Source organism: Cupriavidus sp. 10L45, assembly GCF_056395225.1.
The window spans coordinates 57,672-111,281 of the sequence record NZ_JBFTJC010000016.1 but is presented as its reverse complement, the minus strand read 5'-3'; the positions used below and the strand labels follow the sequence as shown (position 1 = coordinate 111,281).

The following is a 53,610-nucleotide window of genomic DNA, read 5'->3' as shown; positions in this document are numbered from 1 at the left end:
GCTAGCCCGAAGGAAGATCAGGCGGCCTGCCGAGCGGGGGCGCTGCCCGCGCCCTGCCCCTCGAACACGAAGGTGTCCATGGCAAGCACGCCGTAGGTGACTTCATCCGCGATGCGATCGACCTGTGCCTGCCCATCGGTCGCCGATGCAGGGCCGAGCGCCGCGCCCAGCGCCACGAAGAACGGCAGCAGATGTTCGTCGGTCGGGTGCGCGCGGCGGGCGAATGGCGCGTTGTCCCGATAGCCGGCAATCCGGCTGGTATCGCCGGTGGCCAGCGCCTCGTCCAGCGCGTCTTTCATCCAATCGCGGAATGCGTCGACATAGGGCTCGGTCTCCGGGCCATGCTGGGCCTTGCGCCCGCCGCCGAACACTTCCTGCAGGTTATGCGTGAAGCTGCCCGAGCCGATCACGATCACGCCTTCATCGCGCAACGGTGCCAGCGCACGGCCGATTTCGATCTGCGTGGCGGGGCTCAGGTACGGGTTCAGCGCAAGCTGCAGGACCGGCAGGTCGGCGTCCGGGAAAAAGTGACGCATCGGCATCCAGGCGCCGTGGTCGAGCGGACGATCGGCGTCCTCGGCCACGTAGCAGACGCCTTCCACGCCGGCGGCTTCGACCAGCACCTTGACCCGGGCGGCCACGTCCGGGGCGCCGGGCGCGTCGTAGCGGAGCGCGTACAACTCGCGCGGAAAGCCGCCGAAGTCGTGCCACGCCTCCTGGCGCGTGCGCGTGCCGACGACCAGCGTGCTGTAGATCCAGTGTGCCGAGATCACCAGCACCGCCTTGGGCTGGCGCGCGCGCAGGCGTTCGCCCAGCGCATCGAATGCGGCGCCCGTGGGGCCGGGGTCGATCGCCAGCATCGGCGATCCGTGTGACACGTAAATGGCGGGAAGCGTGCTCATGGCCTTCAATCCTTTTGTCCAACTGCATGAAGTTTGGCAACAATGGCCGCCCCCGGCGTACCCCGATTGCGGATACCTCGTGCAAATTTTCTGAACATCGGACCGTGCGCGTCACACCCGCCTCGCCACCGCGTTGGATAGCGCACACAGGCCGACAGCGTAGGCCCGCGCCTGACGGCAGGCATATGGCGATTGGGCCTATGATGGCGAAAAGCCTGCGATCCCCGGATCGCCTCCCCAAGCTGCCTCGGACCGGCCCACCGGCGAACATCGTGTTCAAGCCCCACGCTCCCCTTCACGCCCTGCCCCACGCGCTGTGGTGGCAGCCGGGCGTCTATGGCAGCGGGCCCGCCGTGGTGTTGTGGATCGTGGCGCGGCTGCCGGCGGACACCCTGGCCGCCGTCTTCGGCACGCCGCTGGCCCCCGCACTGTTCAACCACGCCGGCGACACCGTCTTCGTCACCGGCTGGATCGCCAGCGCGCTCTGGCTGTGGTTCACGCGCAAGAAACCGGCCCCGCCGGCGCAGAATGACGCCGTTACGGCGGTACCTGATCCCTCCCAACCGCACACGCAAACCCGGCAAATGTAAGGATTCGCTTAAGATGGCGGCTGTTTTCACCGTCATAGAAAAGTGTAATGTCCGTCACAGCTGCCACTGCCAATGACCTGTCCAAAGCCACCCGACGACGCGCGATCCTCGCCGCGACCATCGGCAACGGCCTGGAATGGTTCGATTTCACCGTCTACAGCTTCTTCGCGGTCATCATCGCCAAGCTGTTCTTCCCCACCGGCGACGACCTCACCTCGTTCCTGCTGACCGTAGCCACCTTCGGCGTGGGCTTCTTCATGCGGCCCGTGGGCGCCATCGTGCTCGGCGTCTACGCCGACCGTGTCGGCCGCAAGGCGGCGCTGACGCTGACCATCCTGCTGATGGCGCTCGGCACGGCCATCATCGGCCTGGCGCCCACTTACGACAGCATCGGCCTCTGGGCCCCGGCGCTGATCGTGGTGGCGCGGCTGATCCAGGGCTTCTCGGCCGGCGGCGAGGTCGGGGGCGCCACGGCGTTCCTGATCGAGCACGCACCGGACGAGGAGCGCGGCGCCTATGCCAGCTGGCAGCAGGCCAGCCAGGGCATCTCGTTCATGCTCGGCGCGGCGATGGGTGCGCTGGTGACCAATGGCCTGAGCCCGGAGCAGATCGATGCCTGGGGCTGGCGCATTCCGTTCCTGTTCGGGCTGCTGATCGGTCCCGTGGGCATGTACATCCGCTCGCATCTGGAAGAGCCGCCCGAGTTCGAGGCGCGCCAGGCCGAACGTCGCAAGAACAATGTGAAGTTCTCGCCGCTCTCGCAGGTGCTGCGCGACCATCCGCGCGAAGTACTGGCCGGCCTGGGCGTGACCATCCTCTGGACGGTCTGCACCTACGTGCTGGTGTTCTACATGCCGTCGTACGCCAAGCAGCAGCTCGGCCTGCCGCTGGGCGCGACGTTCCAGTCGACCGCGATCTGCGGCGCCATCATCCTGGTGCTGTGCCCGCTGATGGGCATGCTGTCCGACCGCGTCGGCCGCAAGCGCATGCTGACCGTGGTGGCGGTGGCCATCGGCGCGCTGGCCTACCCGCTGTTCCACTGGCTCAACGTGTCGCCGACCACGGCCACGCTGCTCCAGGTGCAGATCGTGCTGGGCATCCTGCTGGCCGCGTTCACCGGCCCGGCCCCGGCCGTGCTGGCCGAGCAGTTCCCGACCGAGGTGCGTTCCACCGGCCTCTCGCTGGCCTATAACTTCGCCGTGACGATCTTCGGCGGCTTCGCCCCCCTGATCGTGACGTGGCTGATCACGTCGACGCAAAACAAGCTTGCGCCGGCCTACTACGTGATTGCCGCCGCGATGATCAGCATCGTGGCGCTGGCGTTCATGCACGACCGCACGGGCAAGCGGCTCGCCTGAGCGCGCTGCAGGGTCGTAGAAAGTCAGAAGGCCAACCCTCGGGTTGGCCTTTTTTGTGTCCGCTTTTTGTGTCCGCTTTACATGTCCGATTCCGGCTTCCGCAAATCCGCAGGTGCGGGCATGATCCCAGCCAAAGCGCCAGCGCGCGCCGTCCACCCCATCAGGAGCTTCACGCATGACATCGACAGAGACCGCCTCGCAGCCCCGGGTACGCTGCAGCTGGTGCGGGACGATCGAGGATTATTGCCACTACCACGACCACGAATGGGGTTTCCCGGTCGATAACGATCGGCGCCTGTTCGAGAAACTGTGCCTGGAGGGCTTCCAGTCCGGGCTGAGCTGGCTGACGATCCTGCGCAAACGTGAGAATTTTCGCAAGGCGTTCGCCAATTTCGAGATCGACAAGGTCGCCCGGTTTACGGAGCGCGACGTGGAGCGGCTGCTGGGCGACGCCGGCATCATCCGCCATCGGGGCAAGATCGAGGCCGCCATCCACAACGCCCAGCGCGCGCAGGATCTGCTGAAGACCGAACCCTCGCTGGCGGCCTATTTCTGGAAGTTCGAGCCGGACCCGAAGTCGCGGCCGAAGAAAGTCACGCCGGCCGTGCTGCGCGAGATGACGACGTCGCCGGAGTCCGTGGCGCTCTCGAAGGACCTGAAGAAGCGCGGCTGGAAGTTCGTCGGCCCGACCACGATGTATGCGCTGATGCAGGCCATGGGCCTGGTCAACGATCATTTCGAAGGCTGTGCGACCCGCGCCGAGGTGCTGAAGGCCCGCAAGGCCTTCAAGGTGCCGCGCTGATCCTCGCCGGAAGGCTGGCTGGAAGCCGATCCATCCACAGCGCTTTTCTGTTTCGGCAACGGTGCGTATACGTATACAGATATTGTTTACGTATACATAAATAGTAGTAGTAGGTAAACGTCGCCCCTGGCCGTTGATAAGCCGGTTTTTCCCTTTCCCGTCAGGGGCTTGGAAAAAAGACAACCCTAGGGGCGGCGCACCGCGTATACGTGGACAACCGCCTCGCGCCCGGTTTCATCCCCCGCCACGCCGCCGAGATATCCGTATACCGCCCACATGCGGCCCCCAGGCAGGCCACAGGCAATCCATGTGGTTGTCCCCAAGGCGTAGCGAAGATGTCCACAGGGCCCGTGCATGCGGGCAGGGATCGGGGCACACTGGCGGTTCGCTGCCGAAGGAGCCCCCGCGATGGATGCCACTACCCTCTTTCTCTACCTGATTGCGGTCGCCGCCGTGATGGTCACGCCCGGCCCGACCATGCTGCTCGCGCTGAGCAACGGCGCCACGCGGGGCATGCGGGTGGCCGCCTGCGGCATCGCCGGCGCGGCGCTGGCCGACCTGATCCTGATCGGCGCGGTCGGCTGCGGGCTGGGCGCCTTGCTGCTGGCGTCCGAGCAGTGGTTCACCATCATCAAGTGGATGGGCGCCGCCTACCTGCTCTACCTGGCGTGGGGGATGTGGCGCGCGCCAACGCAGGCGCTGGTGGCCACCTCCGGCGCGGCCTCGGCCAGCGGCCGGGCGGCGTTCTTCCGGGCGCTATTCGTGGCGCTCTCCAACCCCAAGACGCTGCTGTTTACCTCGGCCTTCGTGCCGCAGTTCGTCCACGCGGACAAGCCGGTGGCGCTGCAATACACGATCCTGGCGGTCATCGCCGCGCTGATGGACATCCTGATGATGTCGATCTACGCGTACGGCGGACGCCACGCCATGCGCACGCTGTCAGCGCGCGCCGTGCAGTGGATCAACCGGAGCTGCGCCGGCATGCTCGCCTTCCTGGCGGTCGGCCTGAGCCTCTACCGCCGCAGCGACCTGCGCTGACGAGGGGGCCGGGTCCGGGGCCGGCACCGGGTCCACGTGGGTCATCACGTTAAGGACATCGTCGCGCAGCATGGCGCGGCGGCGGGCCTCGGTAGCGATGGCGTGACCGCGCTCCACGGTCAGGTCGGCGCGGATCTCCAGGTGGACATCAACCAGCACCATATCCCCCATCTTGCGCGTCTTGAGGTCGTGCAGGCCGAGCACCCCGGGGGTGTCGAGCATGGCGGCGCGCAGGGCGGCCACCACGTCGTCATCGGCGGCGCGGTCCATCAGGTCGCTCAGGGCCGTCCAGCCGAACTGCAGCCCCATGCGCGCCACCACCAGCCCGACGACGATGGCCGCCACGGGGTCCAGGATGTGATAACCGAGCAGATTCCCGCCGATGCCGAGCGCCACCACCAGCGACGACGCCGCATCGGACCGCGCATGCCAGGCATTGGCCACCAGCATGCTCGAGCGCACGCGCTCCGCCACGCGGAGCATGTAGCGGAACAGCAGTTCCTTGAAGATCAGCGTGGCGATGGCCACCCATAGCGCAATCGCCTTCACCGGCTGCACCCCTTCGGGATGCTGGATCTTGCCGATGGCCGCCCAGAGCATGCCCACCCCCACCGCCAGCAGGATGGCCCCCAGCGCCAGCGACGCCGCGGTCTCGAAGCGCTGATGCCCGTACGGGTGATCGGTATCCGGATCCTTGCTGCCGTGATGCCCGGCGAACAACACGAGGAAATCCGAAACCAGATCGGAAAGGGAGTGAATGGCGTCCGCCACCAGCGCCTGGGAACCCGCCACCACGCCGATAAACCCCTGCGCGATGGTCAGGACCACATTGACCGCCACGCTGACGAGGGTGCTACGCCGGCCGGCCTGGGCGCGGGCGGCGGGGTCGGTGGCGGCGTTGCCGATGCCTGGCGCTGTGTGTTCCGGGGATTTGGGCATGTGCATGGGAGGAAACTATACGCTCTGCGATTCGGCGAACGACCGGATGGCGAATCTCAACGATGCGGACGCACGGACGCATTGGGATTCTAGCGATTCAGAATCCCCCAAAGCAAAACAACGCACCACATCTTTCGACGTAATGCGTTGTTTCGTAAGGAAAATCCTGGTGGACCGAAGGAGGATCGAACTCCCGACCTCTGCATTGCGAACGCAGCGCTCTCCCAGCTGAGCTATCGGCCCGTGACGGACGATTCTAACCGAACTCCGCGCGGGGTATCAATTGCGTCCGCCCAACACTGCACATCGGCGAAAGGGCAGCAAATCCCGAAAATCAGCCCATCATTCCGGGGTTGCCGTCCATGCCGCGCACGGTGGGCAGGTTCAGCGGTCGGGCGCTGACTTCCTTGTTGGACCGCAGCCATTGCGCCATGACGTCCCACACCGGGGGGCCGCCGGTCTGGCGGGCTTCTTCGGCCACGGGGGCCCAGCCGGCCACCTTGTAGGTCTTGCCGGCGTCGAGCGGACGGCCGGCCAGGCGCATGTCGCTGATGCGCCGGCCCATGGGCTGGTTCGGGTCGATGGTGTACTGCAGCCCGCCCACGCGCACCATGTCGCCGCCCTGTTGGTAGTACGGGTCCGGATTGAACAAGTTGTCCGCCACGTCCTCGAGCACGGTCTTGATGGTCTCGCCGGTCATCGCCGTCACCGTGGTGTACGGGTAGGTGATGGCGGTCTGGTCCATCAGGGCTTCCATTGTGATGGGCTCGCCCGGCACCAGCGTCGTGCCCCAGCGGAAGCCCGGGGAGAAGGCGATTTCGGCGTCCTGCACCGCCATCAGGCCGTCCAGGATCAGTTGGTCGAAGGTGCCGTTGAAGTTGCCGCGCCGGTATAGCAGGCCGCGGTTCACGGCCAGGACCTCGCCGAGCTTGGCTTCGTAGGGGGCGCGCACCTTGCGGATCAGCGCGTCCATGTCCGGGTCGGCGGGCAGGAAATTGGCGAAGACCGGCAGCAGCTTGTATCGGAAATCGACGACTTTGCCATTCCGTACGTCGAAATCCAGCACCCCCAGGAACTTGCCGTTCGAGCCCGCGTTGGTGACCAGCGTGGTCCCGCCCGGGTTCTTCACCGGCACGGGCGCCGGCACGCCGTCGTGGGTGTGGCCGCCCAGGATGGCGTCCAGTCCGCGCACGCGCGAGGCCAGCTTCAGGTCCACATCCATGCCGTTGTGCGACAGCAGCACCACCACCTGGGCGCCCTTGCCGCGCACGTCGTCAATCACCTGTTGCAGGCTTTCCTCCTGGATGCCGAAGGTCCAGTCGGGCACGAGGTAGCGCGGGTTGGCGATGGGCGTGTACGGGAACGCCTGGCCGATGATGGCCACCGGCACGCCGTTCATGTGCCGGATCACGTACGGATCGAACACCGGATCGCCGAAATCGTTGGTCTTCACGTTCTGCGCGAGGAAGGACACGCGGTCCTTGAAATCCTTGCCGACGATTTCCTTCACGCGGTCCGCGCCGAGCGTCATCTCCCAGTGCGGCGTCATCACGTCCACGCCAAGTTGCAGCGCGGCATCGATCATGTCCTGGCCCTGGGTCCACAGCGCGGTGGCCGAGCCCTGCCAGGTGTCGCCGCCATCCAGCAGCAGCGCGCCGGGGCGGCTGGCGCGCAGGCGCTTGACCAGTGTGGCGAGGTGGGCAAACCCGCCGACCTTGCCGTAGCGGCGCGCGGCCTCGGTGAAATCGATCGAGGTGAACGCGTGCGCGGCCGGTGTGCCCGGGCGGATGCCGTACTGGCGCAGGAACGCCTCGCCCACCAGATGCGGCGGCTTGCCCGCCCACGGCCCCACGCCAACGTTCACGCTCGGCTCGCGGAAGTGCACGGGCCGCAACTGGGCGTGGCAATCGGTGAAATGCAGCAGGTGGACGTTGCCGTGGCGCGGCACGTCGTAGAACTGCTGGGCGGCGCGGGCGGCCTGGGCCTCGCCGGCGGGCAAGGCCATGCCGCCCGCGCCGGCCACGGCCAGCACCTGCAGGAATTCGCGTCGATTCATGCCCGGAGCCGCGCCGGCCTTACTGGTTGACCGGCGATGCCGGGTCCAGCAGCAGCGCCATCACGTCGCGGATCTGTTGCTCGGTCAGGATGCCCTTGTGGCCAAAGCGCGGCATGTTGGAGCAGGCGCTGTAGGCGTTGGAGTCCCAGATCTTGCCCCAGGTGTACTTCACCACCTCCGGCGAATTGCCGCGCAGCTTGCCGTACTGGTACAGCGACGGGCCGATATTGCCGAATGAGATCTCGGCCTTGGTCATCTGGTGGCAGGCGTAGCAGTTGCCGCCGTTCACGCCGCCCACCGGGTCGGTGAACTGCATGCCACGGCCATTCTGGGCGATCTTCTCGCCCTCCTTCCAGTCGCCGATCCAGTTGCTGTCGGCCGGATACTTCACCTGCTTCAGCTCGGCCGCTTCCACCTTCTTGGCGATGGTGGCCGGCACGCGCGTGCGGTCCGGGTACTGGCTGCAGGCCTTCTGGGCGCCATCCTGGTTGATCACGCCCTCCACCGTGGCGGGGCCCTTCGAGGTGAAGGAGCTTTCGATCATCTGGCGCACGTCGGCGTCGGTGACCTTGGCGGTGGTGGCCGCGCTGGCCGACTTGGTGGCGCGGGCGGGCTTGGCGGCATCCTGGGCCAGGGCCGACAGGCTGAACGTGGCCATGGCAGCCAGGGCCAGGGTAGCGACGGCGGTCAGCGCCATCGATTGGTATCGCGTCATCGTGTGCTCTCCGTGCCTCAGCGCTTCATGTTGGGACCGTCGTACGTGCCGCCGTTGGCGTTTTTCGCCAGGAACATCGACAGGGCGGTGATCACGTCGGAGCCATAGGCGGGCTCGGGAAAGCGCTGCTGGCGCAGGCAGTCGTAGATCCGATGCTGCATGGTGCGGACCTCGCCCTGCGAGACGCGGTATGCCGGCCACGTGGTGTACGCGGCCTGGGCGCCCTTCGACTCCAGCAGGTTCGGCAGGTCCTGGAGGCGGATGCGCTGGCCGTCCACGGCGTGGCAGGTGGCGCAAGCGAAGTCGTAGGCGCCGCCCCGGTAGAAGAACATCTTCTGGCCGAGCGCGTAGACGCGCTTTTCCTCGGGGTGCGTGAGTTGCACGTTCATCTTCACGCCGCGCGACTCGCCGGTCAGGTAAGACGCCAGCCGCTCGATGTCGGACGACTTGCCCGATGCCGAGAACGGCTGCTTCGTCGCCTCTTCCTGGGTCAGGCCCTGCAGCGTCACCCGGCACCAGGCCAGGCGTTGCTCGAGGTCCATCACCTTGTTGGCGTCCTTGAAGTAGCGCGGCAGCTCGGCGTAGGCGCCCTTGGTCACGCCCGGGCCCTTGCCCAGGTCGCACTGTTCGAGCGAGGCGTTCTTCGGCCCGGCCGGCTTCTTCCACAGTTCCTCGCCGGCGGCTTCCCAGAGTTCGGCGGGATTGCCTTCGGCCAGCATCTGGCGATACTTGGCGATTTCCTCGGCGGTGCTGCCCTGGGCTTGCGCCAGTTGGGCCAGCCCGGCCAGCGAGGCGGCGGCGGTGGCCATGGCGGCCAGCGCCACGGTGCCGCGCAGGCGGCGACGGGTATTGCGCATTGGGGGCTTCTCCTCGCGATGGCGCCGCCGGCGTCAGCCCTTCATCAAGAGGCTGGGCGGTGCATCACTGTTCTATTGCACTGTCCGAATGGCATCCGGCTACTTTGGCTCCTGGCCGGATGTCAGGCAAAACGATCAGGGCTTCAGGTACGCGTAGCCTTCGTCGAACTGCAGGCGGGCGATTTCCACCACGCCGGCCTGCACGATCTTGGCGTCCATCAGCAGGCTTTGCTCGGAAATCTTGCGCGCAGTCAGGGTGTTGCGGCAGACGCGGAACTCCACGCCCGACGATCCCAGCGCGCCCACGGCGGCCTCGAACGTGTTGCCGCGCGAATCCTTGGCGCCTTCCACGAGGAAGTCCACGCCGTAGCCGAACGCCACCACCACGATCTTGGTGTCCGGCGCCGCGTTCAGGTGATTGCGCAGGTTGGCCATGGCGCGCACGGCCTGGTCGATGCCCTCGGACAACTGGTACACCACCTTGACCCGTCCGCCCTTGGCGCTCTTGGCTGCCGTGCCTGCCGGGGCCGGGGCCTGCTGTGCCGCCGCCCTGGCCGAAAGGCCGATGGCAGCCAACGCCGCCGTGGCCCGAATGAATGCTCGCCGCATGCTGCTTCCTCGCTTCGCCCGATCAGGCGATGGTGGCCTCGTCGGTGCGCTTGTCGCCCCGGTTGTCGACCCAGGTCACGGTGACCTTGTCACCCTTGGCGCCGCCCTTGAACTTGAAGTTCAGGAACGGGTCCTTCGACACGGCCGGGCCGAACTGGGCGTTGAACACCTCGCGCCCCTTGTACGTGGCGATCACGGTCTGGATGTGCCAGGCCGGAATCGTCTTGCCGGCCGCATCCTTGCGCTGGCCGGTTTCCATGTCGTGCTTCATCAGAATCTTTACGTCTACGACGCCGCCGTTCTCGGTGGCGCGGACGCGCATCGGGTCTGCCATCTGGCTCTCCTGCTCGGGGTGGTTCGGGGTGGCTTGGGATAAATCGCGGAAATCGGTCCGATGGGGGGCGCAGGCGTCAGCCGCCGCAGCCGCCCAGCGTGACCTTGATTTCCTTCGATGCCACGTACCACTTGCCGCCAGCCTTGACCGCCGCGTACACGACGGACGTCTGGCCCATCTTCACGCGCGTGGAGACGAACGGCTCGGTGCCGGCCGGGATGGTGAAATCGGCCGCCAGCGTATTCGGATTCTTCTCAACCAGGATGGCGATCTGCTCGGTGTCCGGCAGCGTGCTGGTCACGGCCACGGGCACCACGGCGCCGTTCTCGGCGATATCCGGTGCATTGAACGTGATGGCGCCGCTCTTCTCGGTGCCGCTGCCGCCCAGCGCCTTGATCACATCGGCCACGCTCTTGCCGTCGAAAGCCGTCTTGTTCCACTCCGCGGCCTGCGCCTCGCTGATCAGGCCCGTGGCCGCCATCAGCGAGAGCACCGCGGATACCCGCAATACTTGTCGTCGTTTTTGATTCATGCTCTGTCCCGTACTTGCTTGCTGCCGACCCCGGTACTCATACTGCCCGCCGCTTCCGGGTCTGCCGGAAACAGCGCGGGCCGCCGGCGCTGCCGGACGGCCCGCGATACCTGATGGGGCTTACTTGGCCGGTGAGCCGGCCAGGATCCACTCCACTACCGTCTTGATATCGGCGTCGCTGACACCGGCATTCGCCGGCATCGGCACCGGGCCCCAGACGCCCGAACCGCCGCTCTTCACCTTGGCCGACAACTTGGCCAGGGCACCCTTGTCGCCCTTGTACTTGGCGGCCACTTCCTTGTAGGCCGGGCCCACCAGCTTCTTGTCCACCTGATGGCAGCCCATGCAGGCGTTCTTGTTGGCAATCTCCTGCGCACGGGCGGCGTCCACGGCGTGCGCCGAGGCAGCGGCCGCGAACAGCGCGGCGGCGATGACAAACTGCTTCATTTTGTGTTGCTCCAAACGGATTGAGCCGTGGGGACGGCAAAGGCCGCGCTTCATCGGTCGGGCGGCGCGGCACGCTCGGCCGCCGTTGGGGCGATGCCTCTGCGGGCAGGTGCGGCCAGTCCGCTATTTTGCCTCAATAATCCATCGGCCTACGGATGCGGCAGTGATAAGGGTATTCACAAAACCACGGGAAATCGCTGTCGAATCAAGGGTTAACCCCCGGATATCAACGCCGCGCCAGCCGCCGCCCTGCCCCGAGCCGCCCGCCGAACACGTTGAGCAGCAGCCCGCCCATGACCACCAGCGCGCCGAGCCATTGCGCCAGCGACAAGTCCTCGCCCAGCAGCCCGTGGGCCGAGATCAGCCCCACCACCGGCACCAGCAGCGTCAGCGGCGCCACCTTGCTGGCCGGATAGCGCGTGAGCAGCCGGCCCCACATGGTGTAGCCGAACAGCGTGGCCGCGAAGGACAGGTAGCAGATCGCCAGCACGCTCATCATCGGGATCTGGCCGAGCGCCACCGTGATCCGCGCCGGGCCTTCGAACCAGTACGAGAGCAGCGCGAACGGCACGATCGGCACCAACCCGCCCCAGACCACCAGCCCGAGCAGGTCCACCGGGCCGATTTTCTTGCTGACGATATTGCCCGAGGCCCAGCAGAACGCTGCGCACAGCGTCAGCCCGAAGCCCGCCACGCTCATGCCGCCCGGGCCGTGCGCCGCGCCGCTGCCGATCAGCGCCAGCCCGCCAGCCGCAATCGCCATGCCGGCGACGTTGTGCCAGCGCACCGGCTCGCCCAGCCACATCCCGGCAATCGCCACGGTGAAGAACACCTGAGACTGCAACACCAGCGACGCCAGCCCGGCCGGCATGCCCACCGCCATCGCGTAGAACAGGAAGGCGAACTGGCCGAGGCTGATAAACCCGCCATAGGCCAGCAGCATGCGCAGCGGAATGCGCGGGCGCGGGATGAAAAAGACGGCCGGGAATGCCACCAGGGCGAAGCGCAGCGTGCCCAGCAGCATCGGCGGCACGCCGGCGAGGCCCACCTTGATGACGACGAAGTTGACGCCCCACACCACGATGATGGCGAGGGCTAGAAGGCGGTCTTTGGCTTGCATGGTCGGTATCGGGGGCGGCGTGTCACGGAGGCGCAACACACCGGAACCCGCTAGCCTACCAGCACCTCGCCCAGCATGTCGGACCAGATGCTGCGCGCCCAGGCCCATGCGTAGCGCCCTTCGAGCGCATTCGGGGCTGTGGATAACCCGCCGGCGCCGGGCACCGTGACCATCGTCCGCTCGGCCGCGTCGTAGCGATGGACGCTGGCGATGTGGATGGCCTCGTCGGCGGACGTGAAGCTGTAGCAGGTGTTTGTATACAGTGGGGTCGGGTCGGGCGCCTGCCCGGCCAGCAGCTGGAGGATGGCGGCGGCGGCCACCTTGCCGTGCTGGTTGGCCATGGTGCCGGACTTCGGCATCAGCGGCGCGATTTGCACGGCATCGCCCAGTACGTGGATCTCGGGCGCCACGCGCGAGGCCATGGTCAGGAAATCGACCTCGCACCAGCGGCCATTGGCCGTGGCGAGCCCGGTGGACACCGCGAGGGCCCCGGCGCGTTGCGGCGGGATCAGGTTGACCACGTCGGCGCGCTCGTCGTCCTGGACCTCGAACTTGAGGGTGCGCGTGGCGGGGTCCACGTCCACGGTCTCGTGCTGGGGGCGGTAGTCGATCATGCCCCGGTAGCGGGTCTCCCAGACCTGCCGGAACAGCGCGCCCTTGGAGGTGATGTCCGGATTGGCGTCGAAAATCAGCACTTTGCTGCGCGGCTTGTGCGTGCGCAGGTAGTCCGCGACGAGGCAGGCGCGCTCGTACGGGCCGGGCGGGCAGCGGTACGGGGCGAGTGGAATGGTGATGGCGAAGGTGCCGCCGTCGCGCATCGCCGCCAACTGGCGGAACAGCGCGTCGGTCTGCGGGCCGGCCTTCCAGGCGTGCAGGATCTGGTCCCCGCCGGGCTGCGCCAGGCCGGGTATCGCGCCGGACTGCATCTCCACGCCCGGGGACAGCACGAGGCGGTCGTAGCGCAGCGTGGCGCCGCCGGCCAGCCGCACGGTGCGCGTGGCGGGGTCGATCGCAAGCGCCGTATCGCGCACATGTCGCACGCCATGCCGGCGTACCAGCGCGTCATAGGGGAGTGTGATGTCAGCCATGCCGCGCTGGCCGCCGACCACGAGATTCGAGAGTGGGCAGGAGACGAACGCCGCGTCGGGTTCGACCAGCGTCACATCCACGGCGCCCCGGCTCCAGTGGCGCAGGTAGCGCGCGGCCGTTGCCCCGCCAAAGCCGCCGCCGATGACCACCACCCGGGCCGGCGCGGCAGCGCGGGCCTGGCGCGGGGTCAGCATGCCCAGCGCGGCGGCGCCGCCGAGCGATCCCAATATTCCCAAAGCGGCGCGTCGGCGCATGAGGTTCTTCTTATTTTTGATCGGCGAACCAGGACGCGATGCCGAGGATCTCCGTATCGCTATAGCCCTTGGCGATCTGCGGCATCACGGTGCCCGGCAGCTTGCCGTTCTTGTAGTTGAGCATCAGTTCGACGAGTTCCGCGCGGGGCCGGCCGGCGAGTCCCGGGACGGGACTATCGGCCGGCGCGCGACCGTCGGGACCATGGCAGGCCGCGCACGAGGCGGCCTGGTTGCGTGCCTGCTGCATGCGCGCCGACTGCGCCTCCACTGTGGTGCGCGCCTCGCTGGCCGGGCCGGACGTGCCGGTCTGGGCGAACGCCGCCCCAATCGTGGCGCTGGCCGCCAGCGCCACCCATCCGCCAATCCAGAAGGCCAGCCGTGCGGTGGACATCTTGTGGCGAGGGAGGGGGCGCATGGTTCAGCTCCTTGGGGAGACCTACGGCAGGTTGCGGCCCGGCGGCAGCGCCGTCGGGGACGATACAGGGGCCGCGACCGGCGCCGTCGTAACGGTGCCAGCCGGCGCATCGGAGGTCACCGGCGCGTTCGGCGCGGTACCGGGCACGGTCTGCACCGGCGCCGGCGTACCCACGGACTGGCTGCCCGAATCCGGATTCTGCGAGCTGGCGGTGGCGTCCAGGCGGGCGCGCTCGGCCTCGCTGACGTAGTCGAATGCCTTGACCACCTTCTGCACGCCGCTGGCGTTACGGGCCACGTCGGTGGCGCGGTCACCCTCGGCGGCAGTGACCACGCCCATCAGGTAGACCACGCTCTTGTCGGTGGTCACCTTGATCGAATTGGCCGGCACGCCATCGGCCGTCACCAGGAAGGTCTTGACCTTGCTGGTCAGGTAGGCGTCGTTGCTACGAGCCATGAAGCCCGGCGTGGAAGCCACTTCGAGTTCGTTGATCACCTCGCGCGCATTCGGCAGGCTCTTCACGTACTGCTCCACCTGCTGCTTGGTATTGGCGTTGTTGGCCTCGCCCACCAGCAGCACCTTGCGGTTGAACACGGCGGCGTCCACGCGGGCCTGGCCGCTGTACTTGGCGTCCAGCGTGTTGTCGATCTCGAGCTGCAGGCCACGGTCGATGGCCTGGGTGCCGGTGGGACGGCGGTCCGTGGCCATGACCACGCCCGTGCCGACCGCGCCGGCCAGCACCGGGAAGCAGCCGGCGAGTTGCGTGGCCGACACCAGCAGTGCGGCCACGGTGATGGCCGTGCGCGCCACGCGCGCCGGAGTGGTCTTCTGGGTCATTGCGGTGGTTGCGGTCGTTACGTTAGTCATGCGGTCCTTGGCTGGATACGGAATGATGCGGAAATATGACGAAACCGGCGCGGCGCTGTGGATGACTCTGTGGATGACGCCGCAATTCCTGTGAATATCTTGGGCAAATCCTGTGGATAACGCGGGATAACCTCCCCGCTCCCTATCCACCAGGCCCTATGCCTCGCCCAGCAGCGCCTCGTCGATCCCGTCGCAAAGGCAATGCAGCGTCAGCAGGTGCACTTCCTGGATGCGCGGGGTGCGGTCGCTCGGCACGCACAGGTGGATGTCGAACTCGTCCAGCAGCGTGGCGATCTTGCCGCCGCCCTTGCCGGTCAGCGCCACCACGCTCATGTCGCGCTGGCGCGCCGCCTGGATGGCCGCGATCACATTCGCCGAATTGCCGGAGGTGGAGAGCGCCAGCAGGATGTCGCCGGGCTGGCCCAGCGCCTCCACCTGCTTGGAGAACACCACCGTGAAATCGTAGTCGTTGCCGATGGCGGTCAGGATGGAGCTGTCCGTGGTCAGGGCAATCGCCGCCAGCCCGGGCCGCTCCCGCTCGAAGCGGCCGATCAGTTCGGCGGCGAAGTGCTGGGCGTCGGCGGCCGACCCGCCATTGCCGCAGACGAGGATCTTGTTCCCACTGGTCAGCGCGGCCACCATGCGCTCCACCGCCGCGTCGATATGCGGCGCCATCAGCGTGGCGGCCTGCCGCTTGGTGTCCGCGCTGTCCAGGAAATGCTGTTCGATACTTTCAATACTCATGGCTCTTTGACTTCTGCCCAATCCCGCGCATTATGACGCAGCCCAAGACGCGCCATCGTCACTCCCGGTGTTTTGATCGAATGCGTTCGGCAGCCAGGCCAGGTGCCCCGGCTCCAGCGCCACCACGTCGAAGCGGCACGGCGGCGTGTGGTCCAGCGTGCCAAGGTAGTGTTCGGCCGCCCGCAGCACGCGGCGCTGCTTGGCCGGCGTGACGCTGGCCGCCGCACCGCCGAAGGCACGACCGCTGCGCTGCCTGACCTCGACGAACGCCAGCGTGCCATCGGCGGCGCGCATCACGAGGTCGATCTCGCCGCCTTTGCAGCGATAATTGCGCACCACCAGCGCCAGCCCCTGCCTGAGCAGATAGGCCAGCGCGCGATCCTCGGCCGCCGCGCCGCGCGCGGTCGTGGTGGTTTTGAATGAGCGAATCAACGGAAGTTCTCAAGCATGAGTGACTGGACCTCGCTGGCCGCCGGCCAGACCTACCCGCCCGGCACGCTGTACGTGGTGGCCACGCCCATCGGCAACGTGGCCGACCTGTCCCTGCGCGCGCTGCATGTGCTCGGGCTGGCCGACGCCATCGCCTGCGAAGACACCCGCAACACCGGCCAACTGCTCTCGCGCGTGGGCCTGCAGCGGCCGCTGGTGGCCGTGCACGAGCACAACGAGCGCGAAGCGGCGGTGAAGATCGTCGCCCGGCTGGCCGCCGGGGAGCGCATTGCCTATGTGTCCGATGCGGGCACGCCCGGCATCTCCGACCCTGGCGCCCGGCTGGTGGAAGCGGTGCGGGCGGCCGGCCTGCGCGTGGTGCCGCTGCCGGGGCCGAGCGCCGCCGTGACCGCGCTGTCCGTGGCCGGCGACATGCTCGAAGCCGGCGAAGGCCGCTTCACGTTCATCGGCTTCCTGCCCGGCAAACCCAAGGCCCGCGCTGACGCCATTGCGCAACTGGCCGCCCTGGACCACGCCTGGGTGGTCTACGAGGCGCCGCACCGCATCGCCGACACGCTGGCGGCACTGGCCGCCGCCCTGCCCGGCACGCGCCGGCTGCTGGTGGGCCGCGAGCTGACCAAGCTGTTCGAGGAGACGCCGGTGCTGACCGTGGCCGAGGCGCCGGCGTGGCTGGCCGCCGAGGCATCGCGCGGCAAGGGGGAGTTCGTGCTGGTGGTGGAAGGCGCGGGGCGCGCCGAAGATGCCGATGCCGATGCGCCCGATGCCGAGGCCCAGCGCGTGCTGAAGTTGCTGGTGGCCGAGCTGCCGGCCAAGCGCGCCGCCAAGCTGGCGGCGGCGATCACCGGTGCGAAGACCGATGCGCTCTACCGGCTGGCGCTGGCGCAACGCGCCGCCGAGACTGACGCGGGTGACGACAGCGACAGCGAGGAATGAGAAAAGTCTGAAAGGGAGAGGGGGGAGCGGGCTGGCGGTGGAACGGGAGTCGATCACGCCAGGCCGCATCGGGGTGCCTACCGGGGCTTGCGCTTGGTGGTCGTCTTGACCATCCGCGCTTTGGCCTTGGACTTGGCCGGGACCAGCGTGTTGGCGGTCTCGGGCAGGTCGTCGGCGCCGCTGCCGTCACCGGCTTCGTTGCCGCCCGCCTCAAGCTGCGGACCCAGCGCCGCGACTTCCGTGCGCGACAGCCGGCGGATTTCCACCTGCGTGGCGCCACGTTCGACGAAACTCAGCCGCTTGGCCGCCGCATAGGACAGATCGAGCACCCGCCCGCCGTGGTAAGGGCCGCGGTCATTGATCCGCACCACTGCCACCTTGTCGTTGCGCAGATTGCGCACCAGTACCCAGCTATCGAGCGGGAGCGACGGGTGCGCGGCAGTCATCGCGCGCATGTCGAAGCGTTCGCCATTGGCGGTCTTGCGGCCATGGAAGCCCTTGCCGTACCAGGACGCCGTACCGCGCTGCTCGAAAGTGCCCAGATCCGGGCGCAGGCCGTCCAGCGACGATTGCGACGGCGCGTTGTCATCCTTGCCCCAGCCGAACAAATCCCAGTTGCCGCGCTCATCGGGGCGAGCGCCGGACTTGTCGAGCTTCGCCTTGGCGGCGCGCGTGGGCACCGCGCCATTGGCGTCGGCGTTTTGTTGGGAGTCGCTCTCCGGCGGCGTCGCGCAGGCGGCCATCACCAACGCCGATACGAGGATCGCGCAGCGACGCAGCAAGCGGTTAGTTTCCGGTTTGGCGGGGGTCGCGCGTTGCGTCGCGCGTGCGAGGCCAAACCCCGGACGAGATACGGGCAAATTGAACATGGGCGCAGTCTAACATCGGTGTCCGAGCGCTACATCCTTGATTTTGTTACGAAATTTAATCAAGTGGCTTTGAAGATCGGCACGAATCCCCGCAATGCAAAGCCTGACAAGGGATTGCGCCGAATATGACAAGCGCATTTATGAGTGTCTTGAAATTCACTTTCAGAATCGTCTCAACCCGTCTGACACCCGTTTGAGACGGGGGGCCATGGGGCGACGTTACAATGACCGCCTCGGCCAGACCGTGCCGTGGCGCACACGACAAAGCGCCCGCATCGACCCATGAAAGTCCTCCTGATTCCCGTCACCCCGTTCCAACAAAACTGCTCGCTGTGGATCGACGAGACCACCGGCCGTGCCGCCGTGTGCGACCCCGGCGGCGACCTCGACCGCATCCTGGCCGCCGTCGCGGAGCAAGGCGTGACGCTGGAAAAGATCTTCCTGACGCACGGTCACGTCGACCATTGCGCCGGCGCGGCGGCGCTTTCGCGCCAGCTCGACATCCCGATCGAGGGGCCGCACGAGGACGAGCGGTTCTGGATCGATCAACTGCCCGACCAGACGCGCCGCTTCGGCTTCGGCCATGCGGAAGCGTTCGAGCCGGACCGCTGGCTGGACAACGGCGACACCGTGACGTTCGGCGGCGAGACGCTCGAGGTCTACCACTGCCCCGGCCACACACCGGGCCACGTGGTGTTCTTCTCGCGCGCCAACCAGTTGGCGATCGTCGGCGATGTGCTGTTCGCGGGCTCGATCGGCCGGACCGATTTCCCGCGCGGCAACCACGCCGACCTGATCCGCTCGATCCGCACGCGGCTGTGGCCGCTGGGCGAGGACGTGACCTTCGTGCCCGGGCACGGCCCGGTGTCTACCTTCGGCGAGGAACGCCGCAACAACCCCTACGTGGCCGATCACCTGATCGACGCGGCCTGAAATCATCCCGATGGCGAAGAAGCAGGCACCCGATACCCGTCCCGAGATCTACGTCAGCACCGACGTGGAGGCCGACGGCCCGATCCCGGGCCCGCATTCGATGCTCTCGTTCGCCTCGGCGGCGATGCTGGCCGACAAGACCGTGCTCGGCACCTTCTCCGCCAACCTCGAAACCCTGCCCGGCGCCGCCGGCCATCCGGTGCAGATGCAGTGGTGGAAGACCCAGCCTGAGGCCTGGGCGGCGTGCCGGCGCGACCTCGAACGCCCCGAGGATGTGATGCCGCGCTACGTGGAATGGGTGGAAAGCCTGCCGGGCAAGCCGGTGTTCATCGCCTTTCCGGCCGGTTTCGATTTCACCTGGGTGTTCTGGTACATGATGCGGTACGCCGGCCGCTCGCCCTTCGGCTGGGCGGCGCTGGACATCAAGACGCTCGGCTTCGCGCTGACCGGGCGGCCGTACCGGAAGTCGGTCAAGCCGGCCTTCCCGGCCCACTGGCACGACCCGTTGCCACACACCCACATCGCCCTGGACGACGCCCTCGAGCAGGGCGCCCTGTTCTGCAACATGCTGGCCGAGCTGCGCGCGCGGGAAGCGACGCTGGCGACGGTCGCTTCGGCAAATTCTGCTGCTGGCGCGGATTCCAACGATAGCGATAGCTCACATCCAACCGTCGAACGCTGAACTGGGTACGCCCCGGCGGTCGCAGGAAACGGCGCGTTTCCCGTGGCGTTTGCCTATAGTAGAAGTGGCTGTTGAAGCGGCTACCGACGCCCGAGGAGGTGTGCCATGCGATTCCATCCCGATCTCCATTTCAAGGACCTGAGCGGCAGACTGCACTGGCCACACCGCACCCACGCGCGCACTTCCGCCATCACCCGGATGCATTCTCCGAGCGAGGATGCGGAAATCGCCAAGGCTACGGTCTATGTCAGCACGGTCACGCTGGTGACGCTGCTGGTGGTGCTCGCCGCCATCGCTTTCGGTCAGGAGGCCCTGCACTGGCTGGGTGTTTGATTACGACGACTCGCCTGACGCGAATCGCCTGTCTGACCGGCCGGCCTCCCCTTGCGGGAGGCCGGTTCTATTTCGGGCCCCGAATTGGTGCAGCCGGTCAGTCCAGCAGGGCCGACACGGCTTCGGGCGGGCGGCCGATGGCGGCCTGGCGGTTGCGGACCACCACCGGGCGTTGCAGCAGGATCGGGTTGTCGGCTACGGCGGCCAGCAGTTCGCCGTCGGTCAGGCCGGGGTCGGCCAGATCGAGCTCCTTGTAGACATCCTCGTTGCTGCGCAGCATCTCGCGCACCGGCAGGCCCAGCATCGTATGGAGCTGGCGCAGCGTGGCCAGTGTGGGCGGCTGCTTCAGGTACTCCACCACCTCAACCGGCTCGCCCAGACGCTGCGCCGCCGACTCGACCAGCGCGAGCGTCTCGCGCGACTTCGAGCAACGGGGGTTGTGGTAGATCGTGATCATGGTGGCGTTCTCCGGATAAATATCACCGCACTATATACAAGCGCCTGCGCGCGCGACGCGGTAAGGTACGGAATGTGCTTCGCACAAGATTTCCCTGACTGGTCTGACTGCCTCCGAAACACCGTGTCCGAATCATCCGCCCCCCGCAAGCCCTTCCACCTCCGCGATGCCACGCCCGACGACGTGCCGGCCATCCATGCCATCTACGCCCATCATGTCGAGCACGGGCGCGCCTCGTTCGAGGAAGTGATCCCGTCCGTGGACGACATGCGCCTGCGGTATGGCGAGGTACTCAAGAAGCACCTGCCGTACATCGTCGCCGAGCGGGATGGCGAGGTGCTGGGCTACGCCTACGCGTCGTCCTACCGCGCGCGCAGCGCCTACCGCTTCGCTATCGAGGATTCGATCTATATCGGTCATCGCCATACCGGCGAGGGCCTGGGCCGCGCGCTGCTGGCCGAACTGATTGCCCGCTGCGAGGCCGGGCCGTGGCGCCAGATGGTGGCTGTGGTGGCCATCACCGCCAGCGGCGAGGGTGCCGGGTCCGTGGCCGTGCACGAGCGGCTGGGCTTCCGGACGGTGGGCCGGCTCGAATCGGTCGGACTCAAGCACGGCCAGTGGATCGACACGGTGCTGATGCAGCGCCCGCTGGGGGTGGGCGACGCCTCGGTGCCCGGCTGATCAGGCGGCAGCCACCGCCAACCCCGGCAGCGTGGCATCGGCCCAGGTCTGCAGGTGCTCCAGCCCGTGGGCGATGTACTCCGGACCTCGGGCGGTGTTGTCCATGCGCAGCACTTCCACACTGATGAGGCCGATCGTGCCAAGCACGTACTTCAGGTAAGGCGTCAGGAAGTCCTGCTGGCTGCCGGGGCCCTCGCGGACCGGGCCGCCGCAGGCCACCACGGCCAGCACGGGCCGGTCGCGCAGCAGTCCGATCTTGCCCTGCCGCGAGCTGCGGAAGGTGCGCTCGGGCCGCACGACGAGGTCGATCCAGGTCTTCAGCGTGGCCGGCACCGTGAAGTTGTGCATCGGCGTGGCCAGCAGCACCATGTCGGCCGCCTCGAGTTCCGCGATCAGCGTCTCGGACAGCGCGAGCGCCGGCGGCACCTCCCCTTCCTTCAGCAGCCCGGCCGCGCCGGCCATGTTGGCTTCCGTGAACGCCGCGCCGATGGGTGGCAGCGGGTCGGCGGCGAGGTCCCGTTCGAGCACGGTCAGCGGCGCGTGTTGCGCGGCCAGCTTCTGGCGAATCCAGTCGGCCGCGCGGCGGCTGTGCGACGTCTCGCCCCGGGGGCTGACGTTCAGGTGGAGCAATGTCGTCATGTCTCAGTCCAATTGATATTTGAAGCGCAGCGTCTGGGCCAGCAGACCGTTACGGTAATAGAAACGATGGCCCAGCACGTTGGTGAGTGGCGTATCCAGCACCAGCAGGCGGGCATTGAGCGCGCGGGACTCTTCCTTGAGCCAGTCCATCAGCATCCGGCCGTACCCGGCGCTGCGTATGTTGGCGTCCGTAACCAGGTCGTCCACATACAGGAAATCGCCGTAGACGAGATTCTCCTGCATCCGGTACCCGGCCAGCGCCACGAGCTGGCCGTCATCCCACAGGCCGACCAGGCGGTAGCCCACGTCGGCCTGCCGCCGCCAGCGCGCCACGAGTTCATCGGCATCGGCCAGATGCGGCCGGAGCTGGTGCATCAGCGGGAAACAGGCCGCCACTTCGCCGCCGGTGTCGATGCGACGAATCTGAATCAGGTCGATTTCTTTGACGACGGTGCTCATGCGCGGCTCCCGGTGGCGGGCGTGGCGGCCGGCGGCGGGAAGTGCAGCCCCACGGCGATGCGGTTCCACGCGTTGATGGCGGCAATGGCGGTGGCCAGGAACACGCGTTCCTCCTTCGTGAAGACCGCCTTGACCTGCGCCTGCGCGGCGTCCAGCGCGGCGTGGTCGGTCATGCGGACGAGCGCTTCGGCCAAGGCCAGGGCCGCCTGCTCGCGCACGGTGTAGATGCCGGCGTCGCGCCATCCGGCCAGCAGATCGAACTTGCGCGGGTCGATGTCGAGCTTGCGCGCGATGTTCAGATGGAATTGCAGGCAGAACGCGCAGCCGTTGAGCTGGGAGACCCGCAGCTTCACCAGTTCGGTCAGCGCCTTGTCCAGGCCGGACGCGTCCACCGCGCGTCCCACGCCGCCCAGTGCGGCGTAGACATCGGGGGCTGTCGCCGTAAATTGTTGGAAATCCATCGTCATGTCGTGCTCCTTGGTCCGGTTGGCCCGGTCGGTCGGTTGAGGTAAGATGTAAGAGTTCGAACATGATATAAGAGCTTTGACATTATGGCTAAGACCACAGCGCAGGTAGGGGCATCAGCGGCGGAGGCGTCACGCCTTCCGGCGCCCGGCGAAGGCAAGCGCGGCGAGAGCGGCTATCTGGCCTACCTGCTGCGGCAGGCCAGCGCCGCCAACCGGCTGCGCATGGAACGCGCGCTCGACGACCTCGGCGTGACCGTGCCGCAGTTCTTCGTGCTGACGATGCTAGGCGCCTACCCGGGCATCTCGGGCGCGGACGTGGCGCGGCTGGCGCTGCTGACGCCGCAGACCGTGAGCGTGATCATGAACAACCTGGAAAAGGTGGGCGCCATCGCCCGCACGCCGCATCCGGTGCACGGGCGCATCCAGACCATCGCCCTGACCGAGGCCGGCCGCACCTTGCTGGCGGGCTGCAAGGCGCGTGCGACAAAGGTCGACGAGGATCTGCGCGCTGGGCTGACGTCCGAGGAAGAACAGGTGGTGCGGCGCTGGCTGGTCAGCCTGGCATCGCCCGAAGAGGGCCTGACCGCCTAGCCGGGCCATGAAAAAAGCCCGCGAGACGGAAGTCGCGCGGGCCGCAAGTCACAACAAAGGGTTCTTTACAGGCGCTCAGACCATCGGAATCAGGCCATCAGGTCCGAGAGCGCCAGCGCCACCACCTTGGTCGCGCGGTTCAGGTCGTTCAGGCGCAGGTTCTCGTCCGAGTTGTGGCCGCGCGCCTCCATCAGCGTGCGCGGGCCGGCGCCGTACAGCACCGTGGGAATGCCGTGGCTGGTGTAGTGGCGGGCGTCGGTGTAGAGCGGCACGCCCTGCACCGGGATCTCCACGCCGAACACGGCCTCGGCACGGCTCTTGAGCGCGCCGATCAGCTTCTCCACGCCGGGCAGCTCGGACAGCGGCTCGGCCAGGATGATGCGTTCCACCTTGACCTCGATACCCGGGCGGTCCTTGGCGGCACGCTCCACCACGGCGCGCAGTTCGCCTTCGGCATCGAAGCCGATCTCTTCCGGAATCATGCGGCGGTCCACGCGGAAGGTGACCAGGTCCGGCACCACGTTGGTGTTGATGCCGCCCTTGATCAGGCCGACGTTCAGCGTGGCCGTGTCGATGCCCGGCACCTTGCTCTTGCGCGTGGCCAGCTCCGCGCGCAGGCCGTAGATCGCCTGCAGGATGTGGGTGGCGGCCTCGATGGCGTCCACGCCGGTGTGCGGCATGGCCGCGTGGCCCTGCTTGCCCTTGACGGTCACTTCCACGTGCAGGCAGCCGTTGTGGGCCGAGGTGATGCCGTACGAGAAGCCGGCCGAAATCGCGTAGTCAGGCTTGGTCAGCCCTTCGTCGAGCAGGAACTTCGGGCCGATGTCGCCGCCGGTTTCCTCGTCGTACGTGAACTGGAGTTCCACCGTGCCGTTGAGCTTGGCGCCCTGCTTCTCGGCTTCCTGAAGCGCCAGCACCGCATAGGCGTAGGTGGCGAAGTCCGACTTGGACACCGCCACGCCACGGCCATACATCACCGGGCCGTGCTCGCTGTCGGCAATCTCGCCGCCGTACGGGTCCTTGGTCCAGCCCAGGCCGGGGGGCACCACATCGCCGTGGGCGTTCATGGCGATGGTCGGGCCGCCCTTGCCGAAGGTCTTGCGCACCAGCAGGTTGGTGGCGCTGATCATGCCCGCCGCGCGGACCTTGTCCTCGGGCACCTTGTGCGCTTCCACCTGGAAACCCAGCCCTTCGAGCAGCGTCCTGGCGCGCTTGCCGTGGGCGTCGCAGTCGCCGGGCGGGTTGTCGGACGGCACCTTGACCAGCTCGGCCAGGAAGGCCTCCTGCTGCGGACGCAGCGCGTCGATGGTCTGCGTGAGCGTGGTCTCGATGAGGTTCATGTTGTCTCGTGCGGTCATGTTCTGGCTCTGGATTCGGATTTGTTCGATAAATGGCTTGGGCGCGCTGCGTGGTACCGCCGGGGCTTACTGCTGCCGCTGGAAGTGCTCGACAAAATCGGCGAACACCCGCGCGGCGGTCTGCGCGTCTTCGGGGGTCATGGTCTCGGTGGGGTGATGGCTGATGCCGCCGTTGCCGCAGCGCACGAACAGCATCGCCACATCGGCAATCGCGGAAATCGCCATGGCGTCGTGGCCGGCGCCCGAGGGCAGGTGCCGCACCGGCACGCCCTGGCGCTCGACGGCGGCGGCCCATTGCGATTGCAGCCACGGCGCGCACGGCACGCTCTTGGCTTCGTGGGTCTTGCGCACCTGCACGCGCACGTTGCGGCGCGCGCCGATGCGTTCGATCTCGGCCAGCACGTCGTTGACGGCGGCCTCGCGCTCGGCGTCCTGCCCGGCGCGGATGTCGATGGAGAACACGGCGCGGCCCGGCACCACGTTGGTCGCGCCATTGGGCACGTTGAACTGGCCGACCGTGCCGACCAGGCCCGGCTTGCCGCTGCAACGCTTCTCTATATAGAGGCCGATCTCCGCGCCGGCCATCGCGGCGTCGCGGCGCATGTCCATCGGCACGGTGCCGGCGTGGCCGGCCAGCCCTTCCAGTTCGACGATAAAGCGCGTGGCGCCCGAGATGGCGGTGACCACGCCCACGGCCAGGCCCTCGTTCAGCAGCACCGGGCCCTGCTCGATATGCACCTCGACGAAGCCCAGCACGCGCTGGCGGTCATGGGCGGCGGCGGGTAGCTCGGCAGCGTCGAAGCCGGCCGCGCGCATTACCTCGCGCATGGTCTTGCCGGAGTCATCGACGTTGTCGAGCACATTGGTGTCGAAGGTGCCGGCAATCGCACGGCTGCCCAGCAGCGTCGCCTTGAAGCGCACGCCCTCCTCCTCGGCAAAGCCGACCACCTCGATGGCGAACGGGAAGCGCTTGCCCTGGCGGTGCCACTCGGCCACGCAGGCAATCGGCAGGATCACGCCGAGGTTGCCGTCATAGCGGCCAGCATCGCGCACGGTGTCGAAGTGGGAGCCGGTGAGCAGCGCGGGAGCGTCGGGCGAGGTGCCTTCGTAGCGGCCGATGACGTTGCCGGCGGCGTCGCGGCGCACGGTCATGCCCGCTTCGCGCATCCATTCGGCTAGTTGTGCGGCGGCGCCGTGGTGGGCGTCGGTCAGGTAGGTGCGGGTCAGCAGCCCGGGCTGCTCGGTGTGGACGGCCAGGGCGTCGGCCCAGGCCATGATGCGGGCGCCGGCCTCCGGGGCCAAGGTCGTCGGGGTTGCTGCCGGGGTTACTGCCATAGCGGGTCTCCTGCGATCTACATGTAGCCCGGCGCTGAGGGTCCTGGCGGGGGCGCCAGTCCGGGCGGGCGCCCGGTGCCGAAGCTCTATTCTCTGCGATTCATGTTAGCACAGTGAATTCAAAAATTGCATACAAAAATGATATGCACTATATTGGCCTGCACGCACCGACAATCCCGCCCGGACAATCGTTTATCGACAATCCTGTCGAGCCCGGCCGAGGGTGGCGTGGCGTTCCCAAACCCAGATCAGGGCAGGCCATTCCGGACCCGCCCGGCACGGAGACAACGATGCAGCAATCCCTTCCCGCGCAGCGCCCCCCTCGCCTGCATGCCCGCAGTTTTAGCCGCTTGACTCGCTCGCTATTCGGCCAGGTATTGATCGCCCTGGTGCTCGGCACCCTGCTCGGGCTCTGCTTTCCCGAGTTCGCCGCCAAGCTCAAGCCCCTTGGCGATGCCTTCATCAAGCTGATCAAGATGCTGATCGGCCCCATCGTGTTCTGCGTGGTCGTGGCCGGTATCTGCGGCGCCGGCGAGCTGAAGAAGGTGGGCCGGGTCGGCATCAAGGCGGTGATCTACTTCGAGATCGTCACGACCATCGCGCTGGCGCTGGGCATCGTGCTGGCCTACGTGTTCCAACCCGGCACGGGCATGAACGTGAACCCGCGCACGCTCGATATCTCGGCCATGGCCGCCTATATCGACAACGCCGAGAAGGTGAAAAGCGCCGGCACGGTCGATTTCCTGCTCAAGCTGATCCCGAACACGGTGATGGGCGCCTTCACCAACGGCGACGTGCTCCAGGTGCTGCTGGTCTCCGTGCTGTTCGGCTGCGCGCTGTCGCTGGTGGGCGAGTCGGGCAAGCCGCTGGTGCGCCTGATCGACACCTTTTCCCACACGCTGTTCAAGATGATGGGCTTCATCATCAAGCTGGCCCCGCTGGGCGTGCTCGGCGCGGTGGCGTTCACGGTGGGCAAGTACGGCATCGGCTCGCTCAAGCAGCTCGGCTTCCTGGTGATCCTGTTCTACGGCGCGGTGACGATCTTCGTGCTCGTGGTGCTCGGCACCATCATGCGGATCTGCGGGTTCTCGGTAATCAAGCTGATCCGCTATCTGAAGGCTGAACTGCTGGTGGTGCTGGGTACGGCGTCCTCGGACAGCGTGCTCCCGCAGGTCATGAAGAAGCTCGAATTCATGGGCGTGCGCAAGTCGGTGGTCGGGCTGGTGATTCCTACCGGCTACTCGTTCAACCTCGATGCGTTCTCGATCTACCTGACGCTCGCGGCGGTCTTCATCGCCCAAGCCACGAATACGCCGCTTGCGCTGGGCGACCTGCTCGGCATCCTGGCCGTGGCGCTGGTCACCTCGAAGGGCGCGCACGGCATTCCGGGCTCGGCCATCGTGATCCTGGCGGCGACGCTGTCGGCCCATCCGGCGATTCCCGCCATCGGCCTGGTGCTGGTGCTGTCCGTCGACTGGTTCATCGGCATCGCGCGCGCCGTGGGCAACCTGATCGGCAACTGCGTGGCGACGGTGGTGGTGGCGGCCTGGGAGAAGGATATCGACCGGGAGCGTGCCCACGCGGTGCTCAACGGCACGATTCCGGCGGGTGATCTCGACGCGGGCCTGGAGGCGCTGGGCGACAGCCTCGGCGCGGACACCGGGAAAGTCCCCGTGGGTGCGCCGCTGCCTGGCACGGTCGCGGGGCGCTAGAATCACGCATTCCCAATCCCGCACCGCGCCGGTCCGCCCCCAGAGGCGAGAGGCGCGACACCATGCCCGAGCACATCGATCCAGACATGACCGCCGAGGCGATTGCCGACGACATCGTCGCCGCCATCGTCTCGCACCGCCTGCCCCCCGGCACCAAGCTGCGGGAGGAGGCGCTGGCCAGCGTCTATCGCGTCAGCCGCACCAAGGTGCGGGCCGCGCTGCTGATGCTGTCCAAGGACAAGGTCATCCAGATCGTGCCGGACAAGGGCGCCTTCGTCGCCAAGCCGAGTGCCGAGGAGGCGCGTGAAGTCTTCGCGGTGCGGCGCATCCTGGAGGCCGCGCTGGCGCGCGAGTTCGTGGCCAAGGCCACGGCGGCGGACTACAAGCGCATCGACAAGCATCTGGCCGCCGAGCGCAAGTCCCTGGGCGGCAACGACGCGCAGGTGCGCACCCGGCTGCTGGGCGACTTCCACATCGTGCTGGCGGAGGTGGTTGGCAACAACGTGCTGACCGAGATCATGCGCGAGCTGTCCATGCGCAGCGCGGTCATCACCATGCTGTACCAGAGCCGGCGCGATGCCACGTGTTCCTCCGACGAGCATCGCGAGTTCATCGACGCCGCGCGCGCGGGCGATGCGGAGCGGGCAGTCACGCTGATGGTCGATCACCTCGCGCATGTGGAGGCGGCGTTGCACTTTGAGGAGGTGCCGGGCGCATCGCGCGGCAAGGATCTGGTGACGGCGTTGCTGGCCTGATCGCTGCATCTTCAGGGAATGCCTGGCGCTTGACGGCGATCAAGTCCAAAACGCGGCGGGAGGCGCATCATTCCTCTCGCCATGAAGTTGCGGGGGCGCACTTCATGAGCTCTCCCCGCCCTTCGCAAGAAGGGCTGCCCGCAGACCGCAACGGCTGCGGGCTTTTTCGTTTACGGCCCCGATTTACGCTTCGGCGCGCCCGGTCCAGTAGCCGGGCTTTGCGAACGCCGTCTTCAGGTGTTCGATGAAGAAGCGGATCTTGGCCGGCACCGGCCGCTGCTGCGGGTACACCGCGAGGATGTCGTAGTCCGGCAGCGCGTATTCGTCGAGCACCGTGATCAACTCGCCGCTCTCCAGCTGCGGCAGGATCTCCCAGGTGGAGCGCCAGCCCAGTCCCAGACTCTCGCCGGTCCAGCGGTGCAGCAATTCCCCGTCGTTGCAATCGAGGTTGCCACGCGCGCGCACCGTCACCGTCTTGCCGTTCTGCTGGAAATACCAGCCGCGCTGCTGCCCGCCTTGCAGGTTGAAGGCCAGGCAGTTATGCCGCTCCAGATCCTCGAGCGTGTGCGGCACCCCATGCTTGGCGAAGTAGGCCGGCGTGCCGCAGACCACCCGCTTGTTCGTCGCGAGCTTGATCGCCACGAAATTCGGGTCGATGGCGCCGCCGATGCGGATGCCGACGTCGTAGCCCTCGCGCACGAGATCCACCACGCGGTCCGTCAGGTTGAACGAGATCTGCACTTCGGGATTGGCACGCAGAAACGCCGGCGCGTGCGGCGCCACATGCTTGCGGCCGAACGCGGCCGGGGCGGACACGATCAGGTGGCCGGTGGCCTTGTGCTTGCCTTCGGCAATCAGCATCTCGGCGCGGTCCAGGTCGGACAGCGCCTTCTTGCACTGCTCCATGAACGCCGCGCCCTGCTCCGTCACGACGATGCGGCGTGTGGAGCGGTGCAGCAGCTTCACGCCGATGCGCGCCTCGAGCGCGTTGATGCGGCGGCCGATCATCACCGGCGTCACGTTCTGCGTGAGCGCGGCGGCGGCCATGCTGCCATGTTCCACCACGGCGATGAAGGCTTCGATTTGTTTGAGTTTATCCATATGGGCCAGTCAAGCCGGTTGTCTCCTGCTGGCACATTGTGAGGCATTCGCAGCCCCGGCGGGTCAGCTGGGGCGGCTGCGCAACAGCGCGTCGCTGATCTCGGCGGCCTCGCCCAGCACGTGGGCCAGCCGCCGCAGCGGCGCGCAGCACTGCAACTGGGCGAACAGGGCGAACGCCGCGCCGGCCACCAGCACGGCGCCGTACACGGCCACCAGCGCGGGCCCCTTGTCGGGCGCCGCCACGACCAGCCCATCGGCCAGCACGGCCGCCGCTGGGCCGAGCGCCAGCACCAGCGCTACCGTGCGGGCGGCGCCTTCCCAGAGCCGCGCCTGCAGCACGATGCGCCGCTGGCGCGCGCGCAACTGGAGCGCGGGAACCCGCCCGAGCCGAAGCACCAGCGCGTCCTCGGCATCGCTCTCCACATCCACCCGGCGCGACAGCCAGCGCAGCGGATGCCGCAGCGCATCGCGCCGCACCAGCAGGCGCACCAGCCACGCGCCCACGTAGAACACGCCGCACACCGCCAGCAGCCCGTGGAACACCTGCGGCAGCCACACGGGCGGCGCCTGGCCGAGGATCTCGTGCCACCAGACCAGCCCGCCCCCGGCCACCAGCGCCGGCACCAGCGCGAGCACGAAGCCGGCCCAGAGCACGCCCGCGAGCCGGCTGTCCGGCGCGCGCTCGGCGGGTCCGGCCTGGAGCGCTTCGATCAATTCATAGGTGGACGGCAGCCGCGTGTACATGGCAAGGCGATGGCGAGAACAGAGCCCGCTATTTTGGCTGGGGCGGCCTGCTACCGAAAGCCCGAATTGCACCCAATCCACCCCAAATCGACCCAACCCCCACGCTTGTGGGGGACGCGGATTCCGCACTGCAACGTATTGAATTCGTCACTTCATAGCGGCGCCGGCGAGGTCATTGCATACCCCAGGTATCGAATCAACTGATCGCCCTTCTGTTTATCCGCGCCCCGCTGCGGGCATAGGATCGACGCCAGCGGACATTTCACCCATTTCAATTCGATCCCTGGAGACAGACATGCCGAAGATGAGAGCAGTTGACGCGGCCATCGCCGTGCTGGAGAAGGAAGGCATCACCACCGCGTTCGGCGTGCCCGGCGCCGCGATCAACCCGTTCTACTCGGCCATGCGCAAGGCCGGTTCGATCAAGCACCTGCTGGCCCGCCACGTGGAAGGCGCCTCGCATATGGCCGAAGGCTATACGCGTGCCGAGCCGGGCAATATCGGCCTGTGCGTGGGCACCTCGGGCCCCGCCGGCACGGACATGATCACGGGCCTGTACTCGGCCTGGGCGGATTCCATCCCCATCCTCTGCGTGACCGGCCAGGCCCCGCGCGCCCGGCTGTACAAGGAAGATTTCCAGGCCGTCGATATCGAATCGATCGCCAAGCCGGTGACCAAGTGGGCCGTGACCGTGCGCGAGCCGGCGCTGGTGCCGCAGGTCTTCCAGCAGGCGTTCCACCTGATGCGCTCGGGCCGCCCGGGTCCGGTGCTGATCGACCTGCCGTTCGACGTGCAAGTGGCCGAGATCGAATTCGACCCGGAGACCTACCAGCCGCTCCAGCCGTACAAGCCGGCCGCCTCGCGCGCGCAGATCGAGAAGGCCATCGCCATGCTCAACGCGGCCGAGCGCCCGCTGATCGTCTGCGGCGGCGGCGTGATCAACGCCGATGCGGCCGACCTGATGGTGCAGTTCGCCGAACTGGTCAACGTGCCGGTGGTGCCGACGCTGATGGGCTGGGGCGTGCTCGCCGACGACCATCCGCTCCAGGCCGGCATGGTCGGCCTGCAGACCTCGCACCGCTACGGCAATGCCACGCTGCTGGCGTCCGACTTCGTGATGGGCATCGGCAACCGCTGGGCCAACCGCCACACGGGGAGCGTCGATGTCTATACGAAGGGTCGGAAATTCGTTCACGTCGATATCGAACCGACGCAGATCGGCCGCGTGTTCGGCCCGGACCTCGGCATCGTCTCGGACGCCAAGGCCGCGCTGGAGCTGTTCGTGGAAGTGGCGCGCGAGATGAAGATGGCCGGCCGCCTGCCGTGCCGCAAGGCCTGGGTGGCCGATGTGCAGAAGCGCCGCCGCACCATGAAGCGCAAGAGCGACTTCGACAACGTGCCCATCAAGCCGCAACGCGTGTACCGCGAGATGAACCAGTACTTCCCGCGCGACGTGCGCTACGTCAGCACTATCGGCCTGTCGCAGATCGCCGCTGCGCAGTTCCTGTCGGTGAACCAGCCGCGCCACTGGATCAACTGCGGTCAGGCCGGCCCGCTCGGCTGGACGATCCCCGCCGCCATCGGCGTGAAGACGGCCTCGCCGGAATCGGACGTGGTGGCCATCTCGGGCGACTACGACTTCCAGTTCATGATCGAGGAACTGGCCGTCGCCGCGCAGTTCAAGGTGCCGTACATCCACCTCGTGGTGAACAACTCCTACCTCGGCCTGATCCGTCAGGCGCAGCGCAACTTCGAGATGGATTACTGCGTGCAGCTGGCGTTCGACAACGTCAACGCGCCGGAGCTGGACGGCTATGGCGTGGATCACGTCAAGGTGGTGGAAGGGCTCGGCTGCAAGGCGATCCGCGTGCACAAGCCCGAGGACATCGCGCCGGCCTTCGCCGAGGCGCGTGACCTGATGGCCGAGTTCTCGGTGCCGGTGGTGGTGGAAGTGATCCTGGAGCGCGTGACCAATATCGCGATGGGTACCGAGATCGACAACATCAACGAGTTCGAGCCGATCGAGGACATCGAGGACGCCGACGAGGCCATCCTGTCCGAAGAAGTGGCCACCGCCTGACCGGGAGAGAGACACACATGCCAAAGCTCGCCGCCAACCTGACCATGCTGTTCAACGAAGTGGCCTTCCTGGACCGCTTCGAGGCCGCCGCCCGCGCCGGATTCCGGGGCGTGGAGTTCCTGTTCCCGTACGCGTTCCATGCGGACCAGATTGCCGACCGGCTGAGCCGGTTCCAGCTGGACCTCGTGCTGCACAACCTGCCCGCCGGCAACTGGGAGGCCGGCGAGCGTGGCATCGCCTGCCACCCGGACCGCGTGGGCGAGTTCCAGGAAGGCGTGGGCGAGGCGATCAAGTACGCGAAGGTGCTCGGCGTGCGCCAGCTGAACTGCCTGGTCGGCAAGCTGCCGCAGGACGTCAAGCGTGAGCAGGCCAACGAGACGCTGGTGGAGAACCTGCGCTTCGCGGCCGCCGCGCTGGCGAAGGAGCAGATCGACCTGTTGATCGAGCCGATCAACACCTTCGACATCCCCGGCTTCTTCCTCTCGCGCACCCAGCAGGCGGTGGACCTGATCGGTCAAGTCAATGCGACGAATCTGTATGTGCAGTACGACATCTATCACATGCAGCGCATGGAGGGCGAGATCGCCGCGACGCTCAAGGCCAACCTGCCGAAGATCCGCCACGTGCAGCTGGCGGACAACCCGGGCCGCAACGAGCCGGGCACGGGCGAGCTGAATTACCCGTACCTGTTCGGCTACCTGGACGAGATTGGCTACACCGGCTGGATCGGCTGCGAGTACAAGCCGAAGACCACCACCGAGGCCGGCCTGGGCTGGCGCGCCGCGATGGGCGTGCAGTAAGCCGCGCGCCCCGCAGACATTCAAGAATTTTTCGATAGATTAGAGAGGAGACATTCCATGGCAGATCAACGAAACGTCGGCTTTATCGGCCTCGGCATCATGGGCGCGCCGATGGCGGGCCACCTGCGCGCCGCCGGGCACACGCTGTTCGTGCACGACGTCAATCCGGCGCCGCAGGCGCTGGTCGATGCCAGCGTGACCGTGTGCACCAGCGCCGAGGAAGTCGCCAAGCGCGCGGACATCATCGTCATCATGGTGCCGGACACCCCGCACGTGGAGGCGGTGCTGTTCGCCGACAAGGGCGTGGCGGCGGCGCTCAAGACGGCCGGCAAGGAAGCCAGCTACAGCAAGATCGTGGTGGACATGAGCTCGATCTCGCCGATCGCCACCAAGGACTTCGCGGCGCGCATCAACAAGCTCGGCGCCTCCTACCTCGACGCGCCGGTCTCCGGCGGCGAGGTGGGCGCCAAGGCGGCCTCGCTGACCATCATGGTGGGCGGCCCGGCCGAAGCGTTCGATCAGGTCAAGCCGCTGTTCGAGCTGATGGGCAAGAACATCACGCTGGTCGGCGGCAACGGCGACGGCCAGACCACCAAGGTGGCCAACCAGATCATCGTGGCGCTGAACATCCAGGCGGTGTCCGAGGCGCTGCTGTTCGCGTCGAAGGCTGGCGCCGACCCGGCCAAGGTGCGTCAGGCCCTGATGGGCGGCTTCGCGGCGTCGCGCATTCTGGAAGTGCACGGCGAGCGGATGGTCAAGCGCACGTTCGACCCCGGCTTCCGCATCGAACTCCATCAGAAAGATCTGAATCTGGCGCTGCAAGGGGCCAAGACGCTGGGCGTGTCGCTGCCGAACACGGCCACCGCGCAGGAGCTGTTCAACGCATGCGCAGCCAACGGCTTCGGCAAGCTCGACCACTCGGCGCTGTGCCGGGCGATCGAGATCATGTCGAACCATGAGATCGCAAAAAGCGCGAAGTAATAGCGCGATGTAATAGCGCGAAGTAAGCGTACCTAGCCTCACCCGCCCGGGCCCCGTGCCCGGGTCTTGCCTTGCCTTCCGGACCCCACATGCTTGCCACCGACGCCACCGCCGCCCTGCTGTCGCCCCAGCGACCGGGCAGCCTCCCTGACTTCCGCGATCCCCGCCACGCGCGCGCGCTGCTGAGCGACCTGTTCGACACGGCCGTGGCGTCCGTCAGCGCCGCCCACTGCCTGCCGCCGCACCTGCCATCGCCCCCCAAGGGCCGCACCGTGGTGATCGGCGCGGGCAAGGCTGCCGCCGCGATGGCGCAGGCCGTGGAGGCGCACTGGCAAGGCGAGCTGTCGGGGCTGGTGGTCACCCGCTACGGCCATGGCGCCGACTGCCGGCGCATCGAGGTCGTGGAAGCCGCCCACCCGGTACCCGACGCCGCAGGCCAGCGCGCCGCCCAACGCATGGTGGAAGCCGTGCGGGGACTGACCGCCGATGACCTCGTGCTTTGCTTGATTTCCGGCGGCGGCTCCGCGCTGCTGGCGGCACCGGCCCCGGGCCTGACACTGGAAGACAAGCAGGCGGTCAACAAGGCGCTGCTGCGCAGCGGCGCGAACATCGGCGAGATGAACTGCGTGCGCAAGCATCTCTCCGCGCTCAAGGGCGGCCGGCTGGCGCTGGCCTGCGCGCCGGCACGCGTCGAGACCCTGCTGATTTCCGATATCCCCGGCGATGACCCGACCCTGATCGCCAGCGGCCCCACGCTGCCGGACGCCACCACCTGCGCCGACGCGCTCGCAGTCATCGCCAAATACCAGATCGAGGTGCCCGCCAACGTGCGCCGGCACCTGGAGAGCGGCGCCGGCGAAACCCCCAAGCCCGGCGACGCGCGCTTTGCCGGCCACCGCAGCGTCACGCTGGCCAGCGCCCAGCAGTCGCTCGAAGCCGCCGCGGCCCGCGCGCACGAGCTGGGCCTGACCGCGCACATCCTGTCCGATTGCATCGAGGGCGAAGCGCGCGATGTGGCCGAAGTGCACGCCGCCATCGCCCGGCAGGTCGCCACGCGCGGCCAGCCATTCCAGAAGCCGTGCGTGATCCTGTCCGGCGGCGAAACCACCGTCACCGTGCGCGGCGACGGGCGCGGCGGGCGCAATGCCGAATTCCTGCTGGCGCTGGCCGTGGCGCTCGACGGCCTGCCCGGCGTGCACGCCATCGCCGGGGATACGGACGGTATCGATGGCTCCGAAGACAACGCCGGCGCCCTGCTCGGCCCGGACACGCTGACGCGGGCCGGCGCCCGTGGCCAGTCCGCCCGCGCCCACCTCGACAACAACGACGGCTACGGGTTCTTCGCCGGCCTCGACGACCTCGTCGTGACCGGCCCCACCCGTACCAACGTCAACGATTTCCGCGCGATCCTGATCGTCTGATCCCGGATCGCGTCGCCCCACAAGTCGCACAAGAGCCCCACGGAAACAGGAAGGAGACATCATGAGACGCCAGCGCAAAGCCAAGATCGTTGCTACGCTCGGACCCGCCAGCTCGGACATCGCGGTCATCCGCCAATTGTTCGATGCCGGCGCAGACGTGTTCCGGCTGAACTTCAGCCACGGCACGCACGAGGACCATCGCGCGCGCTACGACGCCGTGCGCCAGGTGGAGGCCGAGACCGGCCGCCCCATCGCCATCCTGGCCGACCTGCAGGGCCCGAAGCTGCGCATCGGCCCCTTCGCGGTGGGCAAGGTGGCGGTCAAGGCCGGCGACACCTTCGTGCTGGACAGCGACCCCACGCCCGGCGATGCCACGCGCGTCTACCTGCCGCACCCGGAGCTGTTCCGCGCGGCCAGTGCCGGGCAGTCCCTGCTGATCGATGACGGCAAGGTGCGCCTGAACATCGTGGCCGTGGCGAGCGGCAGCATCACCACGCGCGTGGCCAACAACGGCACGCTGTCTGACCGCAAGGGCGTAAACGTGCCGGACGCGGTGATCCCCATCCCCGCGCTGACCGAGAAGGACCGCCGCGACCTGGCCTTCGCGTTGGAGCTGGGCGCGGACTGGATCGCGCTGTCCTTCGTGCAGCGGCCCTCGGACATCGCCGAGGCGCGCGAGATCATCGGCACGCGCGCAGGCGTGCTGTCGAAGATCGAGAAGCCGGCGGCTTTGCAGCAGCTGGAAGAGATCGTGCGCGTGTCCGACGCGGTGATGGTGGCGCGCGGCGACCTCGGCGTGGAACTGCCGCCCGAGCGCGTGCCCGGCGTGCAGAAGCGCATCCTGCGCATCTGCCGCCAGCTCGGCAAACCCATCGTCATCGCCACGCAGATGCTGGAATCGATGATCGACTCGCCGGTGCCCACGCGCGCCGAGGCCTCCGACGTGGCCAGCGCCATCTACGACGGCGCCGATGCCGTGATGCTGTCCGCCGAATCGGCCAACGGCCGGCATCCGGTACCGGCGGTATCGATGATGGACCGCATCATCACCGAGGTGGAGCAGGACCCGCTGTACCGCAATATGATCGATGCGCAGCACGAGGCGCCGCTCTCCACGCGCCAGGATGCGATCTGCGCGGCGCTGCGCGAGGTCACGCAGATCATCGGCGCGGTGGCCACGGTGACGTACACGTCGTCCGGCGCCACAGCGCTGCGTGCCGCGCGCGAGCGGCCGTGCGCGCCCATCGTCAGCATCACGCCGAATCTTGAGATTGCGCGGCGGCTGGCCATGGCCTGGGGGATCCATTCGACGGTCAGCCCGGATGTGCAGAGCGTGGACGAGATGGTGGAAGCCGCCTCCCGCGCGGCCCTGGTGGAAGGCTACGCGGCGCCGGGCGACCAGATCACCATTGCGGCCGGCATGCCGTTCGGCCAGGGCGGCACGACCAACCTGCTGCGCGTGGCCGAAGTCGGCACCGAAGTGGCGGGCAGCCTGGACGCGGACCTCGGCATCGGCGGCGCGCTGCGCCAGCCGGCGGCGGTCTGAGGGCCCGCTGAGGGCCACTAAGGGATGTACCTGACGGTGGATGGCTGACATCTACCGTCGGGCGCCATTGCTATACTGCTCCGACATATGGCGGCCCCACGTGGCCGCCGATCTACAAGCTATGACGGAGCCCTCATGCGTCTCGACGACGAAGCCGAAAGCCAGAATGTGGAAGACCGCCGTGGCGGCGGATTTGGCGGCGGCGGCTTCCCCATCGGCGGCAAATCGATCGGTATCGGCACCATCGTTATCGCGCTGGCCGCCTCGTATTTCTTTGGGGTCGATCCGTCGGTGATTTTCCAGGGCGCCTCGGTCATCCAGGGCCAGCCGCAGCAGGCGCCGCAGTCCCAGGCGCACCGCCCGCCGGCCACCGACCAGCTCACCGTGTTCACGCGCAAGGTGCTCGGCAATACCGAGCGGACATGGGAGCACATCTTCGAAACCGACCTGAACCGCCGCTACGCGCCGCCCACGCTGGTGCTGTTCTCGGGCGCCACGCCCACGGCGTGCGGCACCGGTCAGTCGGCGATGGGGCCGTTCTACTGCCCGGGTGACCAGAAGGTCTATATCGACCTGGCCTTCTATGACGAGCTGCGCAAGCGCTTCGGCGCCAGCGGCGACTTCGCCCAGGCGTACGTGATTGCCCACGAGATTGGCCACCATGTGCAGAACCTGCTCGGGGTGTCCGCCAAGGTGGACGCCGCGCGCCGCCGCATGGGCGAGGCGCAGGCGAACCAGCTATCCGTGCGTCTGGAGCTACAGGCCGACTGCCTGGCCGGCGTCTGGGCCGCGACGGCGCAAAAGGCCAATCAGGCACTGCTGGAACCGGGCGATGTGGAGGAAGGACTGAAAGCCGCCGCCGCGATTGGTGACGACCGGCTGCAACGGCAAGCGCAGGGCTACGTGGTGCCGGAGGCGTTCACCCACGGCACGAGCGAACAACGTGTGCGCTGGCTCAGGCAGGGGCTGACCACGGGGGATATCCGCAAATGCGATACGTTTGCGGCGAAGAAGCTGTAAGCGGGGGAGCGGGAACGGCGGGAACAGCGGAAGGAAAAATCACCTGCCGGGCGGAGAGAGAGAAGGAGGAGGTCGGCCGGGCAGGTGGGAGAGAAAACTGTCGCGGCCACCTAAGTGGCCGCGTTGTCCGTCAGGACGAGCTAGGTTCAGACGCGATAGTTGTAGCCGTACAAGTCGCCATTGCGCGAGTTGTCGACCGGCGTCGCGGAGATCTCTCCACTGAACGTGCGGCTGCCTTCGCTGAAGCTGTCGAACTTGCCTTGCCGGGTGCCTTCGCCGAACGGGTTGAACGGGCCTTGGCGGGCGCCATCCGTATAGGTGTCGAACGGGCCGGTTTTTGCACCGTCCGTGTAGACATCGAACCTGCCGGTGCGCAAGGCATCGGCATAGACGTCGAACTTACCAGCCTTGCTGGTGGCGGCCGGCGCGGCCATGGCCGCGGCTGACGCTGCGAATGCGGCGAACACAAGGGCGCCGCCAAGGATACGTTTGGCGTTCATCTGGGACTCCTTCAACTGATTCACTGCTTTTTTATGTAGACAGCTGAACTGCTGCCCGGATGAACAATCTGCGTTGCCATCTGAGCACGGAGTGAAGGTTAGTGGGTCGGCCGCCAACGAGAAATACCGCTGCGACGAATGGTGCGTTGCACGCCGTGAAACGCTGGACCTGCCGATGAACGGTGGCCGCGGGGGCGCGACTGGCGGGGTGCCAGCCGCGTTGACCGGTCAATCCAGGCGGATGACCGGGGGAATCAGCGCGAGATCAGAGCGTGAACTGGCCGCTGGCTTCGGGCTGGAAGGCCACTTCCAGCACGGTCACGCGTTGCTGGCGGCCGTCCGGCAGGCGGTAGTCCACGGTCTGGCCGGCGCGGGCGCCGAGCAGCGCCTGCCCCACCGGGGAGAGCACCGAGAGGCGGCCGCCGGCCAGGTCGGCATCGTCCGGATAGACCAGCGTCCAGTCGCGCGGCGCCGGCTCCCCTTCCAGTGCGCAGACCACGCGCGAGTTCATCGTCACCACGTCCTTGGGGATCGCGTCCGGCGGCACGATGGCCGCGCGGGTGAGCAGCGCGTCCAGCATTTCGTCGAGTTCGGCGGTGGCGGCGCGGCTGGCGATACCTTCCAGGCGCGTCACGTCCAGTTCGGTCAGGTACAGGGTGGGGGCGTTGCTGGAAACGCCGTTGGACTTGGCCATGGCAAAGGTCTCTCTCGCAAGGCGGCAGCCGAGCGCAGATTCAGGCGCGCGGCGGCCAGGGTGTCAGGAATTCAATGGCCGGCGCAATGGGGCGACGCCGGCAGGATGGAAACTGCGGTGACTCGGGCCCGGTTCGGCGCCGGGCCCGCTTGGTGGGGATCGGTCAGGCCGGGAACCGGGCGGGATCAAGCGGGGCGTTGATCCGGCGGTCGATGCTGCGCATGGCGATGCGCGTCACCCGCACGCACGCGCCCGCCGGCCGCTGGAAGCGGACCATGGCGAATGCGGTGAACGGCAGATGACGGGACATCGTGAGAATGATCTGAGATGCAGGGAAAACGAACGGCCATGCTAGCACAGCCGTCCGATGGCGCGGGCTGAGGGTGTACCCTATGCGCCGCATTGATACGCTCTTATGCAATGGAGCCCATCACATCAATGCCGTGGATGACATTCGCAGGCCGCCCCTTCGGCTGCCTGCTGGAGGTTCTGGAGAATGCCGCACTCGCTGGCCGGATGCGGGTTCGGGTTCTCGCAGGTATGCCGCAGCGCACGCAACTGCCCTTCCAGCGCTTCCAGCGCCACACGCTGGGCGTGAATCTGGTCGATCTGGCGGTCGAGCAGCGTGTCGATATCGCCACACGCCAGCGACGGATTGCGCTGGAAATCCCGCAGCCGGCGCACATCGGACAGGCTCATCCCCAGCGAACGGCAATGGCGCACGAAGTTGAGCTGCACGAGATGCGGGTCGCCGTAACGGCGATAGCCGTTGTCTTCCCGCTGCGGGGCATCGAGCAACCCCTCGCGCTCGTAATAGCGGATGGTCTCGACGTCGCAACCGCTGTGGCGGGACAGTTCGCCGATACGCATGGTCTGGTTCTCCGGGTTCGGAAATCCCTGTAGCAATTACAGGGTTACGGAGGGAGTGTAGGCGATTTGCCGTCAGCTTGCTGCGGGGCAACGGCCGCCAGCCCCCTGCGGTAGAATCGACGCCAATGTCGTCCCCCTCGTCACACCGCTCCGTGCAACCGCTTCGGCTCCTGCTGATGATCGTGCTGCTTGCCTTCCTGCCGTTGCAGGCCTGGGCAGGCGTCAGCACGCCGGTGGCCCAGGTGGAGACGTCGATGCAGGCGGTGATGATTGCCGCCGACCCGGTGCTGGCCGATCAGGCCGACTTCGCCGCGCCGGCGGAGCCAGGCCTGCCGATGCCGGCCGATAGCGCCGAGCCCTCGCCGCCGGGCGCCGACTTCGCCGAACAGCTGTTGCCCGCGCCGATGCCGCGTGTGGCCGCCCCCTCTGTGCGCGGCGCCTTGCCGCGCTATGCCGGCATCACGCTGCCGGACCCCCACCTTCCCCGCTTGCCGCGCCCGCCGCGCGGCTGATCCCCATTGCGCGCGTGGCCGCCACTGGCCGGCCGTGCGCGTTCCGTTTGTCGTGCGGCGCCCAGTCAGCGCCGTGCGCGCCTGCGGCTCGTCCGCGTCTTTATCCTTGCCCCACACACCATGAAACGTATTTTCCTGTTCCTGGCGACCAACATCGCCGTCATGCTCGTCCTCAGCGTCGCGGCCAGCCTGCTGGGCGTGAACCGCTACCTGACATCCAACGGCCTCAACCTCGGCATGCTGCTGGCGTTCGCCGCGCTGATGGGCTTCGGCGGCTCGTTCATCTCGCTGCTGATGTCCAAGACCATCGCCAAGTGGTCGGTCGGTGCCCAGATCATCACCCATCCGAGCACCAGCACCGAGCTGTGGCTGATGCAGACCGTCGAGAAACTCGCCACCCGGGCCGGCCTGCCGATGCCCGAAGTGGCGATCTATGACGGCGAGCCGAATGCCTTCGCCACGGGCGCGTCGAAAAAAAGCTCGCTGGTGGCGGTGTCCACCGGCCTGCTCCAGTCGATGTCCCACGACGAAGTGGAAGCCGTGCTGGCGCACGAGGTGGCCCACATCGCCAATGGCGACATGGTCACCCTGACGCTGATCCAGGGCGTGGTGAACACCTTCGTGATCTTCATGGCACGCGTGGTCGGCTACTTCGTGGATTCGTGGCTGCGCCGCAACGACGAGGAGTCGAGCGGCCCCGGCATCGGCTACATGATCACCGTGGTGGTCTGCGAGCTGCTCTTCGGCATCCTGGCCAGCGTGATCGTGGCGTGGTTCTCGCGCCAGCGCGAGTTCCGTGCGGACGCAGGCGCGGCCGGCCTGATGGGCACGCCCACGCCGATGGTCTCGGCGCTGCGCCGCCTGGGCGGCCTCGATGCCGATGGCCTGCCGCAGAACATGCAGGCGATGGGGATCTCGGGCGGCCGCAAGTGGCTGGCGATGTTCTCGAGCCATCCGCCGATCGAACAGCGCATCGCGGCGCTGCAATCCAGCCGTTAATGGGATAAGGGCGCGGGTCGGCGGTCGCTAGGCCGCCGCGCCCCGTTCCGCCCGGAAGGCCGCCCGGTAGCGTTCGGGCGTGGTCTGGACATGCCGCAGGAAGGCCTGCCGCATGACGTCCGCGTTGGCGAAGCCGGTGGCGTGGGCGATGCTCTCCAGCCGGCGGTCGCTGGCCTCCAGCATCCGCCGCACCGCCTCCACCCGCAGCCGCTCCACGTAGCGCGCCGGAGTCTCCCCCACCTGCTTGGCGAACACGCGCGCGAAGTTGCGCGGGCTCATCGCCACCCGCTCGGCCAGTACGGCTACCGAGAGGTCGCGGTCGAGGTGATCCGCCATCCATCCCTGCAAGGCCCGCAACTCCACGCTCTCGGCCGCCTGCGCGCGCAGCGAGGTGGAGAACTGCGCCTGGTTGCCCGGTCGACGCAGGAACAGGACGAGTTCGCGCGCCACTTCGAGCGACACCGCGTACCCGAGGTCTTCCTCCACCAGCGCCAGCGACAGGTCCATGCCCGCCGTCACGCCGGCCGAGGTGTAGTAGCGGCCCGCGCGAATCCAGATCGGGTCCGCATCGACGGTCAGCCGGGGGTAGCGCGTGGCCAGGCGGTCCGCGTGGCGCCAGTGCGTGGTCACGCGCGCTTCGTCCAGCAGCCCGGTGCGGGCGAGCACGAAGGCGCCGGTGCAGACCGCGCCGAGCCGCCGCACCCGGGGCGCCTGCTCGCGGATCCAGCCGATCAACCGCGCGTCGTCAGACGCCGCCGCGTGGCCGGAGCCGCCCGAGATCAGCAGGGTGTCGATGGGCTGGCCGATGGCGTCGGCGATCTGGTGGTACGGCGCGTCGGCCAGCATCCGCACGCCGCTTTCGGTGCGCACGATGGCGTCGTCGCTGACGCTGACCACGCGCACGTCGTAGAACGGCTCGGCCCGCCCGCACAGCTTGTTGGCCGCGCCGAACACGGCGGTCGGCCCGGTGACGTCAAGCTCCTGCGCCGGGTCCGGCGCCACGATCACCACCACGCGGGGCGATGCGGCGATGAGATGGAGGTCGGTGGGCATGGGAATCGAGCGATGGGAACGGATGAGGTGGCCCCGATCATACGCCGGGCCGCGTGCTGTCGATCAGGCCGGGGCCGCCATCGCCCCCACCCGCCGCGCATGCCGCTGCCAGCGCAGCGTGATGACCAGCGCAAGCGCCAGCGCCGGCAGTACGGCCAGGTTCACGGCCTGCCAGCCCCAGTGATAGAGCACCTGCCCCGCCGCCAGCGTGGCCAGCGCGGTCAGCACGGCGGCGGAAAACTCGGCCGTCGCCTGGGTGCGCGCGCGCTCGGCGGTGCGGTAGCTGCCCGCCAGCAGTGTGGTGCCGCCCACGAACATGAAATTCCAGCCGATGCCGAGGCACAGCAGCGCGAGGTAGAAGGCCGGCAGCGCGGTCGAGCACAGTGCCACCACCGCCGCGAGCGCCGACAGCGCAATGCCGCTGGCCAGCATCGCCGGATTGCCGAAGCGTTGCAGCAGCCAGCCCGAGAAGAACGACGGCGCGTACATGCCGACCAGGTGCCATTCGATGATCTGCGCGCCCTGCGTGATCGTGTGCTGGCACGCCACGGCGGCAATCGGCGTGGCCGTCATCACGAACATCATCACCGCGTTGCCGATGCCGTTGTTGGCGAACGCGGCGAGGAAGATCGGCTGGCGCACGATCTCGCCGAGCGGGCGCGCGGGCAGGCCATCGCTGGCGGCGCTGCCGGCGGCCAGCGAGGCCGGCTCGCGGTAGGCGAAGGCCAGCACCAGCATGGTCAGCACGCCGAACACGGCGACCACCGCGTACGAGCCCGCGAACGGCAGCGGCTGCATCATGTCCGCGCTCCACGCGGCGATGGCCGGCCCGCAGACGGCGGCGACCACGCCACCGGTGAGCACGGCCGAGATGGCGCGCGGCTTGTCCGGCGCGGGCGCGGCATCGGCGGCGGCGAGCCGGTAGAAGCGCGCAAACGCCTGGAACACGCCGACCAGCGCCGTGCCGACGCAGAACAACACGAAGTGATGGGTATAGATCGCCCAGACCGAGACCACGCCGCCCAGCGCGCAGGCCAGCCCCCCGAGCGAGAACGCCAGCCGGCGGCCAAAGCGCTCGATCAGGAATGCGGCGGCGATGGCGGTCAGCGCCGAGGCCACGGTAATCAGCGCGAACGGCAAGGTGGCCAGCGCCTTGTCCGGCGCGAGCGTGTAGCCGACCAGCCCGGTCAGCGTCAGGTCAACGGACAGCGCGGCGGTGTAAAGCGCCTGGCACAGCGCCAGCACGCGCGCCTGCCGCATGGCGGAGGTAGCCATCGGATTCTCCGGATAAGAGGGGGATGGCTACCAGCGTACGGGCGACGCGGGGCGGCTGACGGACAATGATCCGTCGAATTCTGCCAGGAAGCGGTGGGGCTCCGGCAGGCGCCTGCCCTCTCCCCCGGCCCCTCTCCCAGAGGGAGAGGGGAGCAAACCGAAGGGTCGTCTCCCTCGCCGATTGGCAAACCGAGCGGGGTCTCCATCGCCAACGGCCGGTTGGCAAACCGAGTGGGGTCTCCCCTCGCCCGCTTGCGGGAGAGGGGCCGGGGGAGAGGGACAGCGCCTCAATACGCGCCGTCAGTTGAACACGTCCTGCCGGTACCGCCCCTGCGCCACCAGCCCGGCGAACCAGTCGGACGCCTGCGTGGCGTCCATCCCGCCTACCTGCGTGCCGATGTCGATCAGCGTTTGGCGTACCGCCGGCGCCATGCGTCGGCCGTCGCCGCAGACGTAGACCGTGGTGCCGGCTTCGATCTGCGCCCAGACGGCGGCGCGCCGTTGCCAGAGCAGATCCTGCACATAGCGCGGCGCCTCCGGTACCACCGAATAGGCGACATGAACCTCGGCCACGCCCTGCCCGGCCCAGGCGGCGATCTCGTCGCCGTAGAGCCAGTCGTGCGAAGGATGGCGGCAGCCGAAGTAGAGTTGCACCGGCGCCACGGCCTGCCCCGCCGCGCGCTGCGCCGCCCGTTCCTCGATAAAGCCCCGGAACGGCGCGATGCCGGTGCCCGGGCCGATCAGCAGCATCGGCACGCGCGGGTCGGCCTCGGGCGCGAACGGCGGGTTCGGGGTGCGGATGGACGCCGCGACGCGCGCACCCGGCGCCAGCCCCTGCAACCACGTCGAGGCCACGCCCCGGAACTGCCCGCGCCCGGACAGCGCCGGCGCCCAGACCGTGCCGACCAGCAGCGTCGCCACGTCCGGCGACACCAGCGGCGACGAGGCAATCGAATAGAAACGCGGCCGCATCGGCACCACGCAACCGAGCAGGCCCTCCAGCGACAGCGTGATCGCCGGGTGCGCCACCAGCACGTCGAGCAGACCCAGCCGCCGCGCCGCCACCTGCGCCGCGTAGCCGCGCTCGGCATCGTCCGAGGCCAGCATTGCCAGCGCCTGCTGCGTGAACGGGCAGCGCGTGGCGCGCATCAGCCCGCGCAGCGTCTGCCGGGAAACCACGTCCTGCAATTCAACAAAGTGTGTCAGCAACTGCCGCAGCGGGAGCGGCTGGCCAATCGGCAGGCCCCGCCCGGTGCCTTGCGGCGCGGAGAGCGTGACCATGGCGTTCGCGTCGAGGTCGAGCCGTTCGCACAGCGCCTCCACCAGCGCGGCGTCGTTTTGCGGCCAGACGGCGAGGTGATCGCCGGTCTGGTAGGTCACGCCGGGCGGTAGTTGCAGGCGGATGTCGCGCGTGGAGGTGCGCGGCGCCTCAAGAGAGAAATCCCACAGGCTGCTCGGATCGTTCACAAGTTCGGTATTCGACAAGACCGTGCAGCCCAGCGTCCCGGCCGGCAGCGTCTCGGCGCGGATCGCCGCCAGACTGCGGACCTCCGCGACGATGCCGCCCGTGCCCGCCCCGCCCGGATCCACGCCATCGGCCTGCAAGGCCTGCCAGAGCTGGCCCAGCCAGCGTTCGGCGGACTGGTCGAAGTCGCCGTTGCCATCGGCTTCGCCACGCGCCAGCAGCGGCACGGCGCCAGCCGACGTGAAGAAGTCGAACACGCGGCGCGGGAACGCCTGATAGGTCGCCCATTGGGAATTGCCACAGCCGAGCAGCGCCAGCCGGAGGCCGTCGGCGCGATAGCCGGCCGCCGCGTGCGCGTCCAGCATCGCCTCGAAGCGGCGGCCCGAGTCCGGCGCGCGGCCGTTGTAGGTAGCGGCGACGATCACCACGATGCCCGACGCCGGCAGCGCGCCGACGACGTCGTCGAGATCCTGCAGCTTCGCCGCGAAACCGGCGCCCACCGCCCCGGCGTGGATCTGCTCGGCCAGCTCGCGCGCGGTGCCCAGGCTCGACGCGCACAGCACGGTCAGCGCCTGCCCGTGGCCGCGTACCTCGGCCTGCGCGGCGGGCGTGGCCTCCGCCGCCACTGGCTGGGCCGCGATGCGCTCGTGCGGGCGGCGCCGCCGCGCGCGCAGCACGAGGTTGTCGGGCTTGATCGTCAGCGTTTCCTTGAGCTTGAACTGGTAGTCGTACGGATCGTGGAAGGCGAAGTGGCGCAGCATCAGCGCCAGCGCCAGCTTGGCCTCGGTCAGCGCGAACTGCCGGCCGATGCACGCGCGCTCGCCCTGCCCGAACGGCATGTAGGCGTGCGCCGGCAGCCGCGCCTCGTGCTCGGGCAGGAAACGGTCGATATCGAACCGCTCCGGGTGGGCCCACACCTGTGGGTCCCGGTGCAGCGCGGTCAGCACCACCGAAATGCGCCGATCCTTGCGCAGGTGGTAGCGCCCGCCGATCACCACATCGTCGAACGGCGCCACGGCGAACGCCGGCGCGGTCGGCCAGAGCCGCAGCGTCTCCTTGAGCACGCGGTCCAGCACGGGCATCCGGGCGAGATCGGCGTAGACCGGCGCGGCGTCGCCGGGCAGCACGGCGTCCACCTCCGCATAGGCCTGCGCCAGCACGCCGGGGTTGCGCAGCAGTTCGTAGAGCGCGAAGGTCAGCAGGCCGCTGGTGGTCTCGTGCCCGGCAATCAGGAAGGTGATGACCTGATTGCGGATGTTCGCGTCGTCCAGGCGTTGGTCGGTCTCGGGGTCGCGCGCCTCCAGCATCAGGTTCAGCAGGTCCATGCCGGCGGTGGGCGCGGCACGGCGCTGGCGGATCACATCGTCCACCAGGTTGCGCATATAGGCGATGTCCGCGGCGCACTGGCGGTGGGCGCGGCCCTTGAAGCGGTCCTGGATCGGCAGCCGCGTGAGCTTGTTCATCGCCTCCTGCAGCGCGCCGACCATCGCCACGATGAACGGGTCTAGCCGTTCGCTGGAAAAGGAGTCGAAGTCGTAGCCGAAACCGGACAGCGCGATGGTGTCCAGCGTGAGCCGGGTCATGTCGTCGGCCACGGCGATATCGGCGTCCGGGCCCTGACGGTCCCATTTGTCCACGAGGCGATTGGCCACGCGCAGCATCACGTCGAAATAGCCCTTCATCGCGCGCTGGCTGAACGCCGGCATCAGGATGCGGTGGGCGCAGCCCCAGTTCGGCTCGTCGCTGTGCGCGGTGAACAGGCCGTCGCCGGCCATGTCGCGCAGGTAGGAAAGCGGCGGGCCGATGATCTTGCGGAAGCGCGTGGCGTCGCACAGCTCGCTGGCCAGCGCCACGGACGACACGAACGGCACGCGCCGCCCCGCGAAGTCCAGCTCGAAGATGCCGTCATGGTGTCGGCTGCGCGCCAGCAGATGCTGCCCGACCTCGCCCGGCGTGATCTGGAACAGATTGCCGACGATGGGCCAGCCCGGGTCGCGCGGAATGGGCTGGAGGGCAACGGCGGGCTGGACGATGGACATGGGGGCGGCTGTGGGGGCTGATCGTGGCTGCCGTAGACAATCGCCGAGTTTCGGGGGCGAAGTCAACGCGCGGACACCGAGCATGCCCTCCAATTCCCGCCGCCGCGAGGCATCCGCCGTGCGTTTGAAATAAACGTTCGAATAAAGTGACCGATCGGTGACTGGCGTTGACTGGGTGACTAACGACTAATCGACCACCCGCGCGCGCAGCGCCTTGATCTGGCCGCGCTGGGTCTTGGCCTCGATGCGCCGCTTGCGCGATGCCAGCGTGGGCCGCGTGGCGCGCCGGGTGCGCGGCGGCGTGGCCACGCTCTCCACCAGCTCGTGCAGGCGCCGAACCGCTTCCTCGCGGTTCATCTCCAGGCTGCGGTGCTGCTGCGCCTTGATGACGATCACGCCGTCGCGGGTGATGCGGTGGTCGTGCAGGGCCAGCAGCCGCTCCTTGTGGTCGGCCGCCAGCGACGCCGTGCGTACGTCGTAGCGCAGGTGCACCGCGTTGGACACCTTGTTGATGTTCTGCCCGCCCGCGCCCTGGGCGCGGATCGCGGTGATCTCGTATTCGTGATGAGGGATGAGGAAGTCGCCGGCCATGGCCGCCATCATAGCAACGCATGCGCCGGCGATGTGTGGCGGAACGTGTCCGCCACAGTCGGGCAATGCCGCTACGGCGCCGGGGCGATGTTCTGGTTCGTGCAGAACAGGTTGTGCGGATCGTATTGACGCTTGATGCGCGCCAGCCGGTCGTAGTTCGGCCCATAGGCGGCGCCCACGCGCGCGGTTTCCTCCTCGGTCAGGAAGTTCACGTAGACGCTGCCCGTGGCGTACGGCTCGGTCGCGCGGAAGAAGTCGCGCGCCCAGGCGATGCAGGCGTTGTCCTCGTCATTGCGCTCCCAGCGCGCGTGCACGTTCATCACGTAGCGGGCGTCGCGGTGCGCGTAGGCGGTGGCATCGGGCGCCACGCGGTTGGCCACCCCGCCCACCTGGCCGATGAAGATGTCGGCCAGCGGCGACGGCAGGCGCAGCGCGAAGTCCGTCATCGCGTCGATGGCGGCGTCGTCCAGGCGCGAGAAATTGTGCGATTTCCAATAGTTGCGCGCGCCCGGGCCGAGCAGCGGATCGAACGCCTGCTGCCACGCTGCGTACGGCGCCGGCCCCACGTGCTCGCCCACGGTCTGGCCGAACTGGCGCAGGGGGGCGATGGCCGCGTCGGCCTTGTCGGGATCGCCGTTGTAGAACACGGCCAGGATCACCACGTCGCTGCCATGCGCGGAGGAAGGCAGGAACGGCAGCGGCGGCGCCTTGCGCAGCACGACCCACACGTTCAGGTCGTCCGGCATCGTGTTTTCCGCGAAGGTGCGGTACTGGCGCAGCACCGACTTGCCCTCGGCGGCCGGGAAGACGAGCAGCCCGGTGGTGACCATCGGCCCGACATCGTGCAGCTTGAACTGGAACAGCGTGACCACGCCGAAGTTGCCGCCGCCACCGCGCAAGGCCCAGAACAGGTCGGGCTCCTCGGTGGCGCTGGCCCAGCGGCGCTGGCCATCGGCGGTGACGACCTCGCAGCCGAGCAGGTTATCCACAGTCATGCCGTACTGGCGCGTCAGCCAGCCGAACCCGCCGCCGAGCGTCAGCCCGGCCACGCCGGTGGTGGAGTTGATGCCGAGCGGCGTGGCCAGCCCGAGCGCCTGCGCCTCGTGGTCGAAATCGGCCAGCAAGGCGCCGCCGCTGACCCAGGCCACTTTTTCCTTGGGATCGATCTGGACGCTGCGGTGCGCGGAGAGGTCGATGACCAGCCCGTCGGCGCAGATCGCACTGCCTGCGATATTGTGTCCGCCGCCGCGCACGGCCAGCACCAGGCCCCGGTCCCGCGCGAAGTTGACGGCCTGGATCACGTCGGCGGTGCCCGTGCACTGCACGATCACGGCCGGCCGCTTGTCCACGGTGGCGTTCCAGACGGTGCGGGCCGTGTCGTAGCCGGGGTCGGCGGGCAGCAGGACCTTGCCGCGCACGGACTGGCGCAGCATGTCGAGATGGGCAGGGGTCAGGGTTGGCATGGCGGTTTCCTCCACGGTGTGCGCGATGCGGGCGACGGAACCTCTTCTCCTTGCAAGGCGCGCGCCACAATCGCGGAGGGGGCATCCACGCTGGCCTGCCGGCTACCGCCGGGTCGCGCCGCGTGCGCCGGGGGCCGGAAATCGACCGATCGGTTACAGCGGTGAGGCGGCGCCGGAGACGCCTCGCGCGCGGCGGCGTACCTTGCGGCACGCGCGCCCGTTGCCTAGCATCGTTCCCATGACTGCTCCGCTCAGAGACCGCGTCGCGCTGGTGGCCGGTGCCACCCGTGGCGCCGGACGCGGCATCGCCGTGCAACTGGGGGCGGCCGGGGCCACGGTCTACGTGACCGGGCGTTCCACGCGCGCACAGCGCTCCGAGATGGATCGCCCGGAGACCATCGAGGAAACTGCCGAATTGGTGTCGGCGGCAGGCGGCCGGGGCATCGCCGTGCGGGTGGATCACACGGTGCCATCCCAGGTCAGCGCGCTGGTGAACCGCATCCGCGCCGACCACGGCGCGCTGCACATCCTCGTCAACGACATTTGGGGCGCCACGGTCATGGAGTGGAATAAGACCGTGTGGGAATCGTCGCTCGACATTGGCCTGCGCACGCTCGAACTGGGCGTGCATACCCATGCGATTACCAGCCATTTTGCGATCCCGCTACTGATCGAATCGCCGGGTGGGCTGGTGGTGGAAGTGACCGACGGCACCGCGGCCTACAACGCCACCAACTACCGCGTGTCGTTCTTCTACGATCTGGCGAAGGCCAGCGTGCTGCGCATGGCCTTCGCCCTCGCGCATGAACTGGGGCCGTACGGCGCCACCGCCGTGGCACTGACGCCGGGCTGGCTGCGCGCCGAGGCCATGCTGGACGCCTACGGCGTCACCGAGGCCAACTGGCGCGACGCCACCGCACGGCAACCCCATTTCGCAATCTCCGAAACCCCCGCCTACGTAGGCCGCGCCGTGGCAGCCCTCGCCGCCGACCCCGAGCTGGCCCGCTGGAACGGCCAGACGCTATCCAGCGGCCAACTGGCGCAGGTCTACGGCTTCACCGACCTCGACGGCAGCCAGCCCGACGCCTGGCGCTACATGACCGAAGTGGTCGATGCGGGCAAGCCGGCGGATATCACGGGGTATCGGTGAGACGGGCGCAAGCGTCCGCTGCTCGGAAGTCGACCTGGCTTCGGACCACAAACTGTTGGAAATTCGCGTGTGCGGGATTGACTAGCGTGGACTGACTGCAAGCCAGTCTATTGGTGCGCCCGGCTGGGATCGAACCAGCAACCCCTGCCTTCGGAGGGCAGTACTCTATCCATTGAGCTACGGGCGCGATGTGAGCTGCGATTGACGTCGGACGAGGGCCGGCGTCGGAAAGTCGCATAGGATACCTCGTTTGTCGGGCGGCGTCCATGCGGGTTGCGCCGGGAAGGGTTCCGGCAGGTCTCGCAGCCGCCGCTTTTGGCCCCGGACGCCACGGCTTGGGTCTATAATCGCCAGCTATTTGCGTCGAAACGAGACGTACCCGGGACACGAGACATGGCCCGGACGCAGATAGCCGAAAGGCGAAAACAGACCCATCCCCGACAAGGGCCAACAAAGCAAGCCGCCCCCAACGCGCTGCACTAGGTTTCMCTGCAAAATCGAGAGTTCTGTATGAGTGACGTCCACCAAGAAAACGACCACCACGAGTCTCCCATCAAGACCCCGAAACAACTGATCGCTGTCGTGATCGCCGCCTTCGTGGTGCCGATTCTCGTGATCGTCCTGTTGGTTAGTTTTGTTGGTCACGGCACCCACGAGGGCGCCGGCTCCACCCAGACGGCCGAAGCCGTCAACCATCGCATCCAACCCGTCGCTTCCCTGGAAATCAAGGACCCGAACGCGCCGCGCGTCTTCAAGACCGGCGAGCAGGTCTACAAGGAAGTCTGCGCCGCCTGCCACGCCACCGGTGCGGCCGGAGCGCCCAAGCACGGCACACCCGGCGACTGGACCGCGCGAATCGGCCAGGGCTTTGACGGCCTGCTGAAGTCCGTGATGAACGGCAAGGGCGCGATGCCCCCCCGCGCCGGCACCTCGCCGGACGACTACACCGACTACGAACTGGCCCGTGCCGTGGTGCACCTGGCCGACGCCGGCGGCGCCAAGTTCCCGGAACCGCCCGCGCCTGCCCAGGCGGCACCGGCCCAGGCTGCGGCTTCGGCGCCTGACGCACAGGCCGCGGCCCCGGCGGTTCCTGCCGCGCCAGCTGCCCCGGCGGCGGCTGCACCGGCACCCGCTGCCGCCGCACCCGTTGCTGCGGCGGCTGCCGCCCCGGCCGCTGCATCGGCCGAAACCGGCAAGAAGGTCTATGACCAGGTTTGCGCCGCCTGCCACGCCGCCGGTGTGGCTGGTGCGCCGAAGTTCGGCGACAAGGCCGCCTGGGCACCGCGCATCAAGGAAGGCATGGACGCCGTCCACAACTTCGCGCTCAAGGGCAAGGGCGTGATGCCGCCCAAGGGTGGCTATGCCGGCGCCGACGCCGACGTGATCGCCGCCGCCGACTACATGGTCAACGCTGCGAAGTAACGCCAAGCGCACCTTTCAGTCCGCGCAAAAAAGCCCGCGACGATCCTCGCGGGCTTTTTTGTTTCGATGGGGTCGATGGGGCCGGCGCCCCACTAGATATATATATAGGCAGCGGGTCAGACCACGCGTGAATAGCGCACCAGCGGCACCTCGCGCGCGCCGTCCTGGCGCAGGTAGCGGTCGAACACCATCGCCACGCGGCGCACCAGCAGCCGGCCCAGCGGGGTGATGTCGATCCGCGACGCGTCGCGCCGCAGCAACCCCTCTGCCGCCAGCGCGTCCAGCCCGGCGAATTCCGGCGCGAAGGTTCGGGCGAAGTCGATGCCGTGCGCCGCCTCCACCGCCGCAATGTCCAAAGTGCCGTGACACATCAGCGCGCCGATGATCGCCTTGCGCAGATGGTCATCGGCGGACATGCCGAAGCCGCGCGCCACCGGCAGCCGGCCGGCGTCCAGCGCGTCGTAGTACTCGTCCGTGGTGCGCGCGTTCTGCGCGTAGTGGCCGGCCACCGCGCCAATCGCCGAGACGCCGAAGCCCAGTTGATCGTGCCCCGCGTGGGTGGCGTAGCCCTGGAAGTTGCGTTGCAGCCGCCCGGCCTGCTGGGCGATGGCGAGGTCGTCGTCCGGCAGCGCGAAATGATCCATGCCGATATAGACATAGCCGGCGGCGGTCAGGCGCTCGATCGTGGACACCAGGATGTCGAGCTTCTCGCCGGCGGGCGGCAGCGCCGCCTCGTCGATGCGCCGCTGCGGCTTGAACACATGCGGCAGGTGCGCGTAGCTGTAGACCGAGAGCCGATCCGGCCGCAGCGTCAGCACGCGGTCGATGGTTGCTGCGAAGCGTTCGGTGGTCTGGTGCGGCAGCCCGTAGATGAGGTCCATGCTGACCGAGCGGAAGCCGAGCCGGCGCGCCGCCAGCACCACATCGCGCGTTTCCTCATAGGACTGCACGCGATGGATTGCCTCCTGCACCTCCGGGTCGAAGTCCTGCACGCCGAGGCTGATCCGGTTGAAGCCGAGTTCCGCCAGCAGCGCCATGCGCGCATCGGTCACGCGGCGCGGATCGATCTCGATGGCGTGCTCGCCCTCGGGCAGCAGGTGGAAGTGTTGCGTCAGCGCCGCCATTACGCGACGCATTTCGTCGGGGTCGAGGAAGGTCGGCGTGCCGCCGCCCCAGTGCGATTGCATGACCGCGCGGCGCTCGCCGAGCCGGCCGGCAACCATTGCCATTTCCCGGGCGAGATAGTCAACGTAGCGCGCGCTGCGGGCGTGGTCCTTGGTGATGATCTTGTTGCAGCCGCAGTAGTAGCAGATGTTCTCGCAGAACGGGATGTGCAGGTAGAGCGAGAGCGGCGCGGGGGAGTCGGCGCGGCAGGCGTCGAGCGCGGCGAGGTAGCGGGCGTCGTCCACTTCGGCGTCGAAGCGGTCGGCGGTGGGGTAGGAGGTGTAGCGGGGGCCGTTGCCGTCGATGCGGCCGGCCAGGCTGCGGAAGTCGGCCAGTGCGCGGCGGTCGAACGCCGTGGCGGCAGGCATGCTGGGGAGGGTGGGGGCGGACATGGTGCG

General features: G+C 68.0%; 56 protein-coding genes, 2 tRNA genes and 1 pseudogene (1 of these 59 cut by a window edge). 23 read left to right on the top strand and 36 right to left on the bottom strand.

The window, feature by feature from the left end:
- Positions 1-5, top strand: a pseudogene (locus tag AC1DFU_RS24850) (MFS transporter) (it extends 1,146 nt beyond the left edge of the window).
- A 12-nt stretch (positions 6-17) separates the two neighbouring features.
- Here AC1DFU_RS24850 and AC1DFU_RS24845 read toward each other — a convergent pair.
- The gene (locus AC1DFU_RS24845; RefSeq protein WP_092300121.1) at positions 18-902 is read right to left on the bottom strand and encodes a dioxygenase family protein; all 885 of its coding nucleotides are present in this window, start codon (positions 900-902) and stop codon (positions 18-20) included.
- Between the two features lie 314 nt (positions 903-1,216).
- Between AC1DFU_RS24845 and AC1DFU_RS24840 the strand changes: the two genes are divergently transcribed.
- The 4 genes from AC1DFU_RS24840 to AC1DFU_RS24825 all read left to right on the top strand — a co-directional run bounded on the left by AC1DFU_RS24840 (position 1,217) and on the right by AC1DFU_RS24825 (position 4,690).
- Entirely contained in the window at positions 1,217-1,492 is a 276-nt protein-coding gene (locus AC1DFU_RS24840) for a hypothetical protein (protein ID WP_369823533.1), read from the top strand.
- A gap of 47 nt (positions 1,493-1,539) precedes the next feature.
- Positions 1,540-2,850 (top strand): MFS transporter, encoded by a 1,311-nt coding sequence (locus tag AC1DFU_RS24835; RefSeq protein WP_092300125.1) that lies wholly within the window; start codon positions 1,540-1,542, stop codon positions 2,848-2,850.
- A gap of 175 nt (positions 2,851-3,025) precedes the next feature.
- Positions 3,026-3,652: a DNA-3-methyladenine glycosylase I gene (locus AC1DFU_RS24830; RefSeq protein ID WP_092300128.1), complete on the top strand. Its 627-nt coding sequence runs from the start codon at positions 3,026-3,028 to the stop codon at positions 3,650-3,652.
- 408 nt (positions 3,653-4,060) lie between these two features.
- Positions 4,061-4,690, top strand: coding sequence for a LysE family translocator (locus AC1DFU_RS24825; RefSeq protein WP_092300131.1), 630 nt, complete (start codon positions 4,061-4,063; stop codon positions 4,688-4,690).
- Here the strand turns inward: AC1DFU_RS24825 and AC1DFU_RS24820 are convergent.
- The 15 genes from AC1DFU_RS24820 to AC1DFU_RS24750 all read right to left on the bottom strand — a co-directional run bounded on the left by AC1DFU_RS24820 (position 4,592) and on the right by AC1DFU_RS24750 (position 16,100).
- Positions 4,592-5,629, bottom strand: a complete 1,038-nt coding sequence (locus AC1DFU_RS24820; protein ID WP_092300410.1) for a cation diffusion facilitator family transporter — start codon at positions 5,627-5,629, stop codon at positions 4,592-4,594. The two genes, AC1DFU_RS24825 and AC1DFU_RS24820, sit on opposite strands and share 99 nt — an antisense overlap.
- Before the next feature lie 167 nt (positions 5,630-5,796).
- Positions 5,797-5,872: transfer RNA gene (locus tag AC1DFU_RS24815), tRNA-Ala, on the bottom strand.
- A 91-nt stretch (positions 5,873-5,963) separates the two neighbouring features.
- Positions 5,964-7,685 (bottom strand): thiosulfohydrolase SoxB, encoded by a 1,722-nt coding sequence (gene soxB / locus AC1DFU_RS24810; RefSeq protein WP_441593537.1) that lies wholly within the window; start codon positions 7,683-7,685, stop codon positions 5,964-5,966.
- Positions 7,686-7,704: 19 nt separating this feature from the next.
- Complete coding sequence (soxX, locus tag AC1DFU_RS24805) at positions 7,705-8,400, bottom strand: sulfur oxidation c-type cytochrome SoxX (RefSeq protein ID WP_092300137.1); 696 nt, start codon at positions 8,398-8,400, stop codon at positions 7,705-7,707.
- Between the two features lie 17 nt (positions 8,401-8,417).
- A complete protein-coding gene (gene soxA / locus AC1DFU_RS24800) occupies positions 8,418-9,257 on the bottom strand; it encodes a sulfur oxidation c-type cytochrome SoxA (protein ID WP_092300140.1) in 840 nt (279 codons plus the stop codon).
- A gap of 135 nt (positions 9,258-9,392) precedes the next feature.
- The gene (locus AC1DFU_RS24795) at positions 9,393-9,866 is read right to left on the bottom strand and encodes a DsrE family protein (RefSeq protein ID WP_092300143.1); all 474 of its coding nucleotides are present in this window, start codon (positions 9,864-9,866) and stop codon (positions 9,393-9,395) included.
- A gap of 22 nt (positions 9,867-9,888) precedes the next feature.
- Positions 9,889-10,200, bottom strand: coding sequence for a thiosulfate oxidation carrier complex protein SoxZ (gene soxZ / locus AC1DFU_RS24790; RefSeq protein WP_092300146.1), 312 nt, complete (start codon positions 10,198-10,200; stop codon positions 9,889-9,891).
- 76 nt (positions 10,201-10,276) lie between these two features.
- Entirely contained in the window at positions 10,277-10,732 is a 456-nt protein-coding gene (gene soxY, locus AC1DFU_RS24785; protein WP_092300149.1) for a thiosulfate oxidation carrier protein SoxY, read from the bottom strand.
- A gap of 120 nt (positions 10,733-10,852) precedes the next feature.
- Positions 10,853-11,179 carry a c-type cytochrome gene (locus AC1DFU_RS24780; RefSeq protein WP_092300152.1) on the bottom strand — a complete coding sequence of 109 codons (327 nt, stop codon included), beginning with the start codon at positions 11,177-11,179 and terminating at the stop codon, positions 10,853-10,855.
- Positions 11,180-11,405: 226 nt separating this feature from the next.
- Positions 11,406-12,299 (bottom strand): EamA family transporter, encoded by an 894-nt coding sequence (locus AC1DFU_RS24775; protein ID WP_092300155.1) that lies wholly within the window; start codon positions 12,297-12,299, stop codon positions 11,406-11,408.
- Between the two features lie 50 nt (positions 12,300-12,349).
- The gene (locus AC1DFU_RS24770) at positions 12,350-13,642 is read right to left on the bottom strand and encodes an FCSD flavin-binding domain-containing protein (RefSeq protein ID WP_441593536.1); all 1,293 of its coding nucleotides are present in this window, start codon (positions 13,640-13,642) and stop codon (positions 12,350-12,352) included.
- A gap of 10 nt (positions 13,643-13,652) precedes the next feature.
- Positions 13,653-14,057, bottom strand: a complete 405-nt coding sequence (locus AC1DFU_RS24765) for a c-type cytochrome (RefSeq protein ID WP_441593535.1) — start codon at positions 14,055-14,057, stop codon at positions 13,653-13,655.
- Between the two features lie 21 nt (positions 14,058-14,078).
- The gene (locus tag AC1DFU_RS24760) at positions 14,079-14,894 is read right to left on the bottom strand and encodes a BON domain-containing protein (protein ID WP_255370963.1); all 816 of its coding nucleotides are present in this window, start codon (positions 14,892-14,894) and stop codon (positions 14,079-14,081) included.
- 186 nt (positions 14,895-15,080) lie between these two features.
- The gene (locus AC1DFU_RS24755) at positions 15,081-15,668 is read right to left on the bottom strand and encodes a phosphoheptose isomerase (RefSeq protein ID WP_092300167.1); all 588 of its coding nucleotides are present in this window, start codon (positions 15,666-15,668) and stop codon (positions 15,081-15,083) included.
- Positions 15,669-15,698: 30 nt separating this feature from the next.
- A complete protein-coding gene (locus AC1DFU_RS24750) occupies positions 15,699-16,100 on the bottom strand; it encodes a YraN family protein (RefSeq protein WP_092300170.1) in 402 nt (133 codons plus the stop codon).
- A gap of 15 nt (positions 16,101-16,115) precedes the next feature.
- Here AC1DFU_RS24750 and rsmI point away from each other — a divergent pair, with 15 nt between their 5' ends.
- Positions 16,116-17,051 (top strand): 16S rRNA (cytidine(1402)-2'-O)-methyltransferase, encoded by a 936-nt coding sequence (gene rsmI, locus AC1DFU_RS24745; protein ID WP_092300173.1) that lies wholly within the window; start codon positions 16,116-16,118, stop codon positions 17,049-17,051.
- A 77-nt stretch (positions 17,052-17,128) separates the two neighbouring features.
- Here rsmI and AC1DFU_RS24740 read toward each other — a convergent pair whose 3' ends face one another.
- Positions 17,129-17,794 carry a septal ring lytic transglycosylase RlpA family protein gene (locus AC1DFU_RS24740; protein WP_092300413.1) on the bottom strand — a complete coding sequence of 222 codons (666 nt, stop codon included), beginning with the start codon at positions 17,792-17,794 and terminating at the stop codon, positions 17,129-17,131.
- 408 nt (positions 17,795-18,202) lie between these two features.
- Here AC1DFU_RS24740 and AC1DFU_RS24735 point away from each other — a divergent pair, with 408 nt between their 5' ends.
- The 3 genes from AC1DFU_RS24735 (at position 18,203) to AC1DFU_RS24725 (ending at position 19,868) form a co-directional block, all read left to right on the top strand.
- Positions 18,203-18,853 (top strand): MBL fold metallo-hydrolase, encoded by a 651-nt coding sequence (locus AC1DFU_RS24735; protein WP_441593534.1) that lies wholly within the window; start codon positions 18,203-18,205, stop codon positions 18,851-18,853.
- A gap of 10 nt (positions 18,854-18,863) precedes the next feature.
- Positions 18,864-19,535 (top strand): 3'-5' exonuclease family protein, encoded by a 672-nt coding sequence (locus tag AC1DFU_RS24730; protein WP_441593533.1) that lies wholly within the window; start codon positions 18,864-18,866, stop codon positions 19,533-19,535.
- Between the two features lie 105 nt (positions 19,536-19,640).
- Entirely contained in the window at positions 19,641-19,868 is a 228-nt protein-coding gene (locus AC1DFU_RS24725) for a hypothetical protein (RefSeq protein WP_092300182.1), read from the top strand.
- A gap of 97 nt (positions 19,869-19,965) precedes the next feature.
- Here AC1DFU_RS24725 and arsC read toward each other — a convergent pair whose 3' ends face one another.
- Positions 19,966-20,325, bottom strand: a complete 360-nt coding sequence (arsC, locus tag AC1DFU_RS24720) for an arsenate reductase (glutaredoxin) (RefSeq protein WP_441593532.1) — start codon at positions 20,323-20,325, stop codon at positions 19,966-19,968.
- Positions 20,326-20,448: 123 nt separating this feature from the next.
- On the opposite strand from arsC, the gene AC1DFU_RS24715 reads away from it, so the two are divergent.
- On the top strand, positions 20,449-21,006 hold the full coding sequence (locus AC1DFU_RS24715) for a GNAT family N-acetyltransferase (protein ID WP_255370964.1): 558 nt from the start codon (positions 20,449-20,451) through the stop codon (positions 21,004-21,006).
- Here AC1DFU_RS24715 and AC1DFU_RS24710 read toward each other — a convergent pair whose 3' ends face one another.
- From AC1DFU_RS24710 to AC1DFU_RS24700, 3 genes are read right to left on the bottom strand one after another with little or no spacing between them, the layout of a single operon-like run.
- A complete protein-coding gene (locus tag AC1DFU_RS24710; protein WP_441593531.1) occupies positions 21,007-21,645 on the bottom strand; it encodes an FMN-dependent NADH-azoreductase in 639 nt (212 codons plus the stop codon).
- Between the two features lie 3 nt (positions 21,646-21,648).
- Entirely contained in the window at positions 21,649-22,104 is a 456-nt protein-coding gene (locus AC1DFU_RS24705) for a GNAT family N-acetyltransferase (protein WP_092300193.1), read from the bottom strand.
- Positions 22,101-22,565 carry a carboxymuconolactone decarboxylase family protein gene (locus tag AC1DFU_RS24700; RefSeq protein WP_092300416.1) on the bottom strand — a complete coding sequence of 155 codons (465 nt, stop codon included), beginning with the start codon at positions 22,563-22,565 and terminating at the stop codon, positions 22,101-22,103. The genes AC1DFU_RS24705 and AC1DFU_RS24700 overlap by 4 nt, the downstream gene beginning before the upstream one ends.
- 90 nt (positions 22,566-22,655) lie before the next feature.
- Here AC1DFU_RS24700 and AC1DFU_RS24695 point away from each other — a divergent pair, with 90 nt between their 5' ends.
- Positions 22,656-23,162, top strand: a complete 507-nt coding sequence (locus AC1DFU_RS24695) for a MarR family winged helix-turn-helix transcriptional regulator (RefSeq protein ID WP_092300196.1) — start codon at positions 22,656-22,658, stop codon at positions 23,160-23,162.
- A gap of 89 nt (positions 23,163-23,251) precedes the next feature.
- Here the strand turns inward: AC1DFU_RS24695 and AC1DFU_RS24690 are convergent, their stop codons facing one another.
- Both AC1DFU_RS24690 and AC1DFU_RS24685 read right to left on the bottom strand, forming a co-directional pair.
- A complete protein-coding gene (locus tag AC1DFU_RS24690; RefSeq protein ID WP_369823534.1) occupies positions 23,252-24,502 on the bottom strand; it encodes a M20/M25/M40 family metallo-hydrolase in 1,251 nt (416 codons plus the stop codon).
- 84 nt (positions 24,503-24,586) lie between these two features.
- On the bottom strand, positions 24,587-25,855 hold the full coding sequence (locus tag AC1DFU_RS24685) for an allantoate amidohydrolase (RefSeq protein ID WP_092300202.1): 1,269 nt from the start codon (positions 25,853-25,855) through the stop codon (positions 24,587-24,589).
- Positions 25,856-26,145: 290 nt separating this feature from the next.
- Here AC1DFU_RS24685 and AC1DFU_RS24680 point away from each other — a divergent pair, with 290 nt between their 5' ends.
- Together AC1DFU_RS24680 and AC1DFU_RS24675 are read left to right on the top strand one after the other, a co-directional pair.
- Entirely contained in the window at positions 26,146-27,567 is a 1,422-nt protein-coding gene (locus AC1DFU_RS24680; protein ID WP_441593530.1) for a C4-dicarboxylate transporter DctA, read from the top strand.
- Positions 27,568-27,629: 62 nt separating this feature from the next.
- Positions 27,630-28,322, top strand: coding sequence for a GntR family transcriptional regulator (locus AC1DFU_RS24675; protein ID WP_092300207.1), 693 nt, complete (start codon positions 27,630-27,632; stop codon positions 28,320-28,322).
- A 183-nt stretch (positions 28,323-28,505) separates the two neighbouring features.
- On the opposite strand, the gene AC1DFU_RS24670 is transcribed toward AC1DFU_RS24675, so the two are convergent.
- Together AC1DFU_RS24670 and AC1DFU_RS24665 are read right to left on the bottom strand one after the other, a co-directional pair.
- A complete protein-coding gene (locus AC1DFU_RS24670; RefSeq protein ID WP_092300210.1) occupies positions 28,506-29,423 on the bottom strand; it encodes a LysR family transcriptional regulator in 918 nt (305 codons plus the stop codon).
- Between the two features lie 63 nt (positions 29,424-29,486).
- Positions 29,487-30,167 carry a hypothetical protein gene (locus AC1DFU_RS24665; protein WP_441593529.1) on the bottom strand — a complete coding sequence of 227 codons (681 nt, stop codon included), beginning with the start codon at positions 30,165-30,167 and terminating at the stop codon, positions 29,487-29,489.
- A gap of 295 nt (positions 30,168-30,462) precedes the next feature.
- On the opposite strand from AC1DFU_RS24665, the gene gcl reads away from it, so the two are divergent.
- The 6 genes from gcl (at position 30,463) to ypfJ (ending at position 38,015) form a co-directional block, all read left to right on the top strand.
- Complete coding sequence (gcl, locus tag AC1DFU_RS24660; RefSeq protein WP_092300216.1) at positions 30,463-32,247, top strand: glyoxylate carboligase; 1,785 nt, start codon at positions 30,463-30,465, stop codon at positions 32,245-32,247.
- A gap of 17 nt (positions 32,248-32,264) precedes the next feature.
- Complete coding sequence (hyi, locus tag AC1DFU_RS24655) at positions 32,265-33,047, top strand: hydroxypyruvate isomerase (RefSeq protein ID WP_441593528.1); 783 nt, start codon at positions 32,265-32,267, stop codon at positions 33,045-33,047.
- Positions 33,048-33,104: 57 nt separating this feature from the next.
- Complete coding sequence (locus AC1DFU_RS24650) at positions 33,105-34,028, top strand: 2-hydroxy-3-oxopropionate reductase (protein ID WP_441593527.1); 924 nt, start codon at positions 33,105-33,107, stop codon at positions 34,026-34,028.
- Positions 34,029-34,117: 89 nt separating this feature from the next.
- Positions 34,118-35,449 (top strand): glycerate kinase type-2 family protein, encoded by a 1,332-nt coding sequence (locus tag AC1DFU_RS24645; RefSeq protein ID WP_441593526.1) that lies wholly within the window; start codon positions 34,118-34,120, stop codon positions 35,447-35,449.
- A 61-nt stretch (positions 35,450-35,510) separates the two neighbouring features.
- Positions 35,511-36,995, top strand: coding sequence for a pyruvate kinase (gene pyk / locus AC1DFU_RS24640; protein ID WP_092300229.1), 1,485 nt, complete (start codon positions 35,511-35,513; stop codon positions 36,993-36,995).
- Positions 36,996-37,130: 135 nt separating this feature from the next.
- On the top strand, positions 37,131-38,015 hold the full coding sequence (gene ypfJ, locus AC1DFU_RS24635; RefSeq protein WP_092300232.1) for a KPN_02809 family neutral zinc metallopeptidase: 885 nt from the start codon (positions 37,131-37,133) through the stop codon (positions 38,013-38,015).
- A 146-nt stretch (positions 38,016-38,161) separates the two neighbouring features.
- On the opposite strand, the gene AC1DFU_RS24630 is transcribed toward ypfJ, so the two are convergent.
- The 4 genes from AC1DFU_RS24630 to AC1DFU_RS24615 form a co-directional block, all read right to left on the bottom strand.
- On the bottom strand, positions 38,162-38,515 hold the full coding sequence (locus AC1DFU_RS24630; RefSeq protein ID WP_092300235.1) for a hypothetical protein: 354 nt from the start codon (positions 38,513-38,515) through the stop codon (positions 38,162-38,164).
- A 265-nt stretch (positions 38,516-38,780) separates the two neighbouring features.
- A complete protein-coding gene (gene rnk, locus AC1DFU_RS24625) occupies positions 38,781-39,209 on the bottom strand; it encodes a nucleoside diphosphate kinase regulator (protein ID WP_092300238.1) in 429 nt (142 codons plus the stop codon).
- A 163-nt stretch (positions 39,210-39,372) separates the two neighbouring features.
- Positions 39,373-39,519 carry a hypothetical protein gene (locus tag AC1DFU_RS24620; RefSeq protein ID WP_177220001.1) on the bottom strand — a complete coding sequence of 49 codons (147 nt, stop codon included), beginning with the start codon at positions 39,517-39,519 and terminating at the stop codon, positions 39,373-39,375.
- A 125-nt stretch (positions 39,520-39,644) separates the two neighbouring features.
- Complete coding sequence (locus tag AC1DFU_RS24615) at positions 39,645-40,079, bottom strand: Cd(II)/Pb(II)-responsive transcriptional regulator (protein WP_092300241.1); 435 nt, start codon at positions 40,077-40,079, stop codon at positions 39,645-39,647.
- Between the two features lie 176 nt (positions 40,080-40,255).
- On the opposite strand from AC1DFU_RS24615, the gene AC1DFU_RS24610 reads away from it, so the two are divergent.
- Positions 40,256-40,591 (top strand): hypothetical protein, encoded by a 336-nt coding sequence (locus tag AC1DFU_RS24610; protein ID WP_092300244.1) that lies wholly within the window; start codon positions 40,256-40,258, stop codon positions 40,589-40,591.
- Between the two features lie 120 nt (positions 40,592-40,711).
- Positions 40,712-41,590, top strand: coding sequence for a protease HtpX (gene htpX, locus AC1DFU_RS24605; protein WP_092300247.1), 879 nt, complete (start codon positions 40,712-40,714; stop codon positions 41,588-41,590).
- 27 nt (positions 41,591-41,617) lie between these two features.
- On the opposite strand, the gene AC1DFU_RS24600 is transcribed toward htpX, so the two are convergent.
- The 5 genes from AC1DFU_RS24600 to AC1DFU_RS24580 form a co-directional block, all read right to left on the bottom strand.
- Positions 41,618-42,643, bottom strand: a complete 1,026-nt coding sequence (locus tag AC1DFU_RS24600) for a GlxA family transcriptional regulator (protein ID WP_092300250.1) — start codon at positions 42,641-42,643, stop codon at positions 41,618-41,620.
- Positions 42,644-42,706: 63 nt separating this feature from the next.
- Positions 42,707-43,918: an MFS transporter gene (locus tag AC1DFU_RS24595; RefSeq protein ID WP_092300253.1), complete on the bottom strand. Its 1,212-nt coding sequence runs from the start codon at positions 43,916-43,918 to the stop codon at positions 42,707-42,709.
- 300 nt (positions 43,919-44,218) lie between these two features.
- Complete coding sequence (locus AC1DFU_RS24590) at positions 44,219-47,422, bottom strand: bifunctional cytochrome P450/NADPH--P450 reductase (RefSeq protein WP_441593525.1); 3,204 nt, start codon at positions 47,420-47,422, stop codon at positions 44,219-44,221.
- Positions 47,423-47,608: 186 nt separating this feature from the next.
- Complete coding sequence (gene arfB, locus AC1DFU_RS24585; protein WP_441593524.1) at positions 47,609-48,013, bottom strand: alternative ribosome rescue aminoacyl-tRNA hydrolase ArfB; 405 nt, start codon at positions 48,011-48,013, stop codon at positions 47,609-47,611.
- A gap of 71 nt (positions 48,014-48,084) precedes the next feature.
- Positions 48,085-49,476, bottom strand: a complete 1,392-nt coding sequence (locus AC1DFU_RS24580; protein WP_092300258.1) for an FAD-binding oxidoreductase — start codon at positions 49,474-49,476, stop codon at positions 48,085-48,087.
- A gap of 238 nt (positions 49,477-49,714) precedes the next feature.
- Here AC1DFU_RS24580 and AC1DFU_RS24575 point away from each other — a divergent pair, with 238 nt between their 5' ends.
- Positions 49,715-50,626, top strand: coding sequence for an SDR family oxidoreductase (locus AC1DFU_RS24575; RefSeq protein ID WP_441593523.1), 912 nt, complete (start codon positions 49,715-49,717; stop codon positions 50,624-50,626).
- 111 nt (positions 50,627-50,737) lie between these two features.
- Here the strand turns inward: AC1DFU_RS24575 and AC1DFU_RS24570 are convergent.
- A tRNA-Arg gene (locus AC1DFU_RS24570) sits at positions 50,738-50,813 on the bottom strand.
- A 323-nt stretch (positions 50,814-51,136) separates the two neighbouring features.
- On the opposite strand from AC1DFU_RS24570, the gene AC1DFU_RS24565 reads away from it, so the two are divergent.
- Positions 51,137-52,048, top strand: coding sequence for a c-type cytochrome (locus AC1DFU_RS24565; protein ID WP_441593522.1), 912 nt, complete (start codon positions 51,137-51,139; stop codon positions 52,046-52,048).
- 116 nt (positions 52,049-52,164) lie between these two features.
- Here AC1DFU_RS24565 and hemN read toward each other — a convergent pair whose 3' ends face one another.
- Positions 52,165-53,604 (bottom strand): oxygen-independent coproporphyrinogen III oxidase, encoded by a 1,440-nt coding sequence (gene hemN / locus AC1DFU_RS24560; RefSeq protein WP_441593521.1) that lies wholly within the window; start codon positions 53,602-53,604, stop codon positions 52,165-52,167.
- Between the last annotated feature and the right edge of the window lie 6 nt (positions 53,605-53,610).

What these genes read in the sequence shown, in the direction of transcription:
- AC1DFU_RS24845 (WP_092300121.1), bottom strand. Translation starts at nt 902, where the DNA reads ATGAGCACGCTTCCCGCCATTTACGTGTCACACGGATCGCCGATGCTG.
- AC1DFU_RS24835 (WP_092300125.1), top strand. Translation starts at nt 1,540, where the DNA reads ATGTCCGTCACAGCTGCCACTGCCAATGACCTGTCCAAAGCCACCCGA.
- AC1DFU_RS24830 (WP_092300128.1), top strand. Translation starts at nt 3,026, where the DNA reads ATGACATCGACAGAGACCGCCTCGCAGCCCCGGGTACGCTGCAGCTGG.
- AC1DFU_RS24825 (WP_092300131.1), top strand. Translation starts at nt 4,061, where the DNA reads ATGGATGCCACTACCCTCTTTCTCTACCTGATTGCGGTCGCCGCCGTG.
- AC1DFU_RS24820 (WP_092300410.1), bottom strand. Translation starts at nt 5,629, where the DNA reads ATGCCCAAATCCCCGGAACACACAGCGCCAGGCATCGGCAACGCCGCC.
- soxB (WP_441593537.1), bottom strand. Translation starts at nt 7,685, where the DNA reads ATGAATCGACGCGAATTCCTGCAGGTGCTGGCCGTGGCCGGCGCGGGC.
- soxX (WP_092300137.1), bottom strand. Translation starts at nt 8,400, where the DNA reads ATGACGCGATACCAATCGATGGCGCTGACCGCCGTCGCTACCCTGGCC.
- soxA (WP_092300140.1), bottom strand. Translation starts at nt 9,257, where the DNA reads ATGCGCAATACCCGTCGCCGCCTGCGCGGCACCGTGGCGCTGGCCGCC.
- AC1DFU_RS24795 (WP_092300143.1), bottom strand. Translation starts at nt 9,866, where the DNA reads ATGCGGCGAGCATTCATTCGGGCCACGGCGGCGTTGGCTGCCATCGGC.
- soxZ (WP_092300146.1), bottom strand. Translation starts at nt 10,200, where the DNA reads ATGGCAGACCCGATGCGCGTCCGCGCCACCGAGAACGGCGGCGTCGTA.
- soxY (WP_092300149.1), bottom strand. Translation starts at nt 10,732, where the DNA reads ATGAATCAAAAACGACGACAAGTATTGCGGGTATCCGCGGTGCTCTCG.
- AC1DFU_RS24780 (WP_092300152.1), bottom strand. Translation starts at nt 11,179, where the DNA reads ATGAAGCAGTTTGTCATCGCCGCCGCGCTGTTCGCGGCCGCTGCCTCG.
- AC1DFU_RS24775 (WP_092300155.1), bottom strand. Translation starts at nt 12,299, where the DNA reads ATGCAAGCCAAAGACCGCCTTCTAGCCCTCGCCATCATCGTGGTGTGG.
- AC1DFU_RS24770 (WP_441593536.1), bottom strand. Translation starts at nt 13,642, where the DNA reads ATGCGCCGACGCGCCGCTTTGGGAATATTGGGATCGCTCGGCGGCGCC.
- AC1DFU_RS24765 (WP_441593535.1), bottom strand. Translation starts at nt 14,057, where the DNA reads ATGCGCCCCCTCCCTCGCCACAAGATGTCCACCGCACGGCTGGCCTTC.
- AC1DFU_RS24760 (WP_255370963.1), bottom strand. Translation starts at nt 14,894, where the DNA reads ATGACCCAGAAGACCACTCCGGCGCGCGTGGCGCGCACGGCCATCACC.
- AC1DFU_RS24755 (WP_092300167.1), bottom strand. Translation starts at nt 15,668, where the DNA reads ATGAGTATTGAAAGTATCGAACAGCATTTCCTGGACAGCGCGGACACC.
- rsmI (WP_092300173.1), top strand. Translation starts at nt 16,116, where the DNA reads ATGAGTGACTGGACCTCGCTGGCCGCCGGCCAGACCTACCCGCCCGGC.
- AC1DFU_RS24740 (WP_092300413.1), bottom strand. Translation starts at nt 17,794, where the DNA reads ATGGCCGCCTGCGCGACGCCGCCGGAGAGCGACTCCCAACAAAACGCC.
- AC1DFU_RS24735 (WP_441593534.1), top strand. Translation starts at nt 18,203, where the DNA reads ATGAAAGTCCTCCTGATTCCCGTCACCCCGTTCCAACAAAACTGCTCG.
- AC1DFU_RS24730 (WP_441593533.1), top strand. Translation starts at nt 18,864, where the DNA reads ATGGCGAAGAAGCAGGCACCCGATACCCGTCCCGAGATCTACGTCAGC.
- AC1DFU_RS24725 (WP_092300182.1), top strand. Translation starts at nt 19,641, where the DNA reads ATGCGATTCCATCCCGATCTCCATTTCAAGGACCTGAGCGGCAGACTG.
- arsC (WP_441593532.1), bottom strand. Translation starts at nt 20,325, where the DNA reads ATGATCACGATCTACCACAACCCCCGTTGCTCGAAGTCGCGCGAGACG.
- AC1DFU_RS24710 (WP_441593531.1), bottom strand. Translation starts at nt 21,645, where the DNA reads ATGACGACATTGCTCCACCTGAACGTCAGCCCCCGGGGCGAGACGTCG.
- AC1DFU_RS24705 (WP_092300193.1), bottom strand. Translation starts at nt 22,104, where the DNA reads ATGAGCACCGTCGTCAAAGAAATCGACCTGATTCAGATTCGTCGCATC.
- AC1DFU_RS24700 (WP_092300416.1), bottom strand. Translation starts at nt 22,565, where the DNA reads ATGGATTTCCAACAATTTACGGCGACAGCCCCCGATGTCTACGCCGCA.
- AC1DFU_RS24695 (WP_092300196.1), top strand. Translation starts at nt 22,656, where the DNA reads ATGGCTAAGACCACAGCGCAGGTAGGGGCATCAGCGGCGGAGGCGTCA.
- AC1DFU_RS24690 (WP_369823534.1), bottom strand. Translation starts at nt 24,502, where the DNA reads ATGAACCTCATCGAGACCACGCTCACGCAGACCATCGACGCGCTGCGT.
- AC1DFU_RS24685 (WP_092300202.1), bottom strand. Translation starts at nt 25,855, where the DNA reads ATGGCAGTAACCCCGGCAGCAACCCCGACGACCTTGGCCCCGGAGGCC.
- AC1DFU_RS24680 (WP_441593530.1), top strand. Translation starts at nt 26,146, where the DNA reads ATGCAGCAATCCCTTCCCGCGCAGCGCCCCCCTCGCCTGCATGCCCGC.
- AC1DFU_RS24675 (WP_092300207.1), top strand. Translation starts at nt 27,630, where the DNA reads ATGCCCGAGCACATCGATCCAGACATGACCGCCGAGGCGATTGCCGAC.
- AC1DFU_RS24670 (WP_092300210.1), bottom strand. Translation starts at nt 29,423, where the DNA reads ATGGATAAACTCAAACAAATCGAAGCCTTCATCGCCGTGGTGGAACAT.
- AC1DFU_RS24665 (WP_441593529.1), bottom strand. Translation starts at nt 30,167, where the DNA reads ATGTACACGCGGCTGCCGTCCACCTATGAATTGATCGAAGCGCTCCAG.
- gcl (WP_092300216.1), top strand. Translation starts at nt 30,463, where the DNA reads ATGCCGAAGATGAGAGCAGTTGACGCGGCCATCGCCGTGCTGGAGAAG.
- hyi (WP_441593528.1), top strand. Translation starts at nt 32,265, where the DNA reads ATGCCAAAGCTCGCCGCCAACCTGACCATGCTGTTCAACGAAGTGGCC.
- AC1DFU_RS24650 (WP_441593527.1), top strand. Translation starts at nt 33,105, where the DNA reads ATGGCAGATCAACGAAACGTCGGCTTTATCGGCCTCGGCATCATGGGC.
- AC1DFU_RS24645 (WP_441593526.1), top strand. Translation starts at nt 34,118, where the DNA reads ATGCTTGCCACCGACGCCACCGCCGCCCTGCTGTCGCCCCAGCGACCG.
- pyk (WP_092300229.1), top strand. Translation starts at nt 35,511, where the DNA reads ATGAGACGCCAGCGCAAAGCCAAGATCGTTGCTACGCTCGGACCCGCC.
- ypfJ (WP_092300232.1), top strand. Translation starts at nt 37,131, where the DNA reads ATGCGTCTCGACGACGAAGCCGAAAGCCAGAATGTGGAAGACCGCCGT.
- AC1DFU_RS24630 (WP_092300235.1), bottom strand. Translation starts at nt 38,515, where the DNA reads ATGAACGCCAAACGTATCCTTGGCGGCGCCCTTGTGTTCGCCGCATTC.
- rnk (WP_092300238.1), bottom strand. Translation starts at nt 39,209, where the DNA reads ATGGCCAAGTCCAACGGCGTTTCCAGCAACGCCCCCACCCTGTACCTG.
- AC1DFU_RS24620 (WP_177220001.1), bottom strand. Translation starts at nt 39,519, where the DNA reads ATGTCCCGTCATCTGCCGTTCACCGCATTCGCCATGGTCCGCTTCCAG.
- AC1DFU_RS24615 (WP_092300241.1), bottom strand. Translation starts at nt 40,079, where the DNA reads ATGCGTATCGGCGAACTGTCCCGCCACAGCGGTTGCGACGTCGAGACC.
- AC1DFU_RS24610 (WP_092300244.1), top strand. Translation starts at nt 40,256, where the DNA reads ATGATCGTGCTGCTTGCCTTCCTGCCGTTGCAGGCCTGGGCAGGCGTC.
- htpX (WP_092300247.1), top strand. Translation starts at nt 40,712, where the DNA reads ATGAAACGTATTTTCCTGTTCCTGGCGACCAACATCGCCGTCATGCTC.
- AC1DFU_RS24600 (WP_092300250.1), bottom strand. Translation starts at nt 42,643, where the DNA reads ATGCCCACCGACCTCCATCTCATCGCCGCATCGCCCCGCGTGGTGGTG.
- AC1DFU_RS24595 (WP_092300253.1), bottom strand. Translation starts at nt 43,918, where the DNA reads ATGGCTACCTCCGCCATGCGGCAGGCGCGCGTGCTGGCGCTGTGCCAG.
- AC1DFU_RS24590 (WP_441593525.1), bottom strand. Translation starts at nt 47,422, where the DNA reads ATGTCCATCGTCCAGCCCGCCGTTGCCCTCCAGCCCATTCCGCGCGAC.
- arfB (WP_441593524.1), bottom strand. Translation starts at nt 48,013, where the DNA reads ATGGCCGGCGACTTCCTCATCCCTCATCACGAATACGAGATCACCGCG.
- AC1DFU_RS24580 (WP_092300258.1), bottom strand. Translation starts at nt 49,476, where the DNA reads ATGCCAACCCTGACCCCTGCCCATCTCGACATGCTGCGCCAGTCCGTG.
- AC1DFU_RS24575 (WP_441593523.1), top strand. Translation starts at nt 49,715, where the DNA reads ATGACTGCTCCGCTCAGAGACCGCGTCGCGCTGGTGGCCGGTGCCACC.
- AC1DFU_RS24565 (WP_441593522.1), top strand. Translation starts at nt 51,137, where the DNA reads ATGAGTGACGTCCACCAAGAAAACGACCACCACGAGTCTCCCATCAAG.
- hemN (WP_441593521.1), bottom strand. Translation starts at nt 53,604, where the DNA reads ATGTCCGCCCCCACCCTCCCCAGCATGCCTGCCGCCACGGCGTTCGAC.